This is a genomic window from Streptomyces sp. NPDC088910 (assembly GCF_044749865.1).
Lineage (GTDB): Bacteria > Actinomycetota > Actinomycetes > Streptomycetales > Streptomycetaceae > Actinacidiphila.
Genome location: NZ_JBIVIV010000008.1, coordinates 115,344 through 173,014 on the forward strand (window position 1 = coordinate 115,344; position 57,671 = coordinate 173,014).

The following is a 57,671-nucleotide window of genomic DNA, read 5'->3' on the forward strand; positions in this document are numbered from 1 at the left end:
TGAGGACGCCCCTGTCGATGACGGTGTGCACACCGCTCAGGTCGGGCTTCAGATTGCCGACGATCAGAAGACGATGACGCTTACTCCGGATCAGAGCCTCCTCGGGTCGCCGACCACGGTCTACCCGGTGATGATCGATCCAGGGATCACGACGCCGCATGCAGGTGGGTGGGCCGGTATCTCCCGTGCCAATCCGTCCATCGCGTACTGGAAGTTCAGCTACAACAGCACCTACGTGCCAGATTTTGGTACGGGCTACTGCGTGGCGCCGAACTGCTCGGCCGATGACGTGAAGCGGGTGCTGTACTCCCTGCCGGTGCACGGTCAGGCGTTCAACGGGAAGCACATTCTGAGCGCTGAGTTCGATGTGAAGGAGTCCCACTCCTACAGTTGCACCAAAGAAGCTGTGCAGTTGTACGCGACCAGCCGGATCAGTTCGGGGACCACGTGGAACAACTCCAACTCGACGAGCGGCAGTAGCCCGTTCTGGGCGCAGAATCTGCAGACCCTGACGGATGCCAAGGGCTGGAGTTCGTCGTGCCCCGCCGGGAATCTGGAGTTTGGCGGCGATAAGTCCAATACGCTCAGGGACAAGGTCCAACAGGCAGCGAACGGTAACTGGACCGATTTGACCTTGGGTCTGAAGGCGCAGGACGAATCGAAGGCCGATGCCTGGAAGCGTTTCACCGATGACGCGACTTTGCAGGTCAAGTACAACCTGCCGCCGAAGCAGCCGCCGATGAAGGATCTGTCGATGGCGCCTGGTTCGGTGTGCCAGCTCGCTCCGGTCGTGGTGAACAAGCGGCCTCAGGTGACCGCTCGGCTCTCCGACCCGGACGGTGAGAAGATCGGCGTTCAGTTCGCAGCCTCATGGAACCCGGACGGGTCGGGCTTCAGGCGTCGCTGGTTCTCCACCGGCGCCCTCGGCACGCCTCCCTCAGCCAATACGTTCAAGGCCTCCGGCTCGCCGTTCTCCCTGACCCTGCCGACGTCGATCCCCATCAACACCGGTTATTCGGTGGGTTGGGAAGCGCGTGCCTGGGACGGAACCGAATGGGGCCCGTGGAGTTCTGACGGTGATGGCACGGCCCACACCGACTGCTATTTTCGGGTCGACACACAGGCTCCAGAGGGGCCGACGGTCACGTCGCCGTCGTATCCCGGTTCCATGGAGATGGCTGACGTGCTGCCGTGGACGGACGGCGTCGGGAAGTACGGCACCTTTTCATTCCTCTCTGCCTCGAAGGATCCCGCTCACCCGGATCAACTGACCTATCAGTACGCCATGGACGCCGCGCCGTCCGCCGCACAGGCAGTCAGTCCTGCTGCGGGCGCCCCGGGGACAGTGCGTTTTGTCCCGCTGACTGAAGGCCCTCACTACCTTTCGGTGAAGGCAATTGACGCGGCGGGCAACGCCTCTTCGCCCAGCACCTACTATTTCAACGTCATGTCTGGTCAGCCGCAGCGTGCCGACTGGAACATGGATGACGATGCCGGTGCGAGCAGTCTGGCAGGCGGTGGAGGCACTTACTCGGCGACTCTGACCGGGGCAGCGGCCAGCGGTGCCGCCGGCCGTACCGGCACAGCCCTGTCCCTGCCGGGGAACCTGGCAGATAACGGCACTCCTGCGGACTACGCGTCGACACCTGGCGCGGTGCTGGACACCTCCGACAGCTTCACTGTCTCGGCTTGGGTGAGCGCCTCGGACATCAGCGTCAGCCGAGCGGCCGTAACGCAGGACGGTGTGTACGCTGCCGGGTTCAGCTTGGGCCTGTACGGGGGGAAGTGGACCTTCAAGACGGCGACCAAGGACGCTCCTGGCGCGACGTGGCAGTCAGCTGTCTCCGCGGAACCGGTCGTCGCGGGGACGTGGACGCATCTGACAGGTGTGTACAACCGGGCCGCGGGCACCATCACGGTCTACGTCAACGGCAAGCCTTCGACTTCGGTTGCCACAGCAGCAGCCCCGGTGGCGCCTGGTGCGCTGCAATTCGGCCGTATCCGCTGGCAGGGCACGTACACCGACCCGTGGAAGGGCTCACTGGACGACGTTCGTTTGTGGAACCGGGCATTGACCGCGTCTGATGCGTCGACTGTCGCCGCGAACACTGTCTTGACGAGTGGAGTCCCGGCGAAGGCCGTGTGGAACATGAACGAGACCGGCAGCGTCATGGCCGGCACGACAGAGCAGTCGGTCGCGACTGTCACCGGTGCGGTGACCACCGGGGTGCGCGGGGTCTCGGGGACGGCCGCGCGGTTCGGAGCCAACGGGTTCGCGAAGACGGGCAGGCCGCAAGTCGATGACCACCGCAGTTTCTCGGTCTCGGTCTGGGCGAGGCTCGACGCCCCGACCGACACGCAATCGAAGGTGGTCGTCGGACAGAAGGGCACGTACAAGAGCGATTTCTCCTTGTACTACAGCCCGTCTTACAACAACTGGATCTTCGGCCGCTATGTGGCCGACGAGGCATCGACGACCCTGGTGCGGGCTGTGCAGCCCACTTGTACCGTCGGCAAGCCCGACGTCAACGGGAATCCGTGCATCGGGCCGACCACCGGTGAATGGACACACCTGGTCGGGGTCTACGACGCGGCCGTCCAGCGGATCCGCCTGTTCGTCAACGGCTACCTGGTGAGTACGGTCGCCTACACCCAGACCAGCCCCTGGCCCACGCCTGGCGGGCTCCTGATTGGCGCGGACAGCCACGACGGCATCACCGACAACTTCTTCGGCGGAGATATCGACGACCTCCGGGTCTTCGATCGCGTGGTGACTCCTCCCGAGGTGCAGGTCGTGATGCAGCAACGTCCCCAACTGGTCGGCCGGTGGAGGTTGAACGACGCCGCCTCCACCCCGCTCGTTTCACCCGACGACCTGGGCAAGCACCCGGCCACGCTCTACGGTCCGGCGTTCATTTCTCCCAATGCCAATGTGGGAACGGGAGCTCTGAGCCTGAACGGCAGTCCTGCTTCCTACGCCGCGACCAACTCCGTTCCTCTGCACACCGACGAAAGTTTCACGGTCACGGCCTGGGCACAACTGACGGCCCCGACCGCCGACATGACGGTCCTGTCCATCGGGGACGTCAGTGACAGTGCCCTCACCGTCCGATGGCACTACCTGCGAACTGTGCACGATCCCGATTTTCCCGGAATGACAGATCTGGATACAGTCATCGGGGAATGGCAAGTCGAGACGGTCACCGGTGGAACCCCGAGAAAACACACGGTGATCGCTCATTCCACTGATGGTGTTCAAGGCGCAAACTGGTCTCATCTGGCCGTGACCTACGACGCCTTCTCCAACGAACTGGCCCTCTACGTCAATGGCCAAGTGGAGAACCATCTCTGCGATGCCGAGGATCTCGAATGCACCGAGCGCACGTCGTACGCCGGTGCGGAGCAGCCACTTGAGTCGACAGTCGGCTTGCAGTTCGGCCGTGATCGTGCGGCCGGCGCCTGGCGCGGGTCCTTCTCCGGACAGATCGACGATGTATGGGCCTACCAAGGGGTGTTGAGCGAAGCTCAGATCATCTCCCTGGCCTTTCCGGCGGAGTTGGACAGCGACACCGGTCCCTAGCTGATCAAGCCCTGGACGCGCCCCGGACACCGAGTGCGCGTCCAGGGCGGTCCCTGTCCAACTCCTCCCCCTTCTCCTCAGTGACATCCGCCCGGCGTTCCCGTCGGCACGACCAGTCCTGTCCGGGTCCTCCAGACGGGGCAGGGAGACATTCACGATGCGCATCACACCGGTGTTTCGGCGCCGCACCCCAGGTCGCATAGCCGCAGTCATGTCCGGCGCTCTGGTCGCCACCTTGCTGCAAGCCATGCCCAGCGCGCTCGCCGAGGCCACGGCGGACTCGGGTCGTCCCGCGGTCCGCTCGTTGGAGAAGACGGTCAAGGGGACGAATGCGAAGGTGAGACCGCGGCAGGCGGACCGCACCGTCTCGAAGCCACGGACTCCGAAGAACGCGTGGCCGACCGGTGGAACGGCTTCGGTGGCCCTGTCGGCGCCGACTTCGGCGTCGGCGAAGTCGACGCGGAAGGAACCGGGGTCGGCTCCGTCCGTCAATCACGCGGTGCGCGCGGGTTCGCTACCGGTATCGCTGACCCCGATGCGCTCGGCCACCGACAGCGCCTCACGGGCGACCGTGGCCACTGCGCCGGCGCCGGGTGCGGCCACAGTTCGTGTCCTGGACCACTCCGCGGCGAAGAAAGCCGGAGTGGACGGTGTCCTTCTGACGGTCACGGGCAGCGGGGCACAGGATTCGCGGGCGAGCCTGAGCCTGGACTACAGCGCCTTTGCCGACGCCGCTGGTGCGGGATACGGCGAGCGGCTTCGGCTCGTGCAGTTTCCGGAGTGTGTGCTGACCACCCCGAAGAAGGCCGAGTGCCGCAACGCGACGGAACTGGCCGGGCGGAACGACGCGGAGCACCACATCGTGACCGCCGATGCGGTGCCCGTGCCGGCCACGGCTACCGATACGGCGACGGCGCCTCTGCCCACGACTCGGTCGAACTCCGCGTCCGGGATGACGGTGCTGGCGGCCACGGCATCCGCCTCCGGCCCCTCAGGTGACTACACGTCGTCGCCGTTGTCATCCGCCTCGACTTGGAGCACCGCGCTCAACAGTGGTTCGTTCTCCTGGAGTTACGACATGCCCGCACCGACGGTGCCGGGCGGTCTGGTGCCCAGCGTGGGACTCTCGTACTCGTCGGGTGCGATCGACGGACGTACGGCCAATGCCAACAACCAGGGATCGTGGGTCGGTGACGGCTTCGACATCGCTCCGGGTTTTGTGGAGCGTTCCTACAAGCCCTGCCGCGACGACGGAGTCAAGACCGACGGTGTCGAGCCGGGCGACGAATGCTGGGCCTACGACAACGCCACCATCAGCTTTGAGGGGCACTCCGGCGAGCTGATCCCAATTTCCACCGACGAGTGGCGGATCAAGGGCGACGACGGCACCAAGGTGGTTCGGCTGCGTAGTACGGCCCGTGGCAACGGTGACAATGACGGCGAATACTTCGAAGCGATCACGACCAACGGAACTCAGTACTACTTCGGGTACAACCGTCTTCCGAACTGGACCTCCGGCAAGCCTGAGACCAAGTCGGTGGAGACCCTCCCTGTCTTCGGCGACGACGCAGGCGAGCCGTGCCATGCCTCGACGTTCGCCAGCTCGTGGTGCCAGCAAGGCTGGCGTTGGAATCTCGACCTGGTCATCGACACCAGCGGCAATGACATCACCTACTGGTACAACCCCGAGACCAACTCCTACGGTCGTAACCTGAAGCCGACCGACGGCACTCCGTATGCTCGTGCGGCGACGCTCGATCACATCGAATACGGGCAGCAGCAGAGCGACATCTACTCCGCCACCGTCAAGCCGATGGCGAAGGTGAACTTCGCCACCGCCGAACGCTGCCTGGAGGCGACTGCCTCGCTGTGCGATCCGGCGAGCATCGATGCCAATCGCCAGTACTGGTACGACACGCCGTGGGACATGAACTGCAAGGCCGGCACGACCTGTGACCAGGGGCGTTTCTCGCCGACGTTCTGGACTCGCACCCGGCTGACGAAGGTCACCACGCAGACACTGCAGACCGACGGCGGATACAAGGACATCGACACCTGGTCCCTGCACCACAAGTGGGGCACCGCGGATGCCGACTACCAACTCCTCCTCGACTCCATTACGCACACAGCGGTCGCGGGAGCCACGCCTGTCGCGTTGCCGCCCACAACGCTCGGATACGACCCTCGCATCGGTCGGCTGGACAAGACCGGCGATGGACGGTCGCCCTTCTACAAGCAGCGGCTGAGCACGATCGACGACGAGGCCGGCGGCCAGATCGACGTCAACTATTCGCAGCCCGCGTGCGACTGGGACCATCTGCTCACCCCGCAGTCCAACACCACTCACTGCTTCCCGCAGATGTACCAGGCCTCCGACAAGACGCCGGTGACCACGGAGTGGTTCAACAAGTACGTCGTCGACGCGGTCATCGGCACTGACCGCACCGGTGGTGCGCCCGACATGGTCACGCACTACACGTACATCGACGGCGGTGCTTGGGCCTTTGACGATGACGAGGGACTGACGAAGGAGAAGCTCAAGACCTGGTCTCAATGGCGCGGTCACGCCCACGTCCGGGTCGAAACCGGTGGTACTTCCGGAATGTCCAGCCAGGTCGACCACTACTTCCTGCGCGGGATGGACGGTGATCGGTCCGACCAGTCGGACGCGACCAAGACCCGCACCGTGCAGGTGTCCGACGGTGAGGGCGCCACTCTCACTGATGACGAGGCATGGGCTGGTTTCGAGTACCGCACCGAGACGTTCGACAAGCCCGGCGGGAAGATCCTGGCCAAGACGGTCAACACCCCCTGGAAGAAGGAGACCGCCAAGCGGGTTCGCGACTGGGGCACGACAACCGCCAATTTGACAGGCATCAGCGTCGCTCGGGGCCTCAGGTCGCTCGACAACGGCGCCGGCGGTCAGTGGGCTCAGACGCGCAGCGACACCACGTTCGACGGCTACGGCCGGGCAACCGTCGTGGAGGCCCTCGGCGACGTCGGGGTGGCCGGTGACGATCAGTGCACCCGTACCACCTACGCCGACAACACCGCGGCATGGATCCTCACAGGTGCGATTCGCACCGAGACCGTCGCGGGTACGTGCGCGGCGACGCCCAACCGCGATACTCAGCCCGACGGAACTTCCGCCGTCATCAGCGACACGCGTACCCGGTACGACGGACAGGCGTACGGCGCAGCACCCACCAAGGGCCGGGCGACCCTCACCGAGAAGCTCAAGGTCCGCAACGGCGGTACGGCCACGTACCTGGACGACGCGGCTACCTACGACGTATACGGGCGTCAGCTGACGGCCACTGCTCTGGCATCGATGAGTGTCTTCGACACCACGGGCGTCAAGGCCACCGTCACCACACCCGTGGCCAACGCGCGCGTGACAACCACGGCCTACACCCCGGCCACCGGCCGTCCGGTGAGGACGATCGTCACCACGCCCCCGGCCACCGTCGGCGTGCCGACGTCGGCGCAGACCACGACCACGTACACAGACTCGCTGCGCGGCCTGCCGCTGATCAGTATCGACACCACCGCCCGCCGCACCGACGTGCTCTACGACGCGCTCGGCCGACTGCTGAAGGTGTGGCAGCCCAACCGGTCCAAGGCCGACGGTCAGACGCCCAACACCGAGTACGCCTACGCCAATGTCGATGGCGCCATCGCGTCGGTAACGACCAAGACGCTGAACAACGACGGTTCCCAGGACGCGGCCTACACCCTCTACGACGGGTTCGGCCGTGTGCGCCAAGTGCAGGCTCCCGGTCAGAACGGCGGCCGTCTCCTGACCGACACGTTCTATGACGAACGCGGTCAGGCAGCCATCGCATACGCCCCGTACTACGCCACGGGAACTCCATCGGCGAATCTGTTCAAGGTCGAGGACGCCACCGGCGTCGAGACGCAGACCGCGACGCGGTACGACGGCCTCGGCCGGGTGGTGAAGACCACGATTCTCGCAGGGAACGGTGTCGGTACCCCGCTGTCGACCACCACGACTTCCTACGGCGGCAACAGCGTCACCGTCACCCCTCCGAAGGGCGGCACCCCCACCACGACGATCACGGACGCCGCTGGCCACACGGTCGAGTTGCGGCAGTACAAGGCTGCCACTCCCACCGGGGCGTATGACTCGACGGCCTACGGTTACGACAACGGCGGGAACCTCAACAAGATCACCGACCCGTCGCACAACGTCTGGACATGGACGTACGACCAACTCGGCCGCCAGGTCAAGGCGGTCGACCCGGACAGCGGCACCACGACGAAGGCCTACAACGATCGCGGTGAGTTGGTCTCCGTCACCGACGGACGGACCAAGACCGTCGCGCATGTCTACGACAATCTCTCCCGTGAGATCGAGACCCGTGACGGCAGCGCCACCGGTCAGCTCCTGACCTCGCAGACATGGGACCCGGCAGGCAGCCAAGGACAGCTCGCCTCGACGACCCGCTACGTGCCGATCAACGGGACGACGTACCAGTACAAGACCGTCGTCAACACTTACGACGCGCTGTACCACGCCACCAAATCCACTCTCACCGTGCCGTCGGTCCCCGGACAGGAAGGTCTGGCCGGAAGCTATGTGACGGGCGGCAACTACAACCTGGACGGGACCGTCCAGTCGGCCGCGTATCCGGCTGTCGGCAGTCTTGCCGCGGAAAACGTCGCTTACACGTACAACAAAGAGCATCTTGCTGCGACGATCAGCAGCAACCTCTCCGGATACCTGTCGGCACAGACCTACAGCGTGACCGGCAAGCCCATGCAGTCCGCGTTGAACGCGGGAGGCAAGACCACCTGGGTCACGAATGCCTACGAGTGGGGCACCCAGCGACTGTCCGGCAGCCGTACCGATCAGCAGGACATCACGGGTGCCGCGCGGGCCACTGCCTACACCTACGACGAGGCCGGCGACGTCACCTCGCTTTCCGACAAGTCTCGTACCGGTACTGACCAGCAGTGCTTCCAGTACGACTACCTTGCCCGGCTCACCGAGGCGTTTACGCCGACCGACGCGACCTGCCCCGCCACACCGGACGCGACCAAGCTCGGTGGCCCGGCACCGTACTGGTCGAGCTACACCTACAACACCGACGGCACACGGAAGACCGAGACCCGGCACGACCCGTCCGGTATCGCCGCGGCGGACGCCGTCAGCACCTACGCCTACCCGACCTCCGGACCCCGCCCTCACTCCTTGACGCAGTCAAGCACCGTGGTGGGCGACGGCACGCCCGTCGTGCAGTCCTATGGTTACGACGATGCCGGCAACACCACAAACCGGCACGTGGTTCCTGACAGCACTCGGACGGACGACCAGTCCTTGGCGTGGGGAACCGAGGACCACCTGGACAAGGTCACCGACACCGTCAGGACCACGTCGGGATCCACCACGGTCACCACCACCAAGACGACCGACTACGTCTACGACACCAGCGGCAACCGCCTGATCGAGCACACCCTCGACACGGCGAGCCCCAGCGCCGAGAACACCACCCTTTACCTCGGCTCCACCGAGGTGAACTTCGTCAAGGGCGCGGCGAAGGCCACCGCCACGCGCTACTACCCGCTCGGCTCGGCCGTGGCGGTCCGCACCAATGACAACAAGGTGACCCTTCAGGTCACCGACGCCCACGGCACTGCGGATGCCAACATCGACGCCGTCACCGGCGCTCTTACCCAGCACTACGAGACCCCCTTCGGTGGGGACCGCGGTCCCTCTCCGACCTCCTGGGCCGGCACCAAGGGTTTCCTCGGCGGAACCAAGGACCTGGCCACGGGCCTCACACACCTGGGCGCCCGCGACTACGACCCCAGTACGGGCCGCTTCATCAGCGTCGATCCGCTGCTGGCGCCGCAGGATCCGCAGTCGCTGACCGGATACACCTACAGCAGCAACAACCCGCTGACGCTTTCGGACCCCAGCGGTGAGCGCCCCCTGGGCGCTTGTGACGGGACATGTGGAGGTGGCACGACCGAGGCGTGGAGCGGCGGTCCTGGCGACTGGCAGTACACCTTCGTCTCCAAGCCGGAGAAGAAGAACAAGGTGACCGTCCAGCACGTCGACTTCCGCGACACCAACAAGTCCTGGGTGAAAGCCGTCAAGGTCAAGCCGCCCGTCAAACAGGGCGACATGGTGGACTGGGGCTGGGGCGTTATGACGGGCGTCACCAAGGTCACAAGCTGGATCGGCACTCACACCGATCCCATCTGCTGGTTCAGCGACTGTGGGAACGCTGGTGACTCGCTCCAGAAATTCGCCGGTAACCATGGGGCCGACACCAACTCGATTTACTTCAATCTAGGCAAGAACAAGGGAATTGAAGTATCCGTTCTTGCCATCACTGAAGGAATCGGCCGCCTTGCAGCCAGAGATCCAGAGGGATTTGCCGCAGGTTGTTACAACAGCTTCCCCGCTGGCACCAAGGTGCTGCTCGCCGACGGGTCGGCCAAATCCATAGACAAGCTCACCACCAGCGACAAGGTCGCTGCCGCAGACCCCCGGACCGGAGATTCCGGGCCCCGAAACGTCGATGCGACACTCATCACCCCCGACGACACCGACTTCACCACGCTCACCCTTGCGGGAGCGGTGGCGACGCTGACGGCCACCGACCACCACCCGTTCTGGTCTCCCAGTCGGCACGCCTGGCTCGACGCCGGCGACCTCAAGCCGGGCATGACGGTCCGCTCCGCCGACGGCAAGACAATCCGCATCCTCGCCACGGAGCACTTCCACAAGCTCCAGGCCGCCTACAACCTGACCGTTCGTGACCTGCACACGTACTATGTACTCGCCGGTAGCACGCCGGTGCTGGTGCACAATTGCAACGGGACAATCGACCCGAGCTTGGTGAGGTTTTCGCAGGATACTGTCAGCCCACGTTTCGGCAGTGGAGAGACGATTGAGCAGACGGCGGCCGGTCTGCGATCTGGATATATCAAGCCAGAAGATCTTCCCACGGTGAGACTTCAGTACAAGGATGGAAATCTCTTCTCGTTGGACAATCGGCGGCTCGTTGCATTTCAGAAGGCTGGGATTCAGATGCCGTTCCGGATGGCGACTCCCGAAGAAATCGCAGGGGAGGCGTGGAAGTTCACCACTAAAAATGACGGGGCATCGATCTTGATTCAGCACTTCGACCCAGTGGAGTGGCCGTGAACTGGCCGGACCCAGCATTGAACGTAATCAACACGCGCGAGGATCTCGCCAAATACCTGCAAGGGCTGGCAATCCTTCTGCGCGATGGAAAATTGGAACTGCAGAATCCATCCACCTCGGACTTTGTGGACGCCTCCGCGCGTTGGACTAAATCGATGGACGGATTCTTTAAGAATGTCATCGGCGAGCCGGTTCCTGAGGTGCCCGACTGGGCGTTGATTGCAGCAATCTTTCGTGCGGCAGTCGTGTACGAGTAGAACGCGTTCGAGACTGTCAAGATAGTACTGAGCGGAATTGCAGCGGCCCCACTGGTTTTTTCCAGTGGGGCCGCTGAGGGTCTCTGACGGCAGTAGTTGACGGCAACGTCAGCGGACGGGTGCTGCACAAGTGGGTGGTTGACCCGAGGGCGGGTCCTTCGCTGCCAGGCTCATCGTCGGGGGGTGGCCACGGCCGCCTCCGGCGGGGAGCGAAGCTCCCGAACGACCCGCCGCGCTCCGACCTCCCCGACCCGCTGCCGGGCGGCTGACGCGTGCTTCCCTCCACCGTGCCGACCGAAGATGCCTCATCTTCGAGTGGTCTAGACCTTTGACGGCAGTAGTGACGGCAACAACCACGCACAACGGCGTACAACCACGGACCCCGACGGACCGCCAAAACCCCGCTCACCTGTGCAAAAGCAGGTAAAAGGGTTCGCGTAGCACACGTACTATGCGCTCGCCGGTGAAACGCCGATCTTGGTTCATAACACAGGCTGTTCGATCGATTCGGTGCCGGGGCCCAATGGTGAGTCGTTCCCCTCGCCAAAGGGAGCGGCTGGTGTACCAGCCGAAGCTGGAAAGGGAATCACTTACGATATACCGGCTGGCACGGAGGGGCTTGACCCGCGAGTGATGCAGATCCGGATAATGGATCCGGTCACAACTGGCAGGATTCAGTACCCGAATGGGTATGTGGTCTATATGAACAAGGCAGGACAATCAGTGAATCCCCTGACCGGGCAGACAGTGGCTAAGTCCAGTCCCCGCAGTCACCTCCCCTTGCCATGAGCGCGGTCGAAGACCTCCTCTGGGTGCCCGGCAGAGTGTCAGGCGTTCTTGGTCCCGACATGGATCCGCTTGTTGAGAGGGACGCGCTCCAGGAGGCGCAGGTACATGACCTGCGTGTGCATGCGCTGACGTCCACGGTGGGTCTCCTGTTTGAGCTGCGGACCGCATTGCAGTTCGAATACGGAAATGCAGCTGTCCTGATTCTCCGTGGAGTACAGGAGGCTAATTGGCGCGCACTTCAAAGAGGTGGAGAGAAGACGGCCTGGAGTGTGGTCGGGAGTGAAATGCGTTCCGGATCCGGCCTTCTTGAGCTGAGTATCATGCTCTCTCCGAGTGCCTCGATCGACATTCGTGGAACGAGCGCGGAGTTCTATGTGCTTGATGTCCCGGACATCGGTGAGGTCCCGCCTGACTACTGCTCAGGTGGGGAGGGCCGTATCAGGAGTGCCTCGCGGCAGTAGGCGGCGGCGGTGTCGGCGGACGAAGGCGCCTCTTCGGTCCGAACTGTCGTTCAACGGGCTGAGACGCGGTGCGTCATCGGTCGGGTCGGCGGCGGGGCGGGCGCTGAGCGGGCCGCGGGTATGGGCTGATGGGGTGAATCGTCGCCTGGGGGCGGCCGTTTCGGCGGCCGGCAAACCCGCCCGTGGCGCCCGCCGCGACCCCGGCGCGGCTCCGGCGCGCTCTGGGGCGGAAAATGAGCCGCGTTGCTCGATATGGCCATGTTTCGAGCTATTGTGCTCACGAATGGGACTGGCTAGCCTGCGCTGCGCAGTGATCGGGCCGTCTCAGCGGGGCCCCGCCCGGCCCTGGGATCGGATACTGAAGGCCATGTCCGTTCGACAGCCGCACCATCCAATGCAGCGACTCGACGCTGCTCACCAGGAGGAGCACCATGGCTGAACAAGGGATGCCTCGAAGGCGTTTGCTCGCCGTCGGCGGAGCGGTCGGCGTGTCGGGTGCGCTTTTGACGAGTGGTCAGTCGGCTGCTCGTGGCGAGTCGCGCGCGACCGGGCAGCCGGGGAACGGTGCGACCGGAGCTCCGGCGCCCACGCGGTTCGAGGACACCGTCGACAGCGTCAGACTCATTGTGTCGCCTGCGGCGAAGGCCCCCGGCTACACCGTGGTCGTCACCAAGTCGCCCTTCCAGATCACCACACTGCGCGATCGCAAGGTGGTGTTGCAGACCGACGCGGGCTCGTCCGCGTCGTCGGGGTCCGGCCCCGCGGTCTTCCGCACGGCCCAGGGAGCGTGGGCGACCGCCACGTCCGTTACGAGCGCGCGGTGGAGCGACGGTGTGCTCGTACTGACGCTGGCGACCACCGTACCCGGCAGCACCGTGACCTACCGGATCACTCCGGCCGCTGACCGGTACCGGATGACCTGGTCGGTCCAGGGACAGGTCGCCGCGACCAAGGTGGCGAGCCATTATCTGGTCGAGTCGGCCGGTCACTGGTACGGGCAGGGCGAGGCGGTGACCGCGACCGGTGCGCCGTACATCGACCAGCCGTGGCCGTTGGACTCCGGCAAGGTCCGGGACAAGACGATGGCGCCCGCGGAGTATCTGGTCACCGAGCCGTTCTGGTTCACCCAGCGGGGCACCGGCTTGTGGGTCGACACCGAAGACGTCATGGATGTGTCCATCAACGACGCGCAGCAGGGTGTCTTCGGCTACACGCTCACCCAGAGTTCCACGATGGACGCCACCGTCTTCGTGGAACGCAACGCCAGAGACGTCTATGAGAACTACATCGGCATCACCGGCACGCCCGCCAAGAGCGACGCGTCGAGCGCGCAGTACGCCAAGCCGTTGTGGAACTCGTGGGCGCAGTTCTACTCCGCCGTCTCACAGGACTCGCTGCTGGGCTGGGCCAGGAGCCTGCACGACGCGGGAGTGCCGGGGCACACGGTCCAGATGGACGACGGCTGGATGAGCCATTACGGCGACTTCACCTTCAACAGCAAATTCCCGGCGCCGAAGGCGATGTCCGACGAGATCCACGCGATGGGGTACGACTTCGGGATCTGGGTCACGCTGTGGATCAACACCGACGCCGACAACTTCTCCTATGCCGCCGACCACGGCTACCTCCTGAAATCGAGGACCGACCCGGCCGAACCGGGCCTGGTCAAGTGGTGGAACGGCACCGCCGGCATCGTCGACATCGCCAATCCCGAGGCCCGCGCCTGGTATGTCGGGAACCTTCAGAGCCTGCGGCAGGACTACGGCGTCGACGGGTTCAAATTCGACACCCGCTTCTACGACGAGACCTGTGCGCCGTATCCCGGTCACACCGCGCTCGACTACCTCAAGCTCGGCGCGGAACTGTGCGACCAGTTCGACCTGCAAGGCGCCGGCGTACGGATCCACTGGACCGGCTCGCAGCGGTACGGCTTCGTCACCCGGCAGATCGACAAGGGAACAAGCTGGGTCTCGCTGCGCGCGGCGGTGGCGCAGAACCTCTCGATCAGTACCGTCGGCTACCCCTTCGTCGAGACGGACATGATCGGCGGTTCACTCAGCAAGGCCCCGCCTGCCAAGCAGGTGCTCGTGCGGTGGGCGCAGGCGGCGTCGCTGATGCCGCTGATGTACTCCTCCACCTCGCCGCTCGGAGTGTCCAACGCCTACGGCAGCCAGAAGTACGATCAGGAGACGGTCGACCTCTACGTCGCCGCGGTCCAGGCTCACGAACGCCTCGCGCCGTACATCGAGTCGCAGGCCGAGCGGGCGGTGCGCACCGGGGAACCGATCATGAAGCCGCTGTTCTTCAACTACCCGCAGGATGAGGCGGCCTACACGATCGCCGACCAGTGGCTGCTCGGCGACTCGCTGATGGCCGCGCCCGTTCTCACCGATCAGACGCGGCGCGACATCCATGTTCCGCCGGGCCAGTGGTACGACGTCCTGCACCGGAGGACGATCCACGGACCCGCCGAGCTGACGGGCTACGCCGCCGACCTGAGCCGGACCCCGGTGTTCGTCCTGCTGGGCACGCACGACACCGACGCCCTGATGCATGCCGTCTCCCGATGACGTGTCTCCGCGGGGGGCGCTCATCGGCGCAGTGTGGATGAGGGCCGGGCCGGTTCACCACTGGGTTTTCGCGTGCAGTTGGCCGTCGGCGTGTGTGAGCGGGTGGCCCGGTGCCGCGCCACGGCAATGAGGCCGGCCCGGAGTCGCGGGTGGGGACTTGGGCGACTCCGGGCCGGCTCGTGCGCGGGGGAGGGGGTCAGCCCTTGGCGCCCTTGGGGATTGCCTTCAGGGTGGAGAGGTCGCTGCGCAGGACGTCCTTGCAGTAGGAGACGTTGCCGGTGTTGTCGACGTACTTCGCCGAGACCCAGTTCGAGTTGTCGCGCAGCAGGTACCAGACGTCGTTGCCCGCGATGTTCTGGGCGCGGACCTTGCAGCGCAGGCCGACCTGCTGGTGGTAGCGCAGCGAGCCCTTGACGGACGAGTCCGTGCTCGGGAACTGGCGCTGGACCACGCCGTCACCGGCGACGACCGTGCCGTACGGGCGGGCCGGGGTGGCGGTCGGGGCGGCGGCCTGGGCGGCCGTCGCGCCGAGCAGCGTGGTGCCGAGTACGACGGCGGTGGTCAGCGCGCTGGCGCCGGTGATGATGCGGCCTCGGAGGGAAGGAAGAGCAGCGAATGTCGCCAAGGGACTTCTCCTGTTCCTGATGTGCAATGACACGCATGGGCACCGCTGAAAATACGCCGGACAATCTCCAACAACTAGGATAAATTGCCACGTTGAGCCGAACGTGCGCAGTCCTCACCCGTCTGCGGGTGCCGCCGCCACCCGGACGGCGGCCTGTGCGCGCAGCGGGTCCGCCGCCGGGGGGGCCGGTCCAGAGGTTCTAGAGGTGCTAGAGGTTCTAGAGGCGCTAGAGGTTGTAGCCGCCCGAGACCTCGATGGTCTGGGCGGTGACCCAGCGGGACTCGGGGGAGGTGAGGGCGGCGATCATGGGGCCGATGTCGGCGGGTTCGCCGAGGCGGCCGAGGGCGGTCTTCGCGGCGAGGGCCGGGATGACCTCGGGGAACTGGGTGAAGGCGTCGTTGGCGATGCGGGTGCGGGTGGAGCCGGGGGAGACGGCGTTGACCCGGATGCCGCGCGGGCTGAATTCCTTGGCCATGTAGCGGGTCAGGACGTCGAGGCCGCCCTTCATCGAGGCGTAGACGGAGTAGCCGGGTTCGAGGCCGGCGGACGCGGTCGAGTTGCTGCTCGTGTTGACGATGGCGCCGCCGTCGGCCATCAGGGGGAGCAGCTTCTGCGTCAGGAAGTACGGACCCTTGAGCAGGACGCGCATGAGCCGGTCGAAGGTCTCCTCGGTGGTGTCCTCGATCAGTGAGGTGAGGGAGAGACCGGCGTTGTTGACCAGGTAGTCGAAGGTGTCGCGCTGCCAGGTGTCGTGCAGTACGGCGGCCACGGTGTCGCGGAAGGCGGTGAAGGTGCCGGCCTCGCCGACGTCCAGGGGCAGGGCGACGGCTGTGCCGCCCGCCTTCTCGATGGCGGCGACGGTCTCCCGGCCGCCGGCCGGGTTGTTGGCGTAGGTCAGGATGACGCCGGTTCCGCGTTTGGCGATCTCGATCGCGGCGCTCTGTCCGATGCCGGAGCTGGCCCCGGTGACGATGGCGACGTTCATGGTGGTCCTCCAGAAGGGGTGGGCTTACGTGACCGGGTGGGCTTACGTGACCGGGCCGGATTACGTGACCGGGCGGCATCACCCGGCCGGGTGGGCCTACGCGGACAGGGCGCGGGCGAGCCAGTCGGTGCGGGTCCTGCGAGCGGTGGCCGCGATACGGGCCTGCGGGTACAGCGCGTCGAAGCCGTGGAAGCCGCCCGCCCAGACGTGGAGCTCGGCCTGGCCGCCGGCCGCCCAGATCCGGGTGGCGTAGTCGGTGTCCTCGTCGCGGAAGACCTCGGCGGAACCGGTGTCGATGTAGGCGGTCGGCAGATTCGACAGGTCGTCGGCCAGGGCGGGCGATACGTACGCGGGTACGTCGTCGCCGACGAGGCCGCCGAGCAGGCAGCTCCAGCCGAACTCGTTCATCTCGCGGGTCCATACGCCGGGTTCGTTCGCGTACTGGCGGCTGGAGGCGGTGGTGTTGCGGTGGTCGAGCATGGGGCCGATCAGCACCTGGGCGGCGATGGCCGGGGCCTGCCGGTCGCGGGCCGCCAGCGCCACCCCGGCGGCGAGGCCGCCGCCCGCGCTGGCACCCGCGACGACGATACGGGCGGGGTCGATGCCCAGCTCGGCCGCGTGCTCGGCGACCCAGAGCAGCCCCTGGTAGCAGTCCTCAACGGGGATCGTGCCGCCGGACTCCGGCGCGAGCCGGTACTCGACGGTGACCACGACGGCGCCGCACGCGTCGAGCCACTCCAGCGGAATGTCTATCTGGGAGAAGCGGTCGCCCATGACCATCCCGCCGCCGTGCATCCAGTAGACGCAGGGCGCCGCGGTGGTACGGCCGCCGGTGGCCGCGGGGCTGAAGACCGACAGCGCGATCGGTTCGCCGTCCCGGCTCGGGACGGTCACCTCGCGGCGGTCGATCGCGCGTCCTTCCAGGAGCGGTTCGACGGGCGCCGAGGAGAAGGGGCGGACCTGCGCGAGCACCTCCGGGCTGAGCCCGGACATCAGCGGCAAGTCGGCGAGCAGGTCGTGCAGTTCGGGGTCGAGGCCGGGGCGGGGCGTGGTCATGGGCGGTGCCTTTCTCAAGAGGTGGAGAGGGTGGTGGCGGCGGACTGGCGCGTCAGAAAGCGGGAGCCGGCGGATGAGCCGGTAAGCGGGAGCCGGCGGATGGGAGGTCGGAGCAGGCGGATCAGAAAGCGGCCTTGCCCCGTACCGGCACGTAATCCGTGTAGTCGGACTCCTTGGCCAGCAGCGGGCCGATCCGCGCCACGATGGCCTGCGCGGCCTCGCCGGCGAAGACGCGGTGGTGGTCCTCCTCGCTGGTCCAGCCCTCGGTGACGTGGACGACGTCCGGGTCGGAGGCGGAGCGGGAGACGAGGTAGACGACGCAGTGCTCGCTCGCGCCGGGGCTGCCCTCGTCCAGGCCGGTCAGCAGTAGCTCGACGAGCTGGTCGCTCATTCCGGCCTTGGCGGTCAGCGTGGCGTTGAAGCCGTAGTTCGCGTTCATGGAATCCTTCTTCTCTCCGTTGGAGTGCGGTGATTCCATTGAACTGCTCTGACCTGCGGAAATGTTAGAACGTTCCTCGCTCGTACTTGCACGATCCTCGCCGCCACGGGAGCCAGGGCGCGGCGGGGTGGTGCAATGGACGTATGACCCGTGAAGAACACCTGGACGAGCTGCGCGGCCTGCTGGCACGGCACGCGCCGCGCTCCGGCTGGACCACCGCCATCGACGGCGTCCTCGTCTCGAAGGTCGACCGCCCCGACCCGCCCGCCCCCTCGATGTCCGGCACGGTCCTGGCGGTCATCGCCCAGGGCGCCAAACGCCTGGCCCTGGGGGAGCGGGTCTTCGAGTACGGGGCCGGGCAGTACCTGATCGCGTCCGTGGATCTGCCGGTCACGGGACAGTTCCTCCAAGCCGACGCCGAGGAACCGGCGTTGGGGTTCGGCCTGGTCCTCGAACCGTCCGCCGTCGCCGAACTGCTGCTCCAGGCCGGGCCCGGCAACTCCCCCCGCACCGGGGGCGGTACGCCGTCGGGCATCGTCGTCAGCGACGCGCCGCCCGCGCTGCTCGACGCGGTCGTCCGGCTGCTGCGCCTGCTCGACGAGCCGCACGACCGGGCCGTCCTCGCGCCCCTCGTCAAGCGCGAGATCCTGTGGCGGCTGATCACGGGCGAACAGGGCGCGGCGGTACGGCAGTTCGGCCTGGCCGACAGCAGCCTCAGCCATGTCTCGCGCGCCGTGCGCTGGATTCGCGAGCACTACGCGCAGCCCTTCCGCGTCGAGGACGTGGCGCGGCAGTCCGGTATGAGCGTGTCCGCCTTCTACCGCAACTTCCAGGCGGTGACCGCGATGAGCCCGATCCAGTTCCAGAAGCAGATCCGGCTCCAGGAGGCCCGGCTGCTGCTCACCACCCACCCGGGCGACGTCACGGGGGTCGGGCAGCGCGTCGGCTACGACAACCCCTCGCAGTTCAGCCGCGAGTACCGGCGCCAGTTCGGCGCGCCCCCCAGCCGGGACGCCGCCCGCCTGCGCCGGACCGTCCGTACCGTCCGCACCCCGGCGGGCGTCCTCCCCTGAGCGGGGAAGCCGCCGGGCCGGGGCGCGGCGGGATGGCCCCCGGGTGAGGGCGCTCACCCCAACGGCGGCAGTCAGGGCGCCTGTTGGACCCAGGGCAGCGTGAAGGCGGCGAAGACGATGCCGCCCGTGTCGCCGATTTCGTAGAGGTCGGCGATCGAGCCGCCCTGGAGGACGGCCAGGGTGGAGTAACCGGCGGCCTTGGACTTGATGAGCGCCTGGTGGGGCCAGGTGGCGCCGTCGTCCTGGCTGACGCGGACGGTCAGTTCGGAACGGGCGGTGGAGGCGTTGTTGCTGAGGAGCGCGACCGAGGTGGTCGTGGGGGCTCCGTTCGCGCCGAGTTGGGAGGGCTGGAGGTAGGAGATCTCGTCGGCGTTGCAACCGGGGTCGACCAGGCCGGAGTTCCAGGCCGGGCCGAACGCGCTGGCGACGTCGGTCGCTCCGGCCGGGGAGGCGTCGCCCGCGGTGGCGTACCAGCGGTTGCCGCCCGCGTTGGAGCGGAGGTTCTGGACGACCTTGCCGTTGCCGCGCTGGACGACCTTGCTCTCGTTGACGCCGGTCGCCGCCGCCGGTCCCGCGTGCCAGGTGGCGCCGTGGACGTCGGAGTAGATGTCGCCCGCGTGGTCCACGCCGTTCTCGCGGTACACGATGGGCTGCACCAGCCGCCCGCTGGCCAGTTGGGTGCCGTGGCCCGAGGAGGCGAAGAGCCCGGCCCAACCGGTGCTCTTGACCTGGGGGTTGAGGTCGACGGGGGCGCTCCAGGTGGCGCCGTTGTCGGTCGAGGCGATGTAGCGGATGTGCATCGCGGTCGTGTCGGTCGCGGAGTTGGAGCCGGCCGCGGAACCGTAGTAGCCGATGCCGGGCGCCGGCGAGTAGTTGATGAAGGCGAACACCTTGCCGTTCGCGCCGACGGACCGGTCGACGAGCAGGCTGCTGTCCCCGTATCCCTCGTGCGTGGTGGGCGCGTGGGCGACGACGGCGGGCGCGGTCCAGGTGGCGCCGCCGTCGGAGCTGCGGCGCAGGGCGACTTGGATGTTGTTGCTCGCGCCGCCGAGGTCGGCGCTGCTGTCGACCCGCGCGTCGGCCATGGCGATGACGGTGCCGCTCCTGGTGACGGCCATGGCCGGGATGCGTACGGAGGCGGCGGTGCCGGTGTACGTCTCGTACGTGCTGCCGTCCGCCGAGAGCCGGTTGAGGCCGCTGATGGGCGTGGCCGGGCTGAACAGCGTCTGGGCGTTCAACCCCGGTGTGCCGGAGGCCAGTCCGCAGGTGGCGGTGCCGGATTCGGTACGGCTGTAGCCGGTCGGCGTGGTCGTGGTGAACGTGTACGGCGTGCCGTTGGCGACCGTCCAGTACAGCGAGTCGTCCGAGGCTCCGGCGGCGACGGTCCTGGTCCAGGGGGAGCCGCCGCGGCCGGGCCAGGCGACGGTGAAGGTCTGCTGGACGGGGGAGCGGTTGACCAGCGTCACGCGCAGGGCGTGAGTGGCGGGCGGTGAACCGTCGGCGGCGCGCGGGCAGTCCATGCCGACCTGGGAGCCCAGGGCTCCGTCGCAGTTCAGCGTGCCGGACAGGGTCGTGTCCAGGCCCTGGGGCGTGGTGACGCGGAAGGAGTACGCCGTGCCGCTCGCCTTGGTGAAGAACAGGTCCGAGCGGTCGCCCGCCGCGACGGCCGGCGTCCAGGTGCCGTTCCCCGGCCACGTCACGGTGAAGGTGGTGCTCGCGGCGGTCGGATTGCCGAGGGCGACCCGTATACGGCTGCTGACGCAGTCCTGGCTGACGACGGCGGTCTGGGCGCCCGGGGTGGCCGGGTACCCGGGCGTCGCCGTGGCCAGCGGTGCGGCCGCCGCCGCGACGACGACCGTCACGGGGAGCAGCGTCCGGCCGACCGCCCGCGCCGCTCCCCTCCGGCCCGATCCCCTTCGCGCTGATCGGGCGTACGGAGACACGGGCGGCACGACCGGTACGGACGGCACGGATGCCACAGACAGCACGGGTGCCACGGACGGTACGGGCACATCGGGGGAGGCGGGCGGCAACGGCGGCGGCACAGGGGACTCCTCAGCTCGCGGCGGACACCGCGCTCGACAGGACGTACCTCAGGTCTGACACCTGACGAACGACATCAGATGTCTGCTGTCGAGAGACCCTAGGGCCGCGGTCCGACCCCGTCAAGATCCGGAGCGCCGCCTCGGCGCGATGACCGCACGCTCCCGTGCCTCCGGCGTCCCCGCCTTCCCCTCCGCCGCCGCCCGCGCCTCGGCGATCCGCCGCCGGACCGGCGCGTAGTGGTCGGAGACGGCCGCGGCGAAGGCCGCCGCGTCCCGGTCGCGCGCGGCCTCCACGATCCGGTGGTGGTGGTGGACGGTCTCCACCTCCTCCGCCCTGCTGATCCCGGTGAGCTGCGGGGCCACGACGATGTAGACGTCCCAGAACGCCGCCGAGAGCTGGCCGATCAGTTCGTTGCCGAGCGGCGCGACCAGAAGGGCGTGGAAGGCCCGGTCGGCCTCGACGAAACCGGTCCCGTCGCCGCTGCCGGACGCGTTCATGTCGTCCACCAGCGCGGCGAGGGCGTCCAGGTCGGCGGAGTCGAGCGCGGCCACGATGCGGTCGGCCATGCCGCGCTCGAACAGCTCGCGCATGTCGGCCAGCTCCAGCATGAGCTGCATGTCGTCGTCGCGGTCGAGCATGCCACGGAACGTGAGGCTTTCCACGAGCGCGGACAGTCCGAGGCGGCCGACGTAGGTGCCGTGCCCCCGGCGCACCTCCACGATGTCGAGGACGTCGAGGGTCTTCACGGCCTCGCGGACGCTGGAGCGGCTGGCGTCCAGGGCCTCGCACAGCTCGTTCTCGGTGGGCAGGACGTCCCCCGGACGGAGCCCATTGTCCAGGATGTAACGTTTGATGCCCTCGCTGACCTCGTGCATCAGCAGGCGACGACCCCGTCCGTTGCCCGCATCGCGAGTTCCGTCCACCTCTTGACCCCTCTCGTTCCAACGACTACGGTCCAACCCTATCAGCCATCAGACATCTTATGTCTGATGTTGCACAGAGTGGTCGTCCCACCGGCATACTCTGGCCGCCCGCGCCCCACTCCCGCCCGCGGAACCGCCCTCCCGGCGCCCGCGGCGGCCCGGCCGGGCACACACCACCGGCCGGGCATACGACGGCCGCACCGCTGGCCGGGCACGCGACGGCCGCACCACCGGCCGGGCACGCGACGGCCGGTCCGCAGTCCGCCGGGCCCCGCGACCGGCTTCCGCTTCGCCCGTCTCCACCGTCCACCTCATTCCTGCTCACCCCTGCCCGGAGGTTCCCCGTGTCTTCTCGACGGACACCCGCCAGAGTCGATCGCCGCGCATTCCTGCGGTACACCGGCGCGGTCGGCGCTGCCGCCGCCTTCACCGGCGCCCTCGCCGCGTGCGGCGGACCCTCCTCGACCAACGCCCCCGACTCCGCGGCCAGCAAGGGGACCGGCGGCGGGACCGGCGGCGCCACCATCACGGCGGGGATCTCGTACGCCCTGTCCACCGGCTTCGACCCGATGACCTCCTCCGGCGCCACCCCGGTCGCGGCCAACTGGCACATCTTCGAGGGTCTGGTGGACCTCAACCCGGTCTCGCTCACCGCCCGCCCCGCCCTCGCCACGGCGCTGCCCGTCCAGGTCGGCCCGACGACGTACCGCGCCACCCTGCGCGACGGGGCCACCTTCCACGACGGCTCCCCGGTCACCGCCGATGACGTGGTCTTCAGCTTCGAGCGCATCCTCGACCCGAAGAACGCCTCCCTGATGGCGCAGTTCCTGCCCTTCCTGCGCTCCGCGCGGGCGGTGGACGCCCACACGGTCGAGTTCGCGCTGAAGTACCCCTTCGCGCTCTTCCCCTCCCGCATATCCGTCGTCAAGATCGTGCCGAAGAAGATCGTCCAGGCCGACGAGAAGGGCTTTGACGCGAAGCCGGTCGGCTCCGGACCGTACGCGCTGGTGTCGGCCACCCGCGAGGACAAGATCGTCTTCAAGAAGTACGCGCGGTACAACGGGCGCTACCCGGCCAAGGCCGAGGCGATGACCTGGAATCTGCTCTCGGACGCCTCCGCGCGGGTCAGCGCCGTGCAGTCCGGCCGGGTCGCGGCCATCGAGGACGTGCCGTACATCGACATGGCCGGCCTCAAGCGCAAGGTCACCGTCGAGTCGGCCGCGTCCTTCGGCAACCTCTTCCTGATGTTCAACTGCGCGAAGAAGCCGTTCGACGACCAGCGGGTGCGCCAGGCCCTGCACTACGCGCTGGACACCGACAAGATCATCGCCACCGCCATGTCGGGCCAGGCCACCCCGGCCAGCGGCTACCTCCAGCCCAGCCACCCCGACTACGTCAAGGCCGCCACGGTCTACGGCCACGACCCCGCCAAGGCCAAGGCGCTGCTCCGGGCCGCGGGCGTCAGCGACCTGAAGGTGACCGTCCTGACCACCGACACCTCCTGGGTGCAGGACATCGCCCCGCTGGTCAAGGAGAGCTGGGACGCCGTCGGCGTCAGGACCACGCTCAGCATCGGCCAGTCCTCCGCCCAGTACGCGAAGATCGACACCGGCGACTTCGACCTCCTCGTCGCCCCGGGCGACCCCTCGGTGTTCGGCAACGACGTCGACCTGCTGATGCGCTGGTTCTACGTCGGGACCTGGCCCGAGACCCGCTACCGCTGGTCGGGCACCGCCCAGGGCAAGCAGGTCGTCTCGCTGCTCGACCAGGCCGCCCGCACCACCGACGACGCGACCCGTACGAAGCTGTGGTCCCAGGTCACCGACATCGTCGCCGAGCAGGCGCCGCTCTACCCGATCCTGCACCGCAAGCTCCCGACCGCGTGGGACGGGCACGCGCTGGCCGGCTTCAGCCCCGTGCCCACCACCGGTCTGTCGTTCCTCGGCGTGTCCCCGGCGTGAGCCGCCAGGACCGGGGCCCGCGCGCCCGGTGCGTGAGCGCCTCGTACCTCCCGCGTACGAGCCGCCCGCGCTCCCCGCGCGGGTCCCGGACCCGCCAGTCGTCCAGGACCTACTGCTAGGAACGCCCGATGTTCGCTTTCCTTCGGCTCGCGCTGCGCCGCGTGGCGATCATGCCGGTGATGATCCTCGGCATCACCTTGCTGGTCTTCGTCGTGCTCCAGTTCTCTCCCGTGGACCCCGCCTACAACGCCCTGGGGGAGAACTCGACGGCCGCCGCCCGCGCGGCGTTCGCGCACGCCAACGGGCTCGACGACCCGCTGCCCGTCCGCTACGCGCACTTCCTGAACCAGTTGCTGCACGGCGACCTCGGAGTGACCGTGCCGCCGAGCCAGCCGGTGGTCGACCGGATCACCGTCGCCTTCCCGCTCACCTTGCAACTGACGCTGCTGGGGCTGCTGATCGCGATCGTCCTCGCCGTCGCGCTCGGCGTGGTCGGCGCGGTGTACCGGGACCGCTGGCCCGACCACGTCTTCCGCGTGGTGTCGATGGCCGGTGTCGCGGTGCCCTCCTTCTGGCTGGGCGTGCTGCTGATCCAGCGGTTCGCCCTGGACAGTTCGCTCTTCCCGACCGGCGGATACGTCAATCCCGGTGACTCCTTCACCGGTTGGCTGCGCTGCATGACGCTCCCGGCGGTCTCGCTCGCGGTCCCGGTCGCGGCCTCGCTCGCCCGGCTCATCCGCACCTCGATGGTCACCGAACTCGACCGCGACTACGTCCGCACGGCCACCGGCAACGGCCTGCCACGGCTGCTGGTCATCCGGTCCGTGCTGCGCAACGCGCTGGTCACCCCGCTCACCGTGCTGGGCGTCAAGGTCGGTTACCTGCTCAGCGGCGCCGTCGTCATCGAGACGATCTTCGACCTTCCCGGCATGGGCAAGCTCATCCTGGAGGGCGTCACCGGCGGCGATGTGGCCCTGGTGCAGGGGACCGTCCTGATGATCGCGCTCGCCTTCCTGGTCGTCAACGTCGTCGTCGACCTGCTCTATCTGCTGGTCAACCCGCGCATCAGGACGGTGTGAGATGTTCCTGTTCACTGGCCCCCAACGCGTCGTCGCCAAGCTGTCGCGTCCCGGCATCCGTTTCCGCGCGCTGCCGCTCGCCGCACGGATCTCGCTCGTCGTCCTGGCCGTCGTGGTCCTGGCCGCGGTGTGCGCGCCGCTGGTCGCGGACAATCCGCTGACCACCGGCATACCCGTCCAACCCCCCGGCTCCCGGCACTGGTTCGGCACCGACCGGATCGGCCGGGACATCTTCGCCCGGGTCGTCTACGGCGCCCGCTACTCGCTGGTGATCGGCCTCGGCTCCACGGCCGTCGCCGTCGTCGTCGGCGCGGTCCTCGGTTCGCTCGCGGCCACCTCGCCCAAGTGGGGCGACGAGTCGGTGATGCGGGTGCTGGACGTCGTCATGTCCTTCCCGCCGATCGCGCTCGCCGCCGTCCTGGTCACCGTCTTCGGCTCCAGCGTGCCCGTCCTGATCTTCACCATCGCCGCGGTGTACGTCCCCTCGCTCGCCCGCGTCGTACGGGCCAACGTCCTCGCGCAGTACGGCGAGGACTACGTCGCCGCGGAGAAGGTCATCGGCGCCCGTCGCGCCTACATCGTGCTGCGGCACGTGGCCGTCAACTGCGCCGCGCCCGTCATGGTCTTCGCCACCGTGCTGGTCGCCGAGGCGATCATCTTCGAGGCGAGCCTGTCCTTCATCGGCGCCGGGGTGAAGGACCCCGAGCCGAGCTGGGGCAACGTGCTCTCGTACGGGCGGCAGATCCTGCTGTCCGGCGGATGGTGGGCCACCCTCTTCCCCGGCCTGGTGCTGCTCGTCACCGTACTGGCCCTGAACATCCTGTCCGAGGGACTGACCGACGCCTCGGCGGCGCCGGGAGCGGCGGCCGGAGCGGCGCCGGAGGCCGTACCCGCGGCGGCGGCCGTATCGGGGGCGGCCGTACCCGCGGCCGCGGCCGGAGTCGCCCCCGCGGCCACCGCCTCCGGTACGGACCGCCCGGCCGGTGACACCGCGCCGCAGGACACGCCGCTTCCCCGCCGGACGCGGGCGGACGACGACGAACGGGCCGCCGCCGTACAGCGCAGCCTCGTCCTGCTCGCCGAACGCATGACGCGGAATCCGCCGCCGCTCGCGGCGGTGCCCGCCACCGCCGCGGAACTGCTCTCCATCCGGGACCTGTCGATCCGCTTCCCCGACCGCTACGGCGACGTGCCGGTGGTCGACGGCATCTCGCTCACCGTCAGGGAGGGCGAGACCCTCGGTCTGGTCGGGGAGTCCGGCTGCGGCAAGAGCATCACGAGCCTGGCCGTCATGGGCCTGCTGGCCCGCAACGCGCGGGTGAGCGGTGCCATCGACTACCGCGGCGAGGACCTGCTCGGCATGTCGCCCCGCCGCCGCAGGGTGCTGGCGGGGCCCGAGATCGCCATGGTCTACCAGGACGCGATGTCGTCGCTGAACCCGTCGGTCCTCATCGGCCGCCAGCTCAAGCAGCTCACCTCGCGCGGCGGCACGCAGAGCCCGGCGGAACTGCTCGAACTCGTCGGCCTCTCCCCGGAACGCACGCTGCGCAGCTACCCGCACGAGCTGTCCGGCGGCCAGCGGCAGCGCGTACTGATCGCCATGGCGCTGTCCCGCAGCCCCCGGCTGCTCATCGCCGACGAACCCACCACCGCGCTCGACGTCACCGTCCAGGCGCAGGTCGTCGAACTCCTCACCCGGCTGCGCGACGAACTGGGATTCGCGATGATCCTGGTCTCGCACGACCTCGCGCTGGTCAGCGGGCTCGCCCACCGGGTGGCGGTGATGTACGCGGGGCAGGTCGCCGAGACCGGCGACACCCGGGCGCTGCTGTCCGACCCCGCCCACCACTACACCCGCGGCCTGCTCGGCTCGGTCACCTCGCTGGAGGCGGGCGCCGAGCGGCTGCACCAGATCAGCGGCGTGGTGCCCGCGCCGCGCCAGTTCGGCGCCGGATGCCGCTTCGCCTCCCGGTGCGGCGCGGCCACCGAGGTGTGCGGGACCCGCGCCCCCGAGCTGACGGGGCGGCCGGCCCCGGCGACGGACCCGCGCGCCGCAACCGCCGTGTCCCCCCTGCCCGCCGCGGCGCACGGCGTCGCCTGCCACCACGCGGCCGAACCCGTACTGCTGCAAAGGAGCGGACGATGATCCGCGTCGAAGAGGTCCACGTCAGGCACCGGGCGCGCGGCGGCGGCCTGTTCCGGCACGACGCCGTGCACGCGCTGACCGGGGCGTCGCTGACGGTGGAGCGCGGTGAGATCGTCGGCCTGGTCGGTGAGTCCGGCTGCGGCAAGTCGACGCTGGCGCGGGTGCTGACCGGTCTGCAACGGCCGACCGAGGGCCGGGTCATGTTCCGCGACGAGGATCTGTGGGAGCTGCCGGCGGCCAGGCGCCGCCAGGAGTTCGGCGCGTCCGTCGGCGTGGTCTTCCAGGACCCGTCCACCGCCCTCAACCCGCGGATGCCGGTCGGCCGCATCCTGCGCGACCCGCTGGACGTGCACCGGCGCGGCACCCCGCGCGCCCGCGAACAGCGGGTGACGGAACTGCTGGAGCTGGTGGGCCTGCCCGGGCACACCCGGCAGGCGCTGCCGGGACAGCTCTCCGGCGGGCAGCGCCAGCGGGTCGCCATCGCCAGGGCGCTCGCGCTGGAACCCGAGCTGATCGTCGCCGACGAACCGACCAGCGCCCTCGACGTCTCGGTCCGCGCGCAGGTGCTCAACCTGCTGATGGACCTGCGGTCCCGGCTCGGCCTCGGCATGGTCTTCATCTCGCACGACATCCAGACGGTGCGCCACCTGTCGGACCGGCTCGCGGTCCTCTACCTCGGGCGGATCGTGGAGGAGGGCCCGGCCGCCCAGGTGTCGGCCGCGCCCGCCCACCCGTACACCCAGGCGCTGTTCTCCGCCACACCGAGCCTGCTGGGGACCACCGAGCGGATCGTGCTCAACGGCCCCGTGCCGTCGGCCACCCACCCGCCCTCCGGCTGTCCGTTCCGCACCCGGTGCTGGAAGGCGGACGACACCTGCGCGACCGCCTTCCCCGCCGCCACGCGGGACGGCGACCACCAATGGCACTGCGTACACCCCAGGACCACCGCGGCGGCGACCGCCGCGCACCACGGCACAAGGAGCACTTCGTGATTGCCCGTACACCCCGGTTCTCCGGCGTCGTCCCGCCCGTCGTCACCCCGCTGACCGACGACGGCGCGGTGGACGTCGCGTCGCTGGAGCGCGTGGTCGGCCACCTCATCGGCGGCGGTGTCGACGGCCTGTTCGCGCTGGGGAGTTCTGGCGAGGTCGCCTATCTCACCGACGAGCAGCAGGAGACGGTGCTCGACGTGGTGGTGAAGACCGCGGGCGGCCAGGTGCCGGTGCTGGCGGGCGCCATCGAGACCACCACCAACAAGGTGCTGGAGCGCGCCCGTACCGCCGTCGCGCGCGGCGCCAGCGCGGTCGTCACGACCGCCCCCTTCTACACCCGCACCCATCCCACCGAGATCGACCGGCACTTCCGGACGGTCGCGGCCGCGATCGAGGTGCCGGTACTCGCCTACGACATCCCGGTCTGCGTCCACAGCAAGCTCTCCCGGCAGCTGGTCGGCGCACTTGCCGCCGACGGGGTGCTGGCCGGGGTCAAGGACTCCAGCGGCGACGATGTGACATTCCGTCAACTCATTCTCGACACCAGGGACGTGCCGGACTTCGCGCTGCTCACCGGGCACGAGGTCGTCGTGGACGCGATGCTGCTCGGCGGCGCGCACGGCTCGGTCCCCGGCCTCGGCAACGTCGACCCGCACGGCTACCGGCGGCTGCACGACGCCGCGGCGCGCGGCGACTGGACGGCGGCCCGCGCCGAACAGGACCGGCTGGCCCGGCTCTTCGACATCGTCGCCGTCGCCGACCCGGCCACCGCGTCCGGTACGGCGTCCGGCCTCGGCGCGTTCAAGACCGCGCTGACGCTGCTCGGCGTCATCGCCCGCAACACCGTCAGCCCGCCGATGCGCCCGCTCACCGACGCCGAGACCGGCCGTATCGGCGCGATCCTGGAGCAGGCGGGCCTGCGATGACGCTGCTCGCCGGAGTCGACATCGGCGGGACCAAGACGGCGGCCGCCCTGGTCACCCCCGAGGGCGTGCTGCTCGACCGCGCCACCCTGCCCACCCCGGCGCGGCAGGGCCCGGCCGCCGTGCTGGACACCGCGGCCCGCGCGGTGACCCTGCTCGGCAGGCCCGTGGACGCCGTCGGCGTCGGCAGCGCGGGCGTCATCGACCCCGGTACCGGCCGGGTACGGTCGGCCACGTCCGCGCTCCCCGGCTGGGGCGGCACCGACCTGCGCGGGCTGCTCGCCGCCCGGCTCGGCCTGCCGGTCGGCGTCGACAACGACGTCAACGCCCATGCGCTCGGCGAGCATTGGCGCGGCGCCGCCGCCGGGCACGCCTGCGTGCTGCTCCTCACGGTCGGCACCGGCGTCGGCGGCTGCGTCCTGATCGACGGACGCGTCCACCACGGCGCCGGTGGCGCGGCGGGCGAGGCCGGTCACCTGCCGGTGCCCGCCGCGGCTGGGCTGCCCTGCCCCTGCGGGGGCGTCGGACACGTGGAGGCCGCGGCGTCCGGACCGGCGATGACGGCGGCCTACCGCGAACTGGCGGGCGCACGGCCCGGATACGGGACGGGCGCCGCGCCCGCGACCCTCCGTCTCGTCAACTCCCTCGCGTACGAAGGCGATCCGACGGCGCTCACCGTCCTGCGCGCAGGCGCCACCGCGCTCGGCGAAGCCGTCGGCGGCCTCGTCAACGTCCTGGCCCCCGACCTCGTCCTCCTCGGCGGCGGGGTGAGCCGCTGCGGACCCGTCTGGTGGGACACCCTGCGGACGACCGTCGCCTCCCACCTGGTCCCGGCCGTCGCCGGGACCCCGCTGCGGGCGGGCTCGCTCGGCGACGACGCCGCGCTGTACGGGGCCGCGCTCCTGGGACGGGAGGCGCTGGCGTGAACGGCCGTGAAGGTCAACCGACTTCGGGCGGTCGGCCCACGTCGGCCGCCGACCCCGGCGGCGTCCTGGAACGGCTGCGCGGCCGGCTCGTCGTCTCGTGCCAGGCGTATCCGGGGGAGCCGCTGCGCGACCCGCTGATCATGCGTCAGATGGCGCTCGCGGTCAGGGAAGGCGGCGCGGCCGGTATCCGGGCGCAGGGCCTCGACGACCTGCGCGCGATCCGCGCGGTCACCGACGTCCCCCTCATCGGCCTCTGGAAGGACGGCACTTCGGGCGTCTACATCACCCCGACCGAGCGGCACGCCCTCGCCGTCGCCGCGACCGGCGCGGACATCGTCGCGGTCGACGCCACCTTCCGCCCGCGCCCCGACGGCGAGACCCTGGAACGTACCGTCACGGCCGTGCACCGCGCGGGCCGCCTGCTCATGGCCGACGTCTCCAGCTACGAGGAGGGCGTCGCGGCGGCGGACCTCGGCGCGGACCTGGTCGGCACCACGCTGTCCGGCTATACGGGCAGCGGCCCGCACCCGGACGGTCCCGACCTCGCCCTGGTCGCCCGCCTCAGCGCGGACCTGTCGGTCCCCGTCGTCGCCGAGGGCCGTGTCCACACCCCCGCCCAGGCCCGGTCGGCCCTCGCCGCGGGAGCCTTCACGGTCGTGGTCGGCACCGCGATCACCCACCCGACGACGCTGACCCGGTGGTTCGCCGAAGGGCTCGGAGCACAGCGGCAGTTGGGGTGAAGGCCCTCTGCCGCGACGGCGCCCCCCCGGAACTCTCGGAGGGCGCCGTCGCCGCGTCGGCCGGGCCGGGTGCCTGGAACGGGTACGAGTTCAGCACCAGCGTCGCCGTGTCCGGCTTGTCGGGGCTGGTGAACGCGTCGACATCGGCGATGTTCGCCGCCGGGTCGGCCGCGACGGACGGGGAGCCGATGTGAGCGGGACGGTGCGGCCGGACGGTTCAGCGGGCGGCGCGCGCGGGGCGGGGAAGGCGTTCGTACACCGTCAACCGCCGTCCGTGGACGCGGACATCGGCCACCGGGGTGAAGTACGCCAGCAGGACTCGCATCTTCATCCGGTCCTGCGCCGCCGTCAGGGGGCGGGCGATCCAGGGGACGTCGGTGACCAGCAGGATGCGGTCCCGCGCGAGCATCGCCGTACGGATGCGGGCCGGGGCCGCCTCCAGGCCCTTCAGCGTTCCGGAGCGCTCCGGGGTCTCGGTCAGCGCTATGTCGTGCAGGCCGGAGAAGGCGCCGGGGGAGACGGATTCCGTGTCGCGGCGGGCGGAGGGGATGAAGAGGACGGCGTTGCCGGGGCGCTTGAGCCGCTGGACGTCGGAGGCCACGGCCATGACGTCGTCGACCCGGCTCTTCGGCGAGCGCTCGGCGAGCGACTGCGGGATCAGCGCCACCGTCGCGAGGGCGACCGCCACGGGGACGATCCACGCGGACGCGCGCGGGAAACGGGGCCGGGCGGCGCGCACCGCGGCGCCGATCGCCGCGCCGATGAGCAGCGCGAGGCCCAGCATGCTGAAGAGCACATAGCGGTCGAGGAACAGCGGCTGGAACAACGACACGCAGACCAGGCCGAGTTGCGGCACCGCGAGCAACGGCAGCCCCACGGCGGCGGCGGACAGCCGGTCCGTACGGGGCCCGTCCGTACGAGGCGCGTCCGTGCGAGGCGCGTGCGCATGAGGCCCGTCCGTACGAGGCCCGTCCGTACGAGGAGCGTCGGACCGAGGTGGGGCGATACGAGGCGCGCCGGTACGAGGTGGGGCGATACGTAAGACGTCCGTACGGGCGCGGCCCGCGATACGGCGGCCGGACACCACCGCGCAGACGCCGCCGATCAGCACCAGCACCCCGGGCCCGATCAGCATATGCCAGGTCAGCGGCGGAATCCAGGACACCTGCGCCGACTGGCCCCGGCTGAAGAGGGCCAGCGGAGTGACGGCCAGGACGGCGACGGCGGAGGCGGCCGTCCAGGCGGCCCACGTACGACGGTCGGCGGCCCGGGACCAGAGCAGCGTGGCCAGGTGCGCGGGGAGGATCAGGAGCGAGAACCAGTTCAGCAGCCCGCAGACGAGGACGGCGCCGCCGTATCCCGCCCAGCGCCACGCGCGGCGGCGCGGTCCGCTGTCCTCCTGGAGCGCGGCGACCAGCAGCAGGGTCGACACCCCGGCCCCGGCGGCGACCAGCGCGTACGGCCGCCCCTCCTGGAGGTAGAACTGCACAGCGGGCAGCAGCCCGAACGCCAGCCCGCCCGCGAGGCCCGCGGCGGGACCGGCGAGCCGCCGCCCGATGAGCGCGACGCAGGTGGCCGCCACCGCGCCGGCCAGCACCGAAGGCAGCCGCAGCGTGGTCGTGTGGGGTCCGAACACGCTGAACAGGGCGTGCATCAGCAGGTAGTAGAGGCCGTGCACGACGTCCACGTGGTGCAGCATGCGCAGGATCTCGGGGGTCGACCGCCCGGCCACCTGCCAGGTGGCCGCCTCGTCACGCCAGACGGTGTGCTGCCGGGAGAGTCCCCAGAGGCCGAGGGCGAGAGTCCACAGCGGCGGAATCAGCCAGATCAGCATCGCCCGACTCGGTAAAGATGCCCGAGAGGCCGTGATGGTTGCTTTGAATCCCGAACGGCTTTGAATCGAACGGGATTTGCTGTCGGTGGACGTCAAAGAGGCACCCGAGGCAGTTTGTTGAATTGTGAACCGCCTGGAGGAAGCGTGATCGACACCCACTGATGGCGGTGACACGCATCCTACTCCGGCGCGCGCGGCGGACTTTCGGAACGTCATTTCTCCGCGCGCGCACCGCTCGAAATGGCCGTCGGTACGGTGGCCGGAACGTTGTTCGGCGCCGTGTTCGGCGCGTTGTTCGGTACGTTGTTCGGCGCGGCGGCCGATGCGGCGGTCGATGCGGGCGCGGGTACGGCCTGCCGGCGGGATGCCGGTGCGGCCCCTGCTCCCGGTGCGGCCCCTGCCCCCGGTGCGGCCCCCGCGCCCCTCCCCACCGCGAACACGTTGTCGCAGCGGTCCCGCACGCCCGCGTCGTGCGTGGCGATCACCACCGCGCACCCCGACCGGCTCAGCTCCCGCAGAATGTCCACCACCACAGCCGAGTTGGCGTCGTCGAGCGCGCCCGTCGGCTCGTCCGCCAGCACCAGCGCCGAGCGCTGGACGAGCACGCGCGCCAGCGCGACCCGCTGCTGCTCACCGCCGCTGAGGTGATGGACCGTCTCCTTGCCGCGCCCCGCCAGGCCGACCCGCTCCAGGGCCTCGGCGATCGCGGGCCCTGCCTTGCCGCGCAGCAACGGCCTCGGCCTGGCCGCGACTTCGAGATTCTGCTCGACGGTCTCGCTCTCGATGAGCGCGTAGTGCTGGAAGAGATATCCGAGGGTGTCACGGCGGAATTGCCGGATGTCGCGGCGGCCGAACCGCGTGATGTCCTTCCCCTCGTACCGGATGGCACCGGACGTCGGGCGGTCGAGCAGACCGAGGCAGTTGAGGAGGGTCGACTTTCCCGATCCGCTGGGACCGACGAGAGCCAGCATCTCGCCGCGCTCCACGGTGAGGTTGACGTTGTCCCACAACGTGCGGGAACCATAGGACTTCGAAAGACTCTCGGTCTCGATCAGCTTCGTCATGACAGGCACACTCCTGCTCGGTGGAGGAATTCCGTGGGCGCGGCCGGGCTCAGGTCCCGGTCGCGCCCTCCTTCACGATGCGGCGGTGGAAGTAGGCGAGGGCGAGCAGCACGGCGGCCAGTTCGAAGACGACCAGACCGCTGATGACACCGAGGTCGAGCGCGGTCAGCCGGGTCGGCTCGAAGGTCGCGGGCTCACCGGCGGCGGCCAACTGCCGCAGGTGCTGGCGCTGTTGCCACGCCTGGAACGGCACCCGGGTCGCGAAGATCACCGCGATGGCCACCTCGACGGCCAGGAGGAAGCGGTGCGAGGCGACGTACCGCCAGCCGCTGACGTGCTGGGCGAAGATGCTCTGCGCGTTCTTGCGGGCGTAGATGAGGCAGACGCCGACCGCGGCGATGAGGAGCACCATCGCGGCGATGACCAGGTTGAAGATCTGGACCCGGAGTTCGGTGAGCGCCTTCCTGAGGTCGAGGGCGGTCTTCTCGCCCACCGGACTCATGGAGTTCACGTAGTCCTGGAGGTGTTCCGCGCGGATGCCCGCGGTCACGTCGGCGGGGTCGGGGAAGACGACTCCGGCCTGTGTCGCGATGGCGGTGTAGGCGTCGTCGGTGAGGAAGCGCGATCCGTTGGGGACGACGATGACGACCGGGTCGCGCACCATGGAACGGTCCTCGGCCGCGTCGTGGCCCGAACGGTAGGAGTACTCACCGGTGTTGTAGCCGAAGACGCGCTGGCCGCCGCGGGTCGCCGAGACCTTCATGGGGACGCGCCCGGTGAGGTCGGGATCGATGATCGCCTCGGCGGCCTTGGTGATCGCGGGGGCGTCCGACGCGAGCGTGTCGGGGATCAGCAGCCGTACCGCGCGGGCGTCCGCGGCCGTCGCGCTCCCGGCCTGCGACGCGTAGCGCCGTCCCGCCGGGTCGACCATCGGCTGCCGTGCCAGATAGGTGTCGTTGACGACGAGGATCTCGCCGGAGGGCAGGTGCTCACCGGGCGCGGACATCTGGAGGTCCCGCCGCCCGGCCACGATCACCTCGCCCCGCGCGTCGGCTCTGCGCAGCCACGGCCCGACGTGCTGGTCCAACTGGTCCATGTGCATGGCGAATGCGCCGCTGAGCCGGATCGACACGGCGTCGCCGACCGCGCGGTACGCGTCCCGGTTGTCCTCACGGGTGAGAACGTCGCGGCTCGCGAGCGTGGCGTTGGTGGCGATGCTGAGCGCGAGCAGCAGCGCCGGGACACGGACCAGGTAGACGCTCAAGGACGCGGCTCGGGACGGGAGTTCGCCCTTGAGCGCGGGCAGGACGCCGACCTTGAACGTCAGCGCGAGCGCCGCCGCGTGCGCGGCCAGGACGACGGCGGCCAGCAGGACGGCGAGGACCGCGGCCACCGCGGCGAACAGGCCGAGCCACGCGAGGCCGTTGTAGAGGCCGAGGAAGGTGAGGACCGCGGCCGCGACGACGGCGGCCGACAGCGGCCAGAAGACCGCGAGCCGCCGCAGGTCGCGCAGCAGGATGCCGGTGAAGGACATGCCCTGCATGCGCAGTACGCCGTACGCCCGCGCGTTGAGCAGCACGCTCGCGCCGGTCATCGTCAGCGCCGCGAGGGCGACGACGTAGAAGGAACGGAAGAGCGAGTCGTTCTTGTACCGGTCGATCAACCCCCGTGCGGACAGCGGGTGGCTGACCTCGACCGTCATGCCGAGGTGCGTGAACTCCAGCCGCAGGGCGTCGGCGGCGCCCGCCGGCCCGAAGACGTAGTACGTGCCGCGCGGGTCGAGTTGGCCGACGTCGGCGAGCGGGTGCACGCGGGTGGTGAAGTTCTCGCTGAACGCCGGGTAGCCGTGGTCCAGCCACTTCGCGGTCCGCGTACCGGTGCCGCCGGGCGCGAGGTACAGGTGGCGGACCGTGTCGGGGTTCTTGAGGTCGGGCACCTCGCGCGCGACCCCGACCCCGTGCCGCGCCGCGAACGACTCGACGGCCTGGACGACGTGGGGCGCGCTCGTCGATCCGTCGGAGTCGAGCACGTCGACCATGGCGGAGTTGCCCAGCACCCCGTCCTCGTCGAGTCCGCGCACGAAGAGGAAGGCCAGGACGGCGGAGAAGGCCAGAAGGGCGGCGTGGACGACTCGAATACCGCGATGCAGCATGGTGATTCCTCGGTTGAGGGCGCTCGGGAATTCAGACGGGCGTGACGGCGTGAAGGCGACGTACGGTGTACCGGCTGTTCACGGCTTACGGCTTACCGCTTACGGCTACGGCTACGGCTACGGCTCACGGAGGGCGCGGGCGCGGGAGTGGCGAGCGGCCGTGGAGGCGGTGACGTCCCCGCCTCCACAACCGCGCCGGATCACCCGGCCGTTACCACCCGGCGGCTACCGCCCGACCGCTACCGCCCGACCGGTACCGCCCGGCCGGTCAGCCATGACCGGCCCCCTCGCTGACGGAGGGTCAGCAGGACGGGTTGTAGTAGTAGCTGACCGAGTTGCCGTTCAGCCCCGCGGAGGCCAGGGACCATACGCCCTTGGCCGTGCAGCCGCTGCCGAACACGACGGTGCCGATCTTCACCGACGACGCGTGCTTGTTCGTCGGGTGCTTGTAGTTCGACCACGCGGTGTTGGCGCCGTGGTCGTAGCTCCACTTGCCGCCGCCGACGTCGACCGAGGTGGCCAGGGCCGGCGTGGCGGCGGCGAAGCTGAGGGCGACAGCGGCGACGGCGACCTTAATTCCGGTTTTCTTGTTCATGAATGAACTCCGCTTTCTCGTGGGCTTGATCGGACGAGGCAGAACCCTGGCACACATTCAGTTGCACTGGCAACCATGAAATTGCGCTCCGGGAATTGCCTGTCGCGGGCGGGTCGGAACGGTCCGCCCATGCCTGAATCCACCGGCGTCAGCGGGCGGCGACGGCGGTGGTCGGCAGGCGAATGGGAAGTAGGAATTCCGCACCACGCGATGTCCGGCCGCGGGCCGGATTTCGGGCGGTACGGGGTACGTGGACGCCCGGCGCGGGCGGCCGGGCGCCGGTGCGGACGGCGACGCGTCAGGCGGTCGCCACTGCGGGCCCGTACCGTCTCACGTGCTGCGCTGCGCCGATGGGCGGTCTTCTGATCCCACGCATGTGTGCTCCCCCGTGCCGGTGCCGGGTGGTCCGCGGCAACCCGGCCGACGATAGGCGCGGATCCGGCCGACCTCGAATCCCGTACCGAGGCTTGGCGCGTTCTCGGCGGTATGCGGCTTGAATCAGATCCGGGAAACGGCCCTCCGGCGCGGAATTCCGGATTCAACTTGATTCACGCTGCAAGTAAGGTGCGGCATTCCGTTTTCCGCGAAGTACGGCTATCCGGAACGGCGTTGCGGGAATGTGAGACCGCTCCCGCGAAACGCATTCGGAATCCTCACGGCGCGCTGTGTCGCGGGGGACGAGGCGGGCGGCCTCAGGGCAGGAGGCGGGCGAAGACGACGATGTTGTCGAGGTAGGTGTGGCCGGTGAAACGGCCGCCGCAGGTGATCAGGCGGAGTTGGGGGTCGGGGCGCGGGGCGTAGACGGCCTCGGTGGGGAACGCGTCCTTGGCGTAGCTCCGGACGGACGTCACCTGGAAGCGGACGGTCCGGTTGTCGTCGAGGGTGACGCGGATGACGTCGTTGACCCGCAGGAGTGAGAGACGGGAGAAGACGGCGGGGCCGCCGGGGGAGTCGACGTGGCCGACGAGCACGGCGGGGCCGGGGGCACCGGGGACCGGGCCCGCGTCGAACCAGCCCGCCCGGCTCGGCCGCGAGGGGGTGTCCAGGGCGCCGGAAGGGGTCAGGCCGAGCGGTTCGAGCGGGGTGTCGACGTCGATGGCCGGGATGGCGAGCGCGCGGGGCCGGGCGGCGGTCGCCTCCGTCGGGGCCACGGGCCGGCTGACGACCCGGCCCGGCTCCGGGGCGACCGCCCCGACGGCGGCGCGCGCGTGGCCGGAGCCCGGCCGCGTCCCCAGATTCGCGGCGAGGCCGACGGCGCCGCCCGCGACCGTCACCGCTCCGAGGACGGCGAGCGCCCCGGCCGCTCCCCGATGACGCGGCCGGGGCCGTGCGTGTCGCGGCGCCATGACGCCGCTCAGCCGCGCCGCAGTCGGCGTACCGACAGCACCAGCAGGCCGGAGCCGATGACCAAGGCGGCTCCCCAGCCAACCAGTTGGGGCGTACGGGAGCCTTCGGCCGCCGCCTTCCGCTGGTCGAGACCGCCGAAGCCCGCGTCCACGCCGCCGTGGGGCTGACGGCTCGGCCCCGCGGAGTCGGTGAGGTCGAGCAGGCCGGGCGCGGAGCCGGTGGAGGACAGGACGACCAGCGTGTGCGTGCTGCGGCCGGTCAGTTGGACGGTACGGGAGGTCGTCGCGGCCCCGGCCGAGACCCGTACGGTCGTGCTGCCCGCGGACACCGTGCGGTACGGGGTCGAGGCGGGGAAGCGCAGCGAACCCTGGTTCAGCGCGGCCACGTGGACCGCGACGGCGGGCTGGCTCAGCGACGCCTGGATGACCCGTACCGCGGCCTGGCCCTGCGGGGCCGACAACTGGTCGGAGAGCGTGCGCAGTTGCAGCGCCGAGTTCGGGCCGAGCCCGGCGACGGTGTACGCGCGGCCCTGCACGACCCGCACGGTCGAGGAGATGACCGGCGACACCGACGCCGGGTCGCCCGCCTTGCGCATCGCGACCGTGTACTGGCCGGTGGCGACCGACTCGTACGGCGAAGCGTGCCCGTACGACACGCTCTTGAGCACCATCGCGGCCTTCGATCCGCCGAAGGGGTAGAGGTAGACGTCCACCGGCGGCGTACCGGGCGAGAAGTGCGCCAGCCGCAGCCAGCCGCCGGACCAGGCGGGAGCCGCCGACGCACCGGCCGCGGCCGGGCCCGCCAGCACCGCGGCGCTGAGCGTGAGAACGGCGGCGGCGCCGAGCGCGGCGGCCCGCGCTGAGGATCTGGACGACGGTCTGGACGACGATCCGGTGCGCGCGGTCGCCCGCGGGAAAAGCCTCATGCGAAGTCCTTCTGACGGGCGGATGCGCCGATTGGTCCGGCGTTCAGGGGCGGGGGCGTGGTCGGGGGCGGGGGCGCGGTCTGGGCCTGCGTCGGTGCGGGGCGGGGCCGGGCCGTCTGACGGGCGGGTGTGCCGGTCGGCTCGGGGTTCGGGGGCGGGTTCGGGGTCGGGGCCTGTGTCGGGGCGGCTCGGGGCCGGGCCGCCCAACGGGGTGGGCCGGTCGGCTCGGCGTTCACGGTCGAGCCGGGGGCCGGTACGGGGTCGGCTTCGGCGTTCACGGTCGAGGTCCGGGTTCGGGCCGGGCCCGGAGGGCTGCCCGTGCGGGGGCGATGCGGCGTTCACGACGGCGAGTTGGCGCTGACGAGGCCGTCGGGCGCGGGCTGGTCGTACAGCACGGTCAGGACGGCGGGGGTTCCGGCGCCGCCGGTACGCGCCGCGGTCCGCAGCGGCCGGTAGGGCGGCTGCTGGGCGTCGACGAGGGCGCGCAGCGCGGCGGCCTGCGGTCCGCTCCCCGTGGCCGGGACGCCGTCCACGCGCGAGATCGCCACGCCGCCGCGCGGGACGTCGGCACCGGCGCCGGGCGCGGGCGCGTCGAAGGACGCGACGGTGAGGGTGTGACCGCTGCTGAGGACGGCGAGCAACGCGCAGACGCGCAGGTCGACATGACCACTCGTCAGCAGCGCGCGCGTGCCGCCCTGGAAGGTGATCCGCTGGTTGGCGGCGAGCGCCGCCCCCGAGAAGCGCCGCTCCGCGCGGTCCGCGGCGGCCACGCGCTCGTACGCCGTACGCCCGGCGTGGGCGATCGGCAGCACCTCGGCGCGCTGCGCGTCGGCTGCCGCGTCCGTCCCGCTGCCGCTGCCGGGCCCGTCACCCGCCTCGTCACCCGCCCCGGCCCCGTCACCCTCACCCCCGCCGAACACGGCGAGCGGCTGCGGGCCGGTCAGATCCCGTAGCGCGTCCCCCGCCATCGCGCGCAACGGGCCGGTGACGACGGCGACATCGGCTCCGAGCAGCTGCTGCGGAGAGGAGGTGACGGTGAGCGTGGAGCCCGCGGGGAAGCCGTGCGACACGAGCGCGGCGCAGACGGCGACGTCGCAGGCGACGACGTGGGTGGGGCCGATGTGCCCGGCCACCCAGGTCGCGACGGCGTCGCGGATCGGCGGCGGCGTGGACGGGGAGACCGACGCGGAAGACGACGCGGACGACGACCCGGACGACGACCCGGACGCGGACGCGTTCGGATCGACGGCCGCCGTCGGCCGGTCGGAGCCCTCGGTCCCGGACCCGGTCCCGGAGCCGCCGCGGTCGCGCAGGACGACCACGGCCGCCGCGGACACCACCGCCAGGACGAGCACGGTGACCGCGAGCGCCCGGCCCCGGTGCCGCCGGGCGGCCTGTTCGCCGGGCGCGGCCGGCGCCTTCGGCCTCAGCCCGAGGTGGCGCCGGACGAAGGACCGCAGGGTGTTCCAGTAGATCCGGAGCCAGGACGGCTCGTCGGGGCCGCCGGGTCTGGGAGGTTCACCAGGCCCCGACGGCCCCCCGCCCCCGGACGGTCCCGCGGCCTTCCCCTCCCGGGCCGCGGGTTCGAGCCCCGGCACCAGGCCGGGCGGCAGGCCGAGCGCCGGTCCCGGCGGCCGTGGCCGCCGTACCGGTGTGCGGGGCTCGAAGAAGTTCTGCGACATGGACCGCTCACGGGTTGGAAGGGGAACGGCGCCCGCGCGGCGGTGACGACCGCCGCCCGGACGACCGGGACCGGGGCGTCACGGGCTGGTGCCCGCTTCCGCGAAATCGGCCTCCCCCCTGAGGAAGCCGACTCCGCAGCGCCTCGGAGCGAAAGGAATCCAGCCCGAATATCAGCACACTTGAACGAAACTGACAAGCCCTCTCACTTTCCGTTCAATCTCGGACACGGAGTGAATCCCGAATATGCCAGATGCGATCAAACATGCTGGTCAGCGCGGCGAGAGTGGTGATGATCATTACGGTGATCCTTTTACTCGCGAGTAATTCACTCACGCACCACAAAGCTCATCGGGAGCGTCCCGATATTCGGGCACGACAAATTCCGGACGCGGGCTGAATGGGCAGAAATTCAGCAGATCCCGCGGTCCGGAAACGACACCTCCACAGCTCAGTGGAGGTAAGCGGCAGGCCCGGTCCTTCCCGTACGACGACCACACGGAGACGCTCTCCTGCCCCGTATTCGGAGCCGCTCCGGCCGCGGATGGGTCGCCGGCCAGGATCAGTCGGGGAGCACGACGGTTCACCGTGCGGCGGCGATCAGGGCCCGCCCGATGTCGGCCTCCGGCTCGCTCGCGGCGGTGACCGGCCGGTCTGGACGCCGTGTACGGCCAGGAACACCGTGTCCGCCGCCTGTGCCTGCGCCTCCACGAGATCCGGGCCTCCACGCTCGCCGACGAGGGCGTGGCCCTCGGCGCCCTGCGCCTGGCCCTGGACGAGGTCGACCACCGCCTGTTCGGTACGGGCCTGTCCGCCCCCCTTCCGCCGCGCCGCCACTGACCCCCGGAACCCCGGCTCGTGTTGGTCCGAGCCGGGGTCCCCCCGGAGGTCTCGCGCGCCGAAGGTCAGACGCGGTCGGCGACGATCATCAGGTACTGGAAGCTGCCGTTCTTGTACGCGGTCAGGAAGGCGTCCTCGACTCCGGTGACCAAGTGGTCGGCGGATTTGCGCAGTTCCCAGTACGGGATGGTCGCGGCCGTCAGGTCCTCGACGTGGGTGGGCACCAGCCGGTGCTTGGCCATCGCCTGGAAGTACGCCGAGCGCGGGTGGATGTCGCAGATGTAGTGGGCGTTGATCAGGGACACCTCGCGGGACGCACGCCCGTACGTGTCGTTGTAGCAGCCGGTGATGACGACGTAGCGACCGCCGCGGCGCAGCAGCCGGGCGTGCTCGGCGAAGAGCAGGTCCAACTCCACGTACATCGTCGACTCGTTGTTCCACGACGCGGCGTAACCGCCGGTCTGGAAGCCGGTGTCGAGCATGTTGCGGTGGTGGTAGCGGACCTTGCCGTCGATACCGCGCGCCCGCGCCTGCTCATTGGCGAAGTCGGCCTGCTTGGTGGAGAGCGTGACGCCGTCGGCGTGGCACTGGTAGCGCAGATTCGCGGTGACGCTGCCGCCGCCGCGCCCGCAACCGGCGTCGAAGACCCGGTCCTCGGGGCTCAGCGGGCCCAGGTGCTTGGCGAGGAGTTCGGCCTGGGCGTGTTCGAGCCGGTGCAGTTCCGTGGTGATCAGATCCCGGCGCCTGGCGGGGTCCGTCTCGTCGAGTACGGACCAGTCCACGTCGCCGACACCGTAGTGGTGGTGGTACAGGTCGTCGATCCTGCCGAGTTCGAGGTTGACCGGATTCTGTTCGGCGTTCCAGTAGTCCGCGACGCGGGTCTGGTACGTGGACTGGGCCGGAACCGGTGCCTTGGCGACGCCGGGGTGCGAAATGGTCAACGCTGACTCCTCTTGGTACTGGGATCGGTCATCGTGCCGTGGAGCGGGTGAAGCAGCCTGCGCCTACCAGTAGTTGGGCAGGCGGTATCGGTGGGTGTTGGTCGCGTGCCATTCGTGGTTGCCGGCCACCCAGTCCGACAGCCCGCGTGCGTACCGCGCGACCAGCGGTGACGTCGCCGACGCGGCGGCGGCCTCCTCCTCGAAGGAGCCCATGATCCGGTTGTGGATCTCGACGCTCTCCAGATAGGCCGCCTTGAGTCCGCATCCCTCGTTTGCGGCCACGACCTGCGGCAGATTGAGGTGCGTCGGGTCGCCTTCCAGCTCCTTGGTGAAGGAGTAGAGGTCGTTGACGATGGTCGTCGCGTTGCAGGCCAGCGCCGTGATCCGCTGGATCTCCGGCCGCGCGTAGACGGCCTCGGGCAGCTCGTACCCGTCGACCGCGTCGATGATCGACAGGCAGGGGCGGAAGTTGTTGAACTGCCGCATCACCAGGTATTCCCACACCTGCGGGACGAAACGCTTCTCCGCCCAGGCCGCTTCGGCGAGATAGCCCAGGTGCAGCCGGGCGATGTCGTGCATGAAGCGGGTGGTCTGGCTCGGGGTGGCGAACTCCGCGTAGTCCCTCATCGCCCAGTGGTACGAGCGCAGGGGCCCGTCCGCCTGCATGCCGAGCCGCCACTGTGCCTCGGACTCGGGCGTGCCGTGGTGCGGGTCGATCGCCGACTGGGCCATGAGCAGCGGCCCGCCGAGGCCCTGGTGGGAACCGCCTCTTCCTTCCTCCTCCTCGCAGTAGCAGGAGTCCACCAGGTTCTCGGCGAGCAGCAACTCGCCCGCGACGGTGAGCCGTTCGAGGTCGGCGGCGCCCGGATGCTGGAGCACCACGGCCCGGCCGAACTGGAATCCCGCGAAGTCCCCGTTCCACGCGGGCGGGAACAGGTCGAGGCCGCGCGCCCACTCCTCGAGCCGCCGGTCCACCTCGTCGACCTTCGCCTGGTCCACGGGCGGCGCGGGCTGGTACCTGAGACCGGGAACGGCCCCGGTGCGCCGGGCCTTGAGCGTCCGGGTGAGATTCTGCGGACCGGGCAGTTGCCGGGGGACGGTGGGGGTGACGGTGGCCACCGTGGTGGCCGCCGCCCGCGACACGTCCGTGTCCGGGGGCGCGCCCGTCGCGTGGTCCACGCTCGGCCCGGTCACTCGACGGTCCTGCCGAGCTGGACGTTCTCCAGGATGCCGACCGCGTCGGGCACGAGGATCGCCATCGAGTAGTAGGCGGTGACCAGATAGCTGATGACCGCCGTCGTGCTCACCCCCATGCGGCGCATGTTCAGGCCCGGTTGGAGCTGATCCGGCAGCGCGGTCGGGAGCAGGCCGACCACGCCCTGGTCGTCCTCACCGGTACGCAGCGCGATGATGCTGCTGGTGTGGTGCGCGGTGACCGGGATCTTGCCGCAGGGCAGCAGCGGCACACCGCGCCAGGCGGGCACCGCGTGCCCGTTGACGTCGGCGAGGCCCGGCATCAGACCGCGCTTGCTCACCTGGCGGAAGAAGGCGGTGATCGCCTTCGGGTGGGCGATGAGGAAGCGGGTGCCGCGCCGCATGGACAGCAGTTCGTCCAGGTCGTCCGGTGTCGGCGGCCCGCTGAAGGTGCTGATCCGCTGGTCGTACTCGGTGTTGTGCAGCAGCCCGAAGTCACGGTTGTTGACCAGCTCCCACTCCTGGCGCTCGCGGATCTCCTCGATGGTCAGCTTGAGCTGCTGCTGGGTCTGGTCCATCGGGTCGTTGTAGAGGTCCCCGACCCTGCTGTGCACGCGCAGCGTGGTCTGGGTCAGCGACAACTCGTACTCGCGCGGGGCCAGTTCGTAGTCCACGTAGCCGCTGGGGATCGACGGCTCGCCGCGGTGCCCCGCCTGCGTCGGGACGTCCGCCTCGCCGCGCCGGTTCGTCGGCCGCCGCTGCCGCTCGGCGTACGCGGCCAGGTGCGCGGCGAAGGAGGGGACGCGGTCGGCGACTTCGGCGACGACGGTCCAGGGGACGGTGAGCAGGACGGCCGCGGTGTCGGCCCGCGCCGAGGACGTCCACCGCGGCTCGTCCTGGCCGATGGCCTCGTCCCCCAACTGGCCCCCGTCGGTGACGACTCCGGTGACCGCCTCCTCCCCGTACCTGCCCTCGGTGTACCGGGTCAGCCGTCCGTGGACGACGAGGTAGGTCTCGGTGATCGGCTGCCCTGCCGTGAACAGCGTGTCTCCGGCGCGCACTTGGCGGACCTCGTAGCGGCCGGCCAGTTCCCGCAGCACGTCGGTGTCCTGGTAGCCGCGCAGCGCCGGGAGTTCGGTCAGCGTCTCCGGGATCACCCGGACGTCGTCGGCGCCGTTCTGGTCGAAGCTCACCCTGCCCTGGCCGACGTGGAGTTGGAGCCTGCGGTTGACGCGGTAGGTGCCGCTCGGGACGTCCACCCAGGGCAGCATCCTGAGCAGCCAGCGCGAGCTGATCCCGCGCATCTGCGGTTCTGACTTGGTGGTGGTGGCGAGTTGCCGCGCCCCCAGGGTGCTGAGGCTGGTGAGCCGCGCGCCGTCGCCGGGTGCGGCGGGCGGCGGCTCGTCGGTCGTGGGGCTGATGGTGCTTTCCGAAGCGGGCACTTTGCCTCCGGGACGGGGAACAGAGCTGTGCGCACAGGCCGGTCGCGGACCGGACGGCCCGCGGGACCGAACGGCCCCGGGACCGGACGGCCCCGGGACCGGACGGCCCACCGCACGGGAACCAGCGAAACAGCCCGGGGCGCCGTCCCGGTACGGCGCGCGGGGGGCGACTTCGCGCCGCGAGTGGTGCAAACCTTCCGGCCGAGGCGGGAAGGGGCGCGCGCCCCCGCGATCACCTCAGCCCGCCGCCACAACCCCGCCGCCAGGCGTTTTCCCCACCCTTCACGGGTTCGGGTGATCCCCCCGTCACAAGGTTTCACCCCGGCGCGCCCCCTGCCCGCGCGCCGTTCGCGGGAGGCGGGAAGGGCCCCCGAGGGACACGTCTCAGACGGTGTGGACCGTGACTCCGGCCGCCGCGAGGGCTTCCGTCTCCTCGGCGGGGGCCGCGCCGTCCGTGACGACGGCGTCGAGGGCGGTCGGCGCGGCGACGAACGCCAGCGCCGTACGGGAGAACTTGGCCGCGTCGGCGACGGCGATGACCCTGCGGGCGGCGGAGATCGCGGCGCGCTTGACGGCGGCGTCGGCGAGGTCGTAGGCGGTCAGGCCGTCGGCCGCGGTCAGGCCGCAGCAGCCGATGACGGCGGTGTCGAAGCGCAGGGAGGCGAGCGACGCCTCGGTGAGCGGTCCGGTGAGGGCGAGTTCGCCGGGGCGGGGCTCGCCTCCCGGCAGCAGCAGCTTGACGTGGGCGGCGCCGGTGAGGGCGTTGGCCGCGTGGAGGGACAGCGGCATGACGGTCAGGCGCCGGTGTTCCAGGGCGCGCGCGACCTCAAGACATGTGGTGCCGCTGTCGAGCACGACGGACTCGCCGTCGGTGAGCATCTGCGCGACGGCGGCGGCGATCCGCCGCTTCGCGTCGCTCCCGTCCTGCGCGCGCAGCGCGAACGGCGGCTCCTCGCCGCGCAGCAGCAGGCTCCGGGCGCCGCCCCGGTAGCGCTCGATGACGCCCTGCTCGGCCAGCGCCTCCAGATCGCGGCGGATCGTCATCTCGGAGGTGTCGGTGAGTTCCGCCAGGTCCGCGACGCTCATCCGGCCCGCCTCGCGCACGGCCTCCGCGATCCGCCGCAGCCGTTCCGCCGCCCCGGCGTGCGCCGCGCCGCCCGTTCCCTCAGTACCGCCCGCCGTACTCGCCATGACGCAATCGAACACCCGAGATGTTCGGATTGCAACTTTACAAACAGAGAATCTGTTCGTTACGTTCGAACCATGGAGAGATCCCTGCGGGCCGGACGGCTGGCCACCTTCGCCTTCTTCGCTCTCAACGGCTTCGTCCTGGGCATGTGGATCGTGCACATTCCCGCCATCGAACACCGCGTGGGCATCAGCCACGCCGTGCTCGGCTGGCTCCTTCTGCTGCTCGGCGGGGGCGCCTTCATCGGCATGCAGCTCGCCGGGCCCCTCACCGACCGGATCGGCTCCCGCAAGGTCGTACCCGCGAGCGCCACGCTGTGCGCCGCGGCCGTCGTCCTGCCGGGCCTGGCCACCAACCCGTGGGCGCTGGCCGCCGCCCTGTTCGTCTTCGGCTTCGGCAACGGCTCCCTCGACGTCAGCATGAACACCCACGCCGTCCAGGTCGAGCACGGATACGCCCGGCCCATCATGTCCGCCTTCCACGCCGTCTTCTCGGTCGGCGGCGTCATCGCCTCCCTGCTCGGCGCGCTCACCTTGAAGCTCGGCTGGAGCCCGGCGGTCACCCTCGGCGCCGCGGCCCTGGTCGGCCTCGCCGTCATGGCCCTGGCCGCCCCGGCGCTGCTCCCCAAGGAAGTGGCCGAGCGGGCGGACGCGAGCGCGGCCACGGATACGGCCACGGGCGCGGCGACAGATACGGCCACGGCCACGGATACGCCCAAGGCGGCGGCCAAGTCCGCGCGCAAGACCCCCTCCCGTATCTGGATCCTCGCCGCCCTCGCCCTGATGCTCATGCTCAGCGAAGGCGTCGCCAACGACTGGAGCGTGCTCCACCTGCGCGACGTCCTCGACGCCCCGCAGGCCACCGCCGCCCTCGCGTACGGCGCGTTCGCCACCGCGATGACCGTCGGCCGCTTCCTGACCGACTCGGTCGCCGCCCGCGTCGGCACGGTCGCGGTCCTGCGGTACGGCTCCGCCCTCGGCGCCGTCGGTCTCGCCACGGCCGCGCTGTCCAACAGCGTCCCGCTGGCCCTCATCGGCTGGACGGTCTTCGGTATCGGCCTGTCCGGCTGCATCCCGCAGCTCTTCAGCGCCGCCGGCCACGCGGACAAGGACGCGGCGGGCGCCAACGTCTCCCGCGTGGCGGGCCTCGGCTACCTCGGCATGCTCGCGGGCCCGGCCGTCATCGGCCCGCTCACCCACTTCATGCCGCTGAACGCCACCTTCGCCCTGCCGGTCGCCTTCTGTGTCATCGCGAGCGTCGCGGCGGGCACCCTGAAGCCGGACGCGGAGCCTGACGCGGCGGTCGAGCCGGACGCAGCGGTCGAGACAGGCGCGGCGGCCGAGACGGACACGATGACGGAGACGGACGCCGCCAGTGCGCCGCACGGGGCCTGAGTGTCAGGCGGGGCTGACGAGCCCCCTGCGTTCTTGGACACGATCCGGTCACAATGAGCTGCCCCGCAAAGCGACATCAAATCGGGCATAGAGGACCGATTTAAGTCGTCTTGTTTGCGCTGCGTGTGACCTCGGGTAGGCGGCGACGCGGAGTCGGAAGGTTCGGCTCCGCTCTGTCCCCTGCCCCGAAAGGCCACCGTGACACAGCTCGTCGTCGAGCACGTAAGCAAGATCTTCGGCAGAAGGCCGAAGGAAGGAGTACGTCGGCTTCAGGAAGGCGCCGACCGCGAGAAACTGAGGGAGGAAGGGACGACCGCTGCGGTCGTCGACGCCTCCTTCACCGTGGAACCCGGCGAGATATTCGTCGTGATGGGCCTGTCGGGATCGGGCAAGTCCACCCTGCTGCGCATGCTGAACGGTCTGCTGGAGCCCACCTCGGGCAGGGTGCTGTTCGACGGGCGGGACCTCACGGCCCTGTCCGCGAAGGCCCTGCGCGACCTGCGCTCCCGCAGGATCAGCATGGTCTTCCAGCACTTCGCGCTCTTCCCGCACCGCAGCGTGCTGGAGAACGCCGCCTACGGCCTCGAAGTCCAGGGCCGCCCGCGCGAGGAGCGCGAGGCCAAGGCCGCCGAGGCGCTGGCGATGACCGGCCTCAGCGGCTGGGAGAAGTCCTGGCCCGACGAGCTGTCCGGCGGTATGCAGCAGCGCGTCGGCCTGGCCCGCGCGCTGGCCACCGACGCCGAACTGCTGCTGATGGACGAGTCGTTCTCCGCGCTGGACCCGCTCATCCGCCGCGACATGCAGGACCAGCTCCTCGAACTCCAGCAGCGGCTGCGCAAGACCATCGTCTTCATCACCCACGACCTGAACGAGGCCATGCGGCTCGGCGACCGTATCGCCGTCATGCGCGACGGCCGGATCGTCCAGATCGGCACCGCGCAGGACATCCTCACCGAACCGGCCGACGACTACGTGGCCAGCTTCGTGCAGGACGTCGACCGCTCCCGTGTGCTCACCGCCGCCTCGATCATGGAGGAACCGCGCGTGATGGTCAGCCCGGACGACGGGCCGCGCGCCGCGATGAGTGTCCTGCGCGACGACCACGCGTCCGCCGCCTTCGTCGTCGAGGGCGGGGCCGAGGGCGGTCGCAAGCTGGTCGGCACCGTCACCGAGGTCAGCTGCACGCAGGCTGACAACGATGGCACCGTGCGCGACCTCATGGACACCGACTGCGTGACGACCCAGGCCGACACCCCGCTGTCCGGCCTGCTCACGCCCGCCTCGCGGACGAAGCTGCCGCTGGCCGTCGTGGACGACGACGGGCGGCTCACCGGAGTGATCCCGCGCGTGGCGCTGCTCGCGGCGCTCGGCGACCACGAGGACGAGACCGCGCCCGAATCCGGGACCGTCGGTTCCGCGCCCGGAGCCGGGACCGTAGAAGCCGGGACCGTCGAATCCGGGTCCTTCGAAGGGAAGGAGGCCGCCCGTGCCTAGGATTCACCTCGGTAACTGGGCGGAGGACGCCGTCAATTGGCTGACGGACCACCTCTCCTGGCTCTTCGACGCGATCAGCAGCGTCGTCAACCACATGTACGACGGCGTGGAATGGGTGCTCGGCGGCCCGCCGCCGCTGCTCATGGCGGCCATCCTCGCGGTGATCGCGCTGTGGATGCGCGGCCTCCCGGCGGGCGTACTCGCCTTCCTCGGCTTCGCGTTGATCGACTCCATCGCGCAGTGGGACGAGGCGATGCAGTCGCTGTCCCTGGTCGTCGTCTCCGGTGTCGTGGCCCTGCTGCTCGCGGTGCCGCTGGGCATCTGGGCGGCACGCAGCCGGACCGCGAGCATGGTCGTCCGGCCGGTGCTCGACGTCATGCAGACGCTGCCCGCCTTCGTGTACCTGATCCCGGCGATCATCTTCTTCAGCCTCGGCACGGTCCCGGCCGTCATCGCCTGCATCGTCTTCGCGATGCCGGTCGGCGTCCGGATGACCGAGCTGGGCATCCGGCAGGTGGACGAGGAACTGGTCGAGGCCGCCGACGCGTTCGGTACGTCGCCGGGCCGCACGCTGATGCGCGTGCAGTTGCCGCTGGCGCTGCCGACCATCATGGCGGGCGTCAACCAGGTCATCATGCTGACGCTGTCGATGGTCGTCATCGGCGGCATGGTCGGCGCCGAAGGGCTCGGCTCGACCGTCTTCGGCGCGATCAGCCAGGTCAACATCGGCCTCGGCTTCGAGGGCGGCATCGCGGTGGTCATCCTGGCCATCTACCTCGACCGGATCACCGGCGCGCTCGGCGACCAGGTCTCGCCGCTGGGCCGCCGCGCCCTGGCGCTGGCCCGCGCGAAGCTCCCGACGCGCGGCCTGAGCGTGCTGCGCTACCGCCCGCGCCCCGCCGTCGGCCTGTCCGCCGTCGTCGCGCTCGCCCTGATCGCCTGCGGCACCGGCATCTTCGGCGGCGACTCCGACGACGGCCCCGCGACGGCCGGTTCGGCGGACGTCGGCAAGGGCCGGACGGTCAAGATCGGCTCCTTCAACTGGGACGAGTCCATCGCGTCGGCCAACCTGTGGAAGGAAGTCCTGGACTCGCGCGGCTACAAGGCCCAGGTCAACACCTACGACCCCGGCGCCGCCTTCACCGGCCTGTCCACCGGCAACTTCGACTACCTCACCGACGCCTGGCTGCCCACCACGCACGCGTCCTACCTCCAGCAGTACGGCAAGGACTACGCCGACCTCGGCAAGTGGTACGACCAGACGTCCCTGGAGGTCTCCGTCCCGTCCTACGTCAAGGGCGTCTCGTCCATGGCCGATCTCAAGGGCCGGGGCAAGGAGTTCGGCGGCAAGATCATCGGCATCGAGCCGGGCGCGGGCGAGATGAAGCTGCTCAACTCCACGGTGCTCAAGGGCTACGGCCTCGACAGCGAGTACAAGGTCGTCAGCAGCTCCACCTCCGCCATGCTCGCCGAGCTGAAGCGGGACTACGCGCAGCACAAGCCGGTCGCCGTCGTCCTGTGGTCCCCGCACTGGGCCTACAGCACGTACGAGCTGACCAAGCTCGCCGACCCCAAGGGCCTGTGGGGCAAGGCGGACTCCATCCACAATCTGGCCAACAAGGGCCGGGCGGACAAGCTGCCGCAGGTCACCGCCTGGATGAAGGACTTCCACCTCACCGAGGAGCAGCTCAGCTCCCTGGAGGCCGACATCCAGTCCGCCGGCCAGGACAACACGGCGGCGGGCGTCAAGAAGTGGCTCGCGAAGAATCCGGGGATCGCCGACAAGATGGCGCCGGTGACCGCCACCGGCTGACCCCCCGTCAAGCCGACGACGCGGAAGAGGGGTTCGCGGAATCCGTACCGCATCGCGCCCGGACAGCCGGGGGCGCTCCGGCCGGGCGCCGAGCCGGTCGACCGCGCGGACGGCCCGGCGGGACGACCGTACGGGTACTCCGCTGTCCACCGAACCGTGGACGGGGAGTCCGCGGGGTCGTCCCGCCGGGCCGTCAACACACCCTAGGGAAGCGCCAGATGGACGAACGCGCCGTCGTGGTGGATCAACGGCCGGGCGGGGGAGGGCGCGTGGGTGGCCTCGACGACCCGGCCGATGGCCAGGGCGTGGTCGCCGACCGGCACGAGCTGGACGAGGGAGACGATCAGCGCGGCGAGGACGTCGTCCAGCACGGGCAGGCCGCGCGGCCCCCGGTGCCAGGCGGTGGCCGCCCCGAATTTCGCGGCCCCGCCGTGGGCGAAGCGCCGGGCGGTGTCCTCCTGGCCCTCGGCGAGCAGGTGGACGGCGACATGGCGGGCGCTCTCCACGGCGGTGAAGGACGCCGCGTGCAGGCCGACGGTGAAGGAGACCAGCGGCGGGTCGAGGGAGACCGACGTCAGCGAGGTGGCGCAGAAGCCGACCGGCGGCCCGGCGTCCTCGCCCGCGGTGATGACGGCGACGCCCTTCGCGTGCTGCCGCATCACCGCCCGGTAGAGGCCGGGCCCCACACCTGCCTCCAACTCCGTTACGGAGGCGGGCGCCTCGGCGGACGCGGTCACGCCGCGCCCTCCCGGCCGCTCGGTACCGACTCCCGGCCGCCCGCTGCCGACTCCCCGTCGCCCGGCACGAACTCCCGCATCCGCTCGGCGATCTCCTCCACGAAGGGCGACGCCTCGCCCTCCCCGTAGGCCGCCAGGTGGTCGCGCCAGTCGGCGAAGGCGCCGTCCGTCTCGCCGAGCGCGAGGCGTACGGCGCCGCGCCGGTAGAGCAGGTCGGGGTCCTCGTCGGCGAGCGCCGGGATCGCGATGTCCAGGTCGGCCAGGGCCCGTTCGTACGCGCCCAGGTCGTACAGCGCCAGCGCCCGGTTGCCGCGCAGCACCGGGTCGTCGGCCAGTTCGATCGCGTGGTCCAGATCGTCCACGGCCTCCGGCAGCCGCCCGGCGGAGTACGAGAGCACGGCCCGGTTGACCCAGGCGGCCACGAACGACGGGTCGGACTCCAGGGCGGCGGTGAAACTGGTGAAGGCCGCGTCGACCTGCTCGGACTCGGCGAGCAGAGTCCCCTGCGCGCACAGCAGGTTGGCGTTCTTGGAGTCCAGCGCTAGGCCCGCCTCGACGTCCGCCGTCGCCTGCTCGATCTCCCCGAGCGCCATGAGCAGGTCGGCCCGGTTGACGAGGGTGTCGACGTGGCCGGGGTCGAGGATCGCCGCATAGTCCAGATCGCGCAGCGCGGCTTCCTCGTCGCCCAACTCCCGCAGCAGATCGGCCCGGTTGAAGTGCGCCTCGTGGAACGGCGGGCTGAGCCGGATCGCCTCGGCGTAGTCGGCGAGCGCCGCGTCGAACTGCCCGTTGGCGCGCCGCCCTCCGGCCCGCTCGAAGTAGTAGTCGCCGTAGTCGGGGTCGCGGCTGATCACCAGGTCGTAGTCGGCGAGCGAGCCCTCGTGGTCGCCGCGCGCGGCCAGGATCTGCGCGCGGTTGTAGCGCAGCACCGAGCGGTGCAGAAGCTGCTCGTCCGGGCCGAGATCCTCGTCCGTCATCGCGATGGCGTCGTTGACCAGCGCCAGCGCCGCGTCCAGGTCGGCGCGGTGCAGCTCGACCAGCGCCTTCGCGTTCCGCATGAAGGCGCCCACGAAGACCCGGCGGTGCGGGTCCGGGTTCCAGTCCGCGATGGCGATCGCGGTGTTGACCCACTCCAGCGCCCGCATCTCGTCGTGCATGCCCTTGGGCAGGTGGCGGGTGTAGAGCATCGCCATCATGTAGCAGCTATTCATGTGGATCTCGGGCTCGGTGCTGCCCGACCGCAGCTCGGCGAAGTACGAGAAGCCCTTCTCGCCGCGCCGCAGATACGACAGGCACGCGCCGATCTTGTTGGTGAGGTTCCAGTACGGCTTGGGCCGCGCGTCGCCGAACAGCGCCCGCCCGCGCTGCGAGATCTCCAGCGCCGCCTCGTAGAAGCCGCTGTCGAAGCAGGACTCGCAGGCGTCCACGAAGGCGGTGCCCGCCCCGGCCGCCGGGTCGGTGCCGTGCTCCAGGTGGTACAGGTGCGCGCCCAACGACACACCCGGCTCGGCGCGTTCGGCCAGCAGCTCCGCGCGGGCGCTGTGCCGGGCGGCCCGCTCGGCCGGGTCCAACGCCTCGTAGGCGGCGATCAGTCGCGGGTCCTTGCTGGTGCCGTCCGCGTCGATGAAGAGCTGCGCGAGATCGGCGCCCTCCAGGCGCTCGTCCAGGTGCTCGTCCGGCAGCTCGGCAGGCCGCTCGTCCGGCAGCTCGTCCGGGGTCCCGGCCGCTTCCGGCGCGGCCCGGTCGGCGTACGTGCGCAGCGCCTGCCCCAACTCGTCGTCGGCGAGACCGTCCGTCTCCACCACCAGCCGCAGGACGGTCGGGTCGCAGCGCCGCAGCAGGACGGAGACCAGCTCACGGTCGGTGGGGTCGGCGTCGTCCAGCTCACGGAAGCGGATCACCGTACCACCGGGGCGGACGGTACGCGCCCAGTCCGTCAGCAGCTCGGCGACGCCGTGCGAGACGCGCAGCGTACGGGCGACGGAGTAGAAGCGGGTGCGCTCGGCGCGGCTGGCGAGTGCGGTCAGCGTCTGCGGCGCGATCGGCACCCGGGGTGCCAGGTCGGGTGCGAGCGAGATCACCTCGGTGGCCCGCGCGGCGATGAACTCGTCGTGCTCGCCCGCCAGTTCGGGGATCACCGCGCGCAGCAGGGCCCCGCCCCCGGTGTACGGGCCCCGCAGCCGGCGGTGACAGCGCACGTCGATGTCGGGCTCGGGCGCGGGCGGGAGGTCGCCGTACGTGACGGAACCGGCCGGGTCGGCGGGGTCGGCGGCGGTGCAGGTGGCGGCGACCCAGCAGTGCCGAGGCGGGGACGAGGTCATGAAGTGCTCCTTGTGGTCCTGGAGTTCCTGGGAGTTCCTGAGGTTCGTGGGGTTCATGCGAGCTGAGCGGGGCGAGCGAACAAAGCGGGGTGAGCGAACAAAGCGGGGGAAGCGAGCCAAGCGCTCCAAGAGGAAAGGCGTGCTTTAAGCGACGCCTGCGATTTCCGGCTCCTGGCCGTTCGGGCCCTGCTCCTCTTCCCGTTCCGAATCCCCACGGGATTCCTTCGCGGCGCGCCGGTCCCGTACTGTCACGTAAAGCAGCAGCCCGAACTGGAGTGCGGTGAGGCCGACGAAGCTGATCGCGTCGAGAATCCCGCTGGTGGCCGTCCCGGAATCGCTGAAGCGGTTGTTGATCTGCGACCAGAAGTGCACGGTGGTCGGAATCCCCGCCCACAGCAGGCTGCCGAGCGAGAATCCGTAACCGACCACCAGCATCGGCGCGTACCAGCGCGCCATCCGCCGGTCGCGGTCGGACCATTCGGCGTCGGGGTCGGCCACCGGGGGCGGCCTGCGCGTCCAGCGGCGGAAGAGCGTACGCACCTGGAAGCGGGCGGCGTTCTGGAGGTCGGAGCAGCGCAGGGCGTTGGTGAGGACGTAGTAGAGGTCGGTCTCCAGGTAGAACATGAACTGCCACAGCAGCCGCATCACACACGTGAAGGAGATCGCCAGCATCAGGGCGGAGATCCACGCGGGGCCGTGTCCGCGCAGCGCCACGGCCAGCAGCGTCAGGCCCGAGATCAGCACGGCGTCGGCCAGCATCCCGGCCACGAACGGCAGATAGCGCCGCTTGCGCTCCACGCTGAACAGCGAGTCCAGCCGGGTCTCGGCGACCAGGTAGTACAGCCGGCGGCTGATCGTGAGCGTGGACGGCAGCCCCAACCGCCGCCCGGACAGGGCGTGATAGCCCTCGTGCACGAGGATGCAGGGGATCTGAACGACCGTCAGGGCAATGGGGATCAGCGCGAGATGGTCGGTGAAGAACACGTCGTGGTACGAGGGCCGCAGCGACGAGTCCCTGATCATCCAGGCGGCGGCGGTCACCATCAGCGCGAGGTAGACCAGCCAGGCGGGCCAGGAGAACGTCCAGGCGCCGAGCCGCTGCCATCGCACCGGGCCGGCCGGCTCGTCCTCGCCGTCCCCGCGCAGGAACCCCAGATCGGCCAGGACGTCGAGGAAGTCGTCCACGTCCAGCGGCTCGCCGCAGGTCCGTTCGTACCAGGCGGCCACCTCGGCCACCGGCACCCCGGCCTCCAGCATCCGCAGCGCCTCAGCGCCCTCCTCGGGGAAGACGGCGTACGAGGCGGTGTCCGGACGGCCGACCATCACGCCGTCGTCCTCGGGGATCATCGTGAGCTTGTGCAGCAGGACCGCGCCCCCGCCGCCGTCCGGCGCGGTCGTGGTGCCGTCCGACGAGGTCACGGTCATGCGGGGTGCCTCTCTACGGGGAAGTCGGTGACCGGAGCCGGTCACCGGAGCCGGGGCCTGCGCGAAGTGGTCAACAGGGCCCGGCTCCGGCGGTGTTGCTAGAGGGCCGAGCAGCAGTAGTACGCGGAGCTGGTCAGGCGGATGGTGCCGGCCTTGCGGATCGACATCTTCTTCATGGGGTTTCCTCCTCCCGGTTCCGTCGAGCGGTCTTCGGCCGCGGCTGGCCGCCGGGCCGAACCGGGCCAACTATGCGGTGGTAAAGCGCTCGCGCACGTCTGCAACATGACGTAGGCGCGTATGTGGGAATTGACTAGATGTACTCGTCCACGACCACCGGGTGACCCCTTTTCGGCGTATACCCGTGTACGGCCGGGGACTTCACGGATTTCTGTTTGCGACAGATACGAGACCGCCGCCGGGGCGCGGCGCGGGGAATTACGCCGGATTCCCGCCGCGTCCGGTGAGCGAACACCGTCCGCCACCAGGCACCAAACCTTCACGCGGCCTTTGCGGAACGCCCGTACCGGCCACGATGAAAATGGGCCGGTTTCGCTCCGCCCCCGATGGCAGCTTCTTCGCTTCGCCGTCGACACACCGCTGCCGCGTGCTCACACTGCGCACATGACCAAGTCAGCGCCCTTCGTCGGGCGGTACCCCGAGAAGCGCGCCGCCGTCGCCGCCTTCGACCGCGCGGCGGCCGGCCAGGCCCAACTCCTCCTCGTCACCGGCGAGGCGGGTCTCGGCAAGACCCGCCTCGTCCAAGAGCTCGCCACCCTCGTCACCACCGCCCCCCGCCACGCCCGCCTCCGCACCGGCGACTCCGTCCCCCTCACCGGCCCCACCCTCGCCTACGGCCCCTTCATCGCCGCCCTCCGCGACCTCTTCGCCTCCGGCGCGGCCCCCCACCCCACCCCCGGTGCCGCTCCCCATGAGCGCGGACCCTCGCCGGACGGCGGCGCGCGTTCGCCGGGGAGCTTCGGGGGTGCGGCCGGTCCGTCGGACGGCGGCCCGGTGGCGGACGGTGTGGGCGGTGGGCGCGGCCGTTCCGGCGCGGGGAGGGGGTCCGGCGATGCGGGGGGTGGCCCCGCGCCCGCAGTCGCGGGTGCTGCGCGCGGGCGCGGGGGCTTTGACGGGTGGGCTGAGACCGGGCCGGCTGGTGGACGGGGCGCGGCGTACGCGTTTGGTGGGGGGCGGCCGGCCACGCGGCAGCGGGTGTTCGAGCGGGTGCTGGGGGTGCTGGGGGAGATGTCGGCGCGTACGACGCTGGTGCTGGTGCTGGAGGACCTGCACTGGGCGGACGCGTCCACGCGCGATCTGCTGGCGTTTCTGGCGGTGCGGCTGAGACGACAGCCGGTGCTGATCGTGGCCACGGTGAGGGAGGAGGAGCTGACGGCGGACGCGCGGCGCTGGTTCGCGGAGCTGGGCCGATGTCCGAGGGTGACGCGGCTGCGGCTGAGCGGCTTGGCGGACGCGGAGGTCGCCGAGCTGGTGACCGCGCTGCTCCCGGCCGACGCGGACGCCGCCGACGTGGCGGCGGCCGTATCGGCGGCGGAGGGAAACCCGCTGTACGCACAGGAGTTGGCGCGGGCGGCCCGCCCCTGGCCGCCCGCGTCCATCGCGGAAGTGGTCCTCGCCCGCGTGAGCTGCGTGGACGCCGACGTCCGCGAGGTCATCGACCAGATATCCGTGACCGACGACGGCATGACACATGAACTCCTCGCCGCCACCGTCCCCTTACCCGAGCGAACGCTGCTGGCCGCCGTGCGCCGGGCCGTCGAGCAGCGCCTGCTCACCTCCACCGAGGACGGTTACGCCCTCCCGCACGGCCTGATCCGCCAGATCCTGTACGCCGACCTGCTCCCGGGCGAGCGCCGCCGCCTGCACCGCCGTTACGCGCACGCCCTCGCCGCCCGTACCGCCTCGGACCCCGCCCTCCTGGCCCGGCACTGGCACCTCGCCGACTGCCCCGCCCGCGCGGCCACTTCGGCCCTGACGGCCGCCCGCCTCGCCGTCAACGCCCGCGCGTACCCCGAGGCCCACCGCCTCTACGCCCTCGCCGTCACCCTCTCCGACCACCTCTCCGAGGCCGCCGCCACCTCTCTCTGGCCGGAGGCCGCCCGCGCGGCCAGCTACGCGGGAGAGCCCCAGAGCGCCACGGAGTACGTCACCCGCGCGCTGGCCCTGTCGGCGGGCGGCGGCCCGGCCACCCTCGACACACCACGCCACGGACCGCGTTCGGCCGAGGCGTACCGCGCCGACGGAAGCCACGCGGCAGCCGCCGTACAGGGGCAGGCACAAGCACACGCAGAAGCGCAGGCACAGGCACACGCACAAGACCGCGCCCGCCTGCTCGAACGCCTCGGCGCCTACCGCCGCGAGGCCGGAGACCCCTGGGGCGCCATCGCCGCACTGGAAGAGGCGCAAGGGCTCCTGGCCACGGCGCCCGAGGCGACCGGCGCCCTCGAAGCCAGAGTCCTGGCGGCGGCGGCCGACATGCGCGTCCAGGTCGGCGACCCGGACGGCGCGCTGCCGC

39 protein-coding genes (2 of these 39 cut by a window edge) are annotated in these 57,671 nt (G+C 70.3%); 18 read left to right on the plus strand and 21 right to left on the minus strand.

What is annotated here, in order from left to right:
* The 5 genes from ACIP4Z_RS19895 to ACIP4Z_RS19915 form a co-directional block, all read left to right on the plus strand.
* On the plus strand, positions 1–3,580 hold the 3' portion of the coding sequence (locus tag ACIP4Z_RS19895; RefSeq protein ID WP_401309740.1) for a LamG-like jellyroll fold domain-containing protein. The gene continues 788 nt to the left of window position 1, outside the view; only the last 3,580 of its 4,368 coding nucleotides appear in the window; its start codon lies beyond the left edge, outside the window; the stop codon is at positions 3,578–3,580.
* A gap of 157 nt (positions 3,581–3,737) precedes the next feature.
* Positions 3,738–10,760: an RHS repeat-associated core domain-containing protein gene (locus tag ACIP4Z_RS19900; RefSeq protein ID WP_401309743.1), complete on the plus strand. Its 7,023-nt coding sequence runs from the start codon at positions 3,738–3,740 to the stop codon at positions 10,758–10,760.
* Complete coding sequence (locus tag ACIP4Z_RS19905; protein WP_401309746.1) at positions 10,757–11,017, plus strand: hypothetical protein; 261 nt, start codon at positions 10,757–10,759, stop codon at positions 11,015–11,017. Before ACIP4Z_RS19900 ends, ACIP4Z_RS19905 begins: the two co-directional genes overlap by 4 nt.
* 785 nt (positions 11,018–11,802) lie before the next feature.
* The gene (locus ACIP4Z_RS19910; RefSeq protein WP_401309749.1) at positions 11,803–12,267 is read left to right on the plus strand and encodes a hypothetical protein; all 465 of its coding nucleotides are present in this window, start codon (positions 11,803–11,805) and stop codon (positions 12,265–12,267) included.
* Between the two features lie 626 nt (positions 12,268–12,893).
* Positions 12,894–14,837: a glycoside hydrolase family 31 protein gene (locus ACIP4Z_RS19915; protein ID WP_401309752.1), complete on the plus strand. Its 1,944-nt coding sequence runs from the start codon at positions 12,894–12,896 to the stop codon at positions 14,835–14,837.
* Positions 14,838–15,033: 196 nt separating this feature from the next.
* Here ACIP4Z_RS19915 and ACIP4Z_RS19920 read toward each other — a convergent pair whose 3' ends face one another.
* From ACIP4Z_RS19920 to ACIP4Z_RS19935, 4 genes are all read right to left on the minus strand, one after another.
* Positions 15,034–15,462: an SH3 domain-containing protein gene (locus ACIP4Z_RS19920; protein ID WP_355336303.1), complete on the minus strand. Its 429-nt coding sequence runs from the start codon at positions 15,460–15,462 to the stop codon at positions 15,034–15,036.
* A gap of 226 nt (positions 15,463–15,688) precedes the next feature.
* Positions 15,689–16,447: an SDR family NAD(P)-dependent oxidoreductase gene (locus ACIP4Z_RS19925; RefSeq protein WP_401309756.1), complete on the minus strand. Its 759-nt coding sequence runs from the start codon at positions 16,445–16,447 to the stop codon at positions 15,689–15,691.
* A gap of 96 nt (positions 16,448–16,543) precedes the next feature.
* Entirely contained in the window at positions 16,544–17,503 is a 960-nt protein-coding gene (locus tag ACIP4Z_RS19930; RefSeq protein WP_391042877.1) for an alpha/beta hydrolase fold domain-containing protein, read from the minus strand.
* 121 nt (positions 17,504–17,624) lie between these two features.
* Entirely contained in the window at positions 17,625–17,942 is a 318-nt protein-coding gene (locus ACIP4Z_RS19935) for an antibiotic biosynthesis monooxygenase (RefSeq protein ID WP_355336309.1), read from the minus strand.
* A gap of 143 nt (positions 17,943–18,085) precedes the next feature.
* Between ACIP4Z_RS19935 and ACIP4Z_RS19940 the strand changes: the two genes are divergently transcribed.
* Entirely contained in the window at positions 18,086–19,015 is a 930-nt protein-coding gene (locus ACIP4Z_RS19940; RefSeq protein ID WP_401309761.1) for an AraC family transcriptional regulator N-terminal domain-containing protein, read from the plus strand.
* Between the two features lie 71 nt (positions 19,016–19,086).
* On the opposite strand, the gene ACIP4Z_RS19945 is transcribed toward ACIP4Z_RS19940, so the two are convergent.
* Together ACIP4Z_RS19945 and ACIP4Z_RS19950 are read right to left on the minus strand one after the other, a co-directional pair.
* Positions 19,087–20,877: an exo-alpha-sialidase gene (locus tag ACIP4Z_RS19945; protein WP_401309764.1), complete on the minus strand. Its 1,791-nt coding sequence runs from the start codon at positions 20,875–20,877 to the stop codon at positions 19,087–19,089.
* A 303-nt stretch (positions 20,878–21,180) separates the two neighbouring features.
* Complete coding sequence (locus ACIP4Z_RS19950) at positions 21,181–21,936, minus strand: FCD domain-containing protein (RefSeq protein ID WP_355336437.1); 756 nt, start codon at positions 21,934–21,936, stop codon at positions 21,181–21,183.
* A gap of 392 nt (positions 21,937–22,328) precedes the next feature.
* Here ACIP4Z_RS19950 and ACIP4Z_RS19955 point away from each other — a divergent pair, with 392 nt between their 5' ends.
* The 7 genes from ACIP4Z_RS19955 to ACIP4Z_RS19985 all read left to right on the plus strand — a co-directional run bounded on the left by ACIP4Z_RS19955 (position 22,329) and on the right by ACIP4Z_RS19985 (position 30,751).
* Positions 22,329–23,945 (plus strand): ABC transporter substrate-binding protein, encoded by a 1,617-nt coding sequence (locus tag ACIP4Z_RS19955; RefSeq protein ID WP_401309767.1) that lies wholly within the window; start codon positions 22,329–22,331, stop codon positions 23,943–23,945.
* A gap of 128 nt (positions 23,946–24,073) precedes the next feature.
* Positions 24,074–25,024, plus strand: coding sequence for an ABC transporter permease (locus ACIP4Z_RS19960; protein ID WP_355336316.1), 951 nt, complete (start codon positions 24,074–24,076; stop codon positions 25,022–25,024).
* Between the two features lies 1 nt (position 25,025).
* Positions 25,026–27,170 carry a dipeptide/oligopeptide/nickel ABC transporter permease/ATP-binding protein gene (locus tag ACIP4Z_RS19965; protein ID WP_401309770.1) on the plus strand — a complete coding sequence of 715 codons (2,145 nt, stop codon included), beginning with the start codon at positions 25,026–25,028 and terminating at the stop codon, positions 27,168–27,170.
* Positions 27,167–28,162, plus strand: a complete 996-nt coding sequence (locus tag ACIP4Z_RS19970) for an oligopeptide/dipeptide ABC transporter ATP-binding protein (protein ID WP_401309772.1) — start codon at positions 27,167–27,169, stop codon at positions 28,160–28,162. The genes ACIP4Z_RS19965 and ACIP4Z_RS19970 overlap by 4 nt, the downstream gene beginning before the upstream one ends.
* The gene (locus ACIP4Z_RS19975; protein ID WP_401309775.1) at positions 28,159–29,088 is read left to right on the plus strand and encodes a dihydrodipicolinate synthase family protein; all 930 of its coding nucleotides are present in this window, start codon (positions 28,159–28,161) and stop codon (positions 29,086–29,088) included. The genes ACIP4Z_RS19970 and ACIP4Z_RS19975 overlap by 4 nt, the downstream gene beginning before the upstream one ends.
* The gene (locus ACIP4Z_RS19980) at positions 29,085–30,011 is read left to right on the plus strand and encodes an ROK family protein (protein ID WP_401309778.1); all 927 of its coding nucleotides are present in this window, start codon (positions 29,085–29,087) and stop codon (positions 30,009–30,011) included. Before ACIP4Z_RS19975 ends, ACIP4Z_RS19980 begins: the two co-directional genes overlap by 4 nt.
* Entirely contained in the window at positions 30,008–30,751 is a 744-nt protein-coding gene (locus ACIP4Z_RS19985; protein ID WP_401309781.1) for an N-acetylmannosamine-6-phosphate 2-epimerase, read from the plus strand. Before ACIP4Z_RS19980 ends, ACIP4Z_RS19985 begins: the two co-directional genes overlap by 4 nt.
* Here ACIP4Z_RS19985 and ACIP4Z_RS19990 read toward each other — a convergent pair.
* The 8 genes from ACIP4Z_RS19990 to ACIP4Z_RS20025 all read right to left on the minus strand — a co-directional run bounded on the left by ACIP4Z_RS19990 (position 30,684) and on the right by ACIP4Z_RS20025 (position 40,350).
* Positions 30,684–30,941 (minus strand): hypothetical protein, encoded by a 258-nt coding sequence (locus ACIP4Z_RS19990; RefSeq protein WP_401310125.1) that lies wholly within the window; start codon positions 30,939–30,941, stop codon positions 30,684–30,686. The two genes, ACIP4Z_RS19985 and ACIP4Z_RS19990, sit on opposite strands and share 68 nt — an antisense overlap.
* Positions 30,942–30,968: 27 nt before the next feature.
* On the minus strand, positions 30,969–32,585 hold the full coding sequence (locus ACIP4Z_RS19995) for a glycosyltransferase family 39 protein (protein WP_401309784.1): 1,617 nt from the start codon (positions 32,583–32,585) through the stop codon (positions 30,969–30,971).
* A 212-nt stretch (positions 32,586–32,797) separates the two neighbouring features.
* On the minus strand, positions 32,798–33,649 hold the full coding sequence (locus ACIP4Z_RS20000; protein WP_401309786.1) for an ABC transporter ATP-binding protein: 852 nt from the start codon (positions 33,647–33,649) through the stop codon (positions 32,798–32,800).
* A 49-nt stretch (positions 33,650–33,698) separates the two neighbouring features.
* The gene (locus tag ACIP4Z_RS20005) at positions 33,699–35,801 is read right to left on the minus strand and encodes a hypothetical protein (RefSeq protein WP_401309789.1); all 2,103 of its coding nucleotides are present in this window, start codon (positions 35,799–35,801) and stop codon (positions 33,699–33,701) included.
* A gap of 301 nt (positions 35,802–36,102) precedes the next feature.
* Positions 36,103–36,396, minus strand: a complete 294-nt coding sequence (locus ACIP4Z_RS20010; protein ID WP_355336333.1) for a lactococcin 972 family bacteriocin — start codon at positions 36,394–36,396, stop codon at positions 36,103–36,105.
* A 692-nt stretch (positions 36,397–37,088) separates the two neighbouring features.
* Positions 37,089–37,742: a class F sortase gene (locus tag ACIP4Z_RS20015; RefSeq protein ID WP_401309793.1), complete on the minus strand. Its 654-nt coding sequence runs from the start codon at positions 37,740–37,742 to the stop codon at positions 37,089–37,091.
* An 8-nt stretch (positions 37,743–37,750) separates the two neighbouring features.
* The gene (locus tag ACIP4Z_RS20020; protein WP_401309796.1) at positions 37,751–38,668 is read right to left on the minus strand and encodes a DUF4397 domain-containing protein; all 918 of its coding nucleotides are present in this window, start codon (positions 38,666–38,668) and stop codon (positions 37,751–37,753) included.
* A gap of 338 nt (positions 38,669–39,006) precedes the next feature.
* A complete protein-coding gene (locus ACIP4Z_RS20025; protein WP_401309799.1) occupies positions 39,007–40,350 on the minus strand; it encodes a hypothetical protein in 1,344 nt (447 codons plus the stop codon).
* Positions 40,351–41,011: 661 nt separating this feature from the next.
* Here ACIP4Z_RS20025 and ACIP4Z_RS20030 point away from each other — a divergent pair.
* Positions 41,012–41,188: a hypothetical protein gene (locus ACIP4Z_RS20030; RefSeq protein WP_401309802.1), complete on the plus strand. Its 177-nt coding sequence runs from the start codon at positions 41,012–41,014 to the stop codon at positions 41,186–41,188.
* A gap of 65 nt (positions 41,189–41,253) precedes the next feature.
* Here ACIP4Z_RS20030 and ACIP4Z_RS20035 read toward each other — a convergent pair whose 3' ends face one another.
* From ACIP4Z_RS20035 to ACIP4Z_RS20050, 4 genes are all read right to left on the minus strand, one after another.
* Entirely contained in the window at positions 41,254–42,129 is an 876-nt protein-coding gene (locus ACIP4Z_RS20035; protein WP_355336343.1) for a geranyl diphosphate 2-C-methyltransferase, read from the minus strand.
* Between the two features lie 63 nt (positions 42,130–42,192).
* Complete coding sequence (locus ACIP4Z_RS20040) at positions 42,193–43,248, minus strand: family 2 encapsulin nanocompartment cargo protein terpene cyclase (protein ID WP_401310128.1); 1,056 nt, start codon at positions 43,246–43,248, stop codon at positions 42,193–42,195.
* Positions 43,249–43,319: 71 nt separating this feature from the next.
* The gene (locus ACIP4Z_RS20045; RefSeq protein ID WP_401309805.1) at positions 43,320–44,765 is read right to left on the minus strand and encodes a family 2B encapsulin nanocompartment shell protein; all 1,446 of its coding nucleotides are present in this window, start codon (positions 44,763–44,765) and stop codon (positions 43,320–43,322) included.
* A gap of 384 nt (positions 44,766–45,149) precedes the next feature.
* Positions 45,150–45,956, minus strand: a complete 807-nt coding sequence (locus ACIP4Z_RS20050; protein WP_355336345.1) for a DeoR/GlpR family DNA-binding transcription regulator — start codon at positions 45,954–45,956, stop codon at positions 45,150–45,152.
* A gap of 72 nt (positions 45,957–46,028) precedes the next feature.
* Here ACIP4Z_RS20050 and ACIP4Z_RS20055 point away from each other — a divergent pair, with 72 nt between their 5' ends.
* The 3 genes from ACIP4Z_RS20055 to ACIP4Z_RS20065 all read left to right on the plus strand — a co-directional run bounded on the left by ACIP4Z_RS20055 (position 46,029) and on the right by ACIP4Z_RS20065 (position 50,655).
* On the plus strand, positions 46,029–47,348 hold the full coding sequence (locus ACIP4Z_RS20055; protein WP_401309808.1) for an MFS transporter: 1,320 nt from the start codon (positions 46,029–46,031) through the stop codon (positions 47,346–47,348).
* Between the two features lie 198 nt (positions 47,349–47,546).
* On the plus strand, positions 47,547–48,842 hold the full coding sequence (locus ACIP4Z_RS20060; RefSeq protein ID WP_401309811.1) for a glycine betaine/L-proline ABC transporter ATP-binding protein: 1,296 nt from the start codon (positions 47,547–47,549) through the stop codon (positions 48,840–48,842).
* Positions 48,835–50,655, plus strand: a complete 1,821-nt coding sequence (locus ACIP4Z_RS20065) for a glycine betaine ABC transporter substrate-binding protein (RefSeq protein WP_391162545.1) — start codon at positions 48,835–48,837, stop codon at positions 50,653–50,655. Before ACIP4Z_RS20060 ends, ACIP4Z_RS20065 begins: the two co-directional genes overlap by 8 nt.
* A 203-nt stretch (positions 50,656–50,858) precedes the next feature.
* Here ACIP4Z_RS20065 and ACIP4Z_RS20070 read toward each other — a convergent pair whose 3' ends face one another.
* The 3 genes from ACIP4Z_RS20070 to ACIP4Z_RS20080 form a co-directional block, all read right to left on the minus strand.
* Entirely contained in the window at positions 50,859–51,314 is a 456-nt protein-coding gene (locus ACIP4Z_RS20070) for a flavin reductase family protein (RefSeq protein WP_355336440.1), read from the minus strand.
* A gap of 74 nt (positions 51,315–51,388) precedes the next feature.
* Positions 51,389–53,770, minus strand: a complete 2,382-nt coding sequence (locus tag ACIP4Z_RS20075; RefSeq protein ID WP_401309815.1) for a tetratricopeptide repeat protein — start codon at positions 53,768–53,770, stop codon at positions 51,389–51,391.
* Positions 53,771–53,857: 87 nt separating this feature from the next.
* Positions 53,858–55,138, minus strand: coding sequence for a hypothetical protein (locus ACIP4Z_RS20080; RefSeq protein ID WP_391042920.1), 1,281 nt, complete (start codon positions 55,136–55,138; stop codon positions 53,858–53,860).
* A gap of 621 nt (positions 55,139–55,759) precedes the next feature.
* Between ACIP4Z_RS20080 and ACIP4Z_RS20085 the strand changes: the two genes are divergently transcribed.
* Positions 55,760–57,671 carry the 5' portion of a helix-turn-helix transcriptional regulator gene (locus ACIP4Z_RS20085; RefSeq protein ID WP_401309818.1) on the plus strand. 1,328 nt of this gene lie beyond the right edge of the window, so the window shows 1,912 of its 3,240 coding nt (coding positions 1–1,912); the start codon lies at positions 55,760–55,762; its stop codon lies off the right edge, out of view.

Coding starts and splice junctions, on each gene's coding strand:
- ACIP4Z_RS19900 (WP_401309743.1), top strand. CDS start 3,738: ATGCGCATCACACCGGTGTTTCGGCGCCGCACCCCAGGTCGCATAGCC.
- ACIP4Z_RS19910 (WP_401309749.1), top strand. CDS start 11,803: ATGAGCGCGGTCGAAGACCTCCTCTGGGTGCCCGGCAGAGTGTCAGGC.
- ACIP4Z_RS19925 (WP_401309756.1), bottom strand. CDS start 16,447: ATGAACGTCGCCATCGTCACCGGGGCCAGCTCCGGCATCGGACAGAGC.
- ACIP4Z_RS19930 (WP_391042877.1), bottom strand. CDS start 17,503: ATGACCACGCCCCGCCCCGGCCTCGACCCCGAACTGCACGACCTGCTC.
- ACIP4Z_RS19935 (WP_355336309.1), bottom strand. CDS start 17,942: ATGAACGCGAACTACGGCTTCAACGCCACGCTGACCGCCAAGGCCGGA.
- ACIP4Z_RS19940 (WP_401309761.1), top strand. CDS start 18,086: ATGACCCGTGAAGAACACCTGGACGAGCTGCGCGGCCTGCTGGCACGG.
- ACIP4Z_RS19950 (WP_355336437.1), bottom strand. CDS start 21,936: ATGCACGAGGTCAGCGAGGGCATCAAACGTTACATCCTGGACAATGGG.
- ACIP4Z_RS19960 (WP_355336316.1), top strand. CDS start 24,074: ATGTTCGCTTTCCTTCGGCTCGCGCTGCGCCGCGTGGCGATCATGCCG.
- ACIP4Z_RS19965 (WP_401309770.1), top strand. CDS start 25,026: ATGTTCCTGTTCACTGGCCCCCAACGCGTCGTCGCCAAGCTGTCGCGT.
- ACIP4Z_RS19970 (WP_401309772.1), top strand. CDS start 27,167: ATGATCCGCGTCGAAGAGGTCCACGTCAGGCACCGGGCGCGCGGCGGC.
- ACIP4Z_RS19980 (WP_401309778.1), top strand. CDS start 29,085: ATGACGCTGCTCGCCGGAGTCGACATCGGCGGGACCAAGACGGCGGCC.
- ACIP4Z_RS19995 (WP_401309784.1), bottom strand. CDS start 32,585: ATGCTGATCTGGCTGATTCCGCCGCTGTGGACTCTCGCCCTCGGCCTC.
- ACIP4Z_RS20000 (WP_401309786.1), bottom strand. CDS start 33,649: ATGACGAAGCTGATCGAGACCGAGAGTCTTTCGAAGTCCTATGGTTCC.
- ACIP4Z_RS20005 (WP_401309789.1), bottom strand. CDS start 35,801: ATGCTGCATCGCGGTATTCGAGTCGTCCACGCCGCCCTTCTGGCCTTC.
- ACIP4Z_RS20010 (WP_355336333.1), bottom strand. CDS start 36,396: ATGAACAAGAAAACCGGAATTAAGGTCGCCGTCGCCGCTGTCGCCCTC.
- ACIP4Z_RS20015 (WP_401309793.1), bottom strand. CDS start 37,742: ATGGCGCCGCGACACGCACGGCCCCGGCCGCGTCATCGGGGAGCGGCC.
- ACIP4Z_RS20020 (WP_401309796.1), bottom strand. CDS start 38,668: ATGAGGCTTTTCCCGCGGGCGACCGCGCGCACCGGATCGTCGTCCAGA.
- ACIP4Z_RS20025 (WP_401309799.1), bottom strand. CDS start 40,350: ATGTCGCAGAACTTCTTCGAGCCCCGCACACCGGTACGGCGGCCACGG.
- ACIP4Z_RS20050 (WP_355336345.1), bottom strand. CDS start 45,956: ATGGCGAGTACGGCGGGCGGTACTGAGGGAACGGGCGGCGCGGCGCAC.
- ACIP4Z_RS20055 (WP_401309808.1), top strand. CDS start 46,029: ATGGAGAGATCCCTGCGGGCCGGACGGCTGGCCACCTTCGCCTTCTTC.
- ACIP4Z_RS20070 (WP_355336440.1), bottom strand. CDS start 51,314: ATGCGGCAGCACGCGAAGGGCGTCGCCGTCATCACCGCGGGCGAGGAC.
- ACIP4Z_RS20075 (WP_401309815.1), bottom strand. CDS start 53,770: ATGAACCCCACGAACCTCAGGAACTCCCAGGAACTCCAGGACCACAAG.
- ACIP4Z_RS20080 (WP_391042920.1), bottom strand. CDS start 55,138: ATGACCGTGACCTCGTCGGACGGCACCACGACCGCGCCGGACGGCGGC.